This window comes from Enhydrobacter sp. (genome assembly GCF_030246845.1).
GTDB lineage: Bacteria > Pseudomonadota > Alphaproteobacteria > Reyranellales > Reyranellaceae > Reyranella.
Map to the genome: position 1 here is coordinate 1,673,171 of NZ_CP126889.1, position 55,686 is coordinate 1,728,856.

Annotated in this window: 56 protein-coding genes (2 of these 56 only partly in view); 32 read left to right on the plus strand and 24 right to left on the minus strand. The window is 67.4% G+C overall.

The window, feature by feature from the left end; translation table 11 throughout:
• The 4 genes from leuC to leuB form a co-directional block, all read left to right on the plus strand.
• Positions 1-654, plus strand: partial view of a 3-isopropylmalate dehydratase large subunit gene (leuC, locus tag OJF58_RS08435; protein WP_300783481.1) — the final stretch only. The gene continues 792 nt to the left of window position 1, outside the view; the window shows 654 of its 1,446 coding nt (coding positions 793-1,446); its start codon lies beyond the left edge, outside the window; the stop codon is at positions 652-654.
• A gap of 77 nt (positions 655-731) precedes the next feature.
• Complete coding sequence (locus OJF58_RS08440) at positions 732-1,226, plus strand: RDD family protein (protein WP_300783482.1); 495 nt, start codon at positions 732-734, stop codon at positions 1,224-1,226.
• 70 nt (positions 1,227-1,296) lie between these two features.
• Entirely contained in the window at positions 1,297-1,911 is a 615-nt protein-coding gene (leuD, locus tag OJF58_RS08445; protein ID WP_300783483.1) for a 3-isopropylmalate dehydratase small subunit, read from the plus strand.
• Positions 1,912-1,939: 28 nt separating this feature from the next.
• Entirely contained in the window at positions 1,940-3,058 is a 1,119-nt protein-coding gene (gene leuB, locus OJF58_RS08450; protein WP_300783484.1) for a 3-isopropylmalate dehydrogenase, read from the plus strand.
• Positions 3,059-3,126: 68 nt separating this feature from the next.
• Here the strand turns inward: leuB and OJF58_RS08455 are convergent, their stop codons facing one another.
• Positions 3,127-3,900, minus strand: coding sequence for an anti-sigma factor (locus OJF58_RS08455; RefSeq protein WP_300783485.1), 774 nt, complete (start codon positions 3,898-3,900; stop codon positions 3,127-3,129).
• Positions 3,881-4,429 (minus strand): sigma-70 family RNA polymerase sigma factor, encoded by a 549-nt coding sequence (locus OJF58_RS08460; RefSeq protein WP_300783486.1) that lies wholly within the window; start codon positions 4,427-4,429, stop codon positions 3,881-3,883. The genes OJF58_RS08455 and OJF58_RS08460 overlap by 20 nt, the downstream gene beginning before the upstream one ends.
• Positions 4,430-4,546: 117 nt before the next feature.
• Here OJF58_RS08460 and OJF58_RS08465 point away from each other — a divergent pair, with 117 nt between their 5' ends.
• Both OJF58_RS08465 and OJF58_RS08470 read left to right on the plus strand, forming a co-directional pair.
• The gene (locus tag OJF58_RS08465) at positions 4,547-5,419 is read left to right on the plus strand and encodes a metallophosphoesterase (protein ID WP_300783488.1); all 873 of its coding nucleotides are present in this window, start codon (positions 4,547-4,549) and stop codon (positions 5,417-5,419) included.
• A 5-nt stretch (positions 5,420-5,424) separates the two neighbouring features.
• The gene (locus OJF58_RS08470; RefSeq protein WP_300783489.1) at positions 5,425-5,778 is read left to right on the plus strand and encodes a cupredoxin domain-containing protein; all 354 of its coding nucleotides are present in this window, start codon (positions 5,425-5,427) and stop codon (positions 5,776-5,778) included.
• 2 nt (positions 5,779-5,780) lie between these two features.
• Here OJF58_RS08470 and OJF58_RS08475 read toward each other — a convergent pair whose 3' ends face one another.
• On the minus strand, positions 5,781-7,469 hold the full coding sequence (locus OJF58_RS08475) for a helicase HerA-like domain-containing protein (RefSeq protein WP_300783491.1): 1,689 nt from the start codon (positions 7,467-7,469) through the stop codon (positions 5,781-5,783).
• A gap of 62 nt (positions 7,470-7,531) precedes the next feature.
• On the opposite strand from OJF58_RS08475, the gene OJF58_RS08480 reads away from it, so the two are divergent.
• From OJF58_RS08480 to OJF58_RS08495, 4 genes are all read left to right on the plus strand, one after another.
• A complete protein-coding gene (locus OJF58_RS08480) occupies positions 7,532-8,392 on the plus strand; it encodes a TIM barrel protein (protein ID WP_300783492.1) in 861 nt (286 codons plus the stop codon).
• 61 nt (positions 8,393-8,453) lie between these two features.
• The gene (locus OJF58_RS08485; protein WP_300783494.1) at positions 8,454-9,041 is read left to right on the plus strand and encodes a hypothetical protein; all 588 of its coding nucleotides are present in this window, start codon (positions 8,454-8,456) and stop codon (positions 9,039-9,041) included.
• A 4-nt stretch (positions 9,042-9,045) separates the two neighbouring features.
• Complete coding sequence (locus OJF58_RS08490; protein WP_300783496.1) at positions 9,046-9,918, plus strand: PhzF family phenazine biosynthesis protein; 873 nt, start codon at positions 9,046-9,048, stop codon at positions 9,916-9,918.
• 105 nt (positions 9,919-10,023) lie between these two features.
• A complete protein-coding gene (locus OJF58_RS08495; protein WP_300783498.1) occupies positions 10,024-10,455 on the plus strand; it encodes a CBS domain-containing protein in 432 nt (143 codons plus the stop codon).
• A 6-nt stretch (positions 10,456-10,461) separates the two neighbouring features.
• Here the strand turns inward: OJF58_RS08495 and rpe are convergent, their stop codons facing one another.
• Entirely contained in the window at positions 10,462-11,124 is a 663-nt protein-coding gene (gene rpe / locus OJF58_RS08500; RefSeq protein WP_300783500.1) for a ribulose-phosphate 3-epimerase, read from the minus strand.
• An 8-nt stretch (positions 11,125-11,132) separates the two neighbouring features.
• The gene (locus tag OJF58_RS08505; RefSeq protein WP_300783501.1) at positions 11,133-12,029 is read right to left on the minus strand and encodes a prephenate dehydratase; all 897 of its coding nucleotides are present in this window, start codon (positions 12,027-12,029) and stop codon (positions 11,133-11,135) included.
• A gap of 229 nt (positions 12,030-12,258) precedes the next feature.
• Between OJF58_RS08505 and OJF58_RS08510 the strand changes: the two genes are divergently transcribed.
• Both OJF58_RS08510 and hisN read left to right on the plus strand, forming a co-directional pair.
• A complete protein-coding gene (locus OJF58_RS08510) occupies positions 12,259-12,846 on the plus strand; it encodes a cytochrome c family protein (RefSeq protein WP_300783502.1) in 588 nt (195 codons plus the stop codon).
• Positions 12,847-12,857: 11 nt separating this feature from the next.
• Positions 12,858-13,637: a histidinol-phosphatase gene (gene hisN, locus OJF58_RS08515; RefSeq protein ID WP_300783504.1), complete on the plus strand. Its 780-nt coding sequence runs from the start codon at positions 12,858-12,860 to the stop codon at positions 13,635-13,637.
• Here the strand turns inward: hisN and OJF58_RS08520 are convergent.
• Complete coding sequence (locus OJF58_RS08520) at positions 13,634-14,143, minus strand: GNAT family N-acetyltransferase (protein ID WP_300783506.1); 510 nt, start codon at positions 14,141-14,143, stop codon at positions 13,634-13,636. The genes hisN and OJF58_RS08520 overlap by 4 nt on opposite strands.
• 87 nt (positions 14,144-14,230) lie before the next feature.
• Here OJF58_RS08520 and OJF58_RS08525 point away from each other — a divergent pair, with 87 nt between their 5' ends.
• From OJF58_RS08525 to OJF58_RS08570, 10 genes are all read left to right on the plus strand, one after another.
• Positions 14,231-14,707: a periplasmic heavy metal sensor gene (locus tag OJF58_RS08525; protein WP_300783508.1), complete on the plus strand. Its 477-nt coding sequence runs from the start codon at positions 14,231-14,233 to the stop codon at positions 14,705-14,707.
• Positions 14,708-14,739: 32 nt separating this feature from the next.
• The gene (locus tag OJF58_RS08530) at positions 14,740-15,429 is read left to right on the plus strand and encodes a response regulator (RefSeq protein ID WP_300783510.1); all 690 of its coding nucleotides are present in this window, start codon (positions 14,740-14,742) and stop codon (positions 15,427-15,429) included.
• A gap of 305 nt (positions 15,430-15,734) precedes the next feature.
• Entirely contained in the window at positions 15,735-16,988 is a 1,254-nt protein-coding gene (locus OJF58_RS08535) for a HAMP domain-containing sensor histidine kinase (protein ID WP_300783511.1), read from the plus strand.
• An 82-nt stretch (positions 16,989-17,070) separates the two neighbouring features.
• On the plus strand, positions 17,071-17,430 hold the full coding sequence (locus OJF58_RS08540) for a GFA family protein (protein WP_300783512.1): 360 nt from the start codon (positions 17,071-17,073) through the stop codon (positions 17,428-17,430).
• Between the two features lie 12 nt (positions 17,431-17,442).
• Positions 17,443-18,711, plus strand: coding sequence for an acyl-CoA dehydrogenase family protein (locus OJF58_RS08545; RefSeq protein WP_300783514.1), 1,269 nt, complete (start codon positions 17,443-17,445; stop codon positions 18,709-18,711).
• 152 nt (positions 18,712-18,863) lie between these two features.
• A complete protein-coding gene (locus OJF58_RS08550) occupies positions 18,864-19,772 on the plus strand; it encodes a DMT family transporter (RefSeq protein ID WP_300783516.1) in 909 nt (302 codons plus the stop codon).
• Between the two features lie 27 nt (positions 19,773-19,799).
• Positions 19,800-20,474, plus strand: coding sequence for an imidazoleglycerol-phosphate dehydratase HisB (gene hisB, locus OJF58_RS08555; RefSeq protein WP_300783518.1), 675 nt, complete (start codon positions 19,800-19,802; stop codon positions 20,472-20,474).
• Positions 20,475-20,485: 11 nt separating this feature from the next.
• On the plus strand, positions 20,486-21,127 hold the full coding sequence (gene hisH, locus OJF58_RS08560; protein WP_300783520.1) for an imidazole glycerol phosphate synthase subunit HisH: 642 nt from the start codon (positions 20,486-20,488) through the stop codon (positions 21,125-21,127).
• A gap of 63 nt (positions 21,128-21,190) precedes the next feature.
• A complete protein-coding gene (locus OJF58_RS08565) occupies positions 21,191-21,604 on the plus strand; it encodes a four-helix bundle copper-binding protein (protein WP_300783521.1) in 414 nt (137 codons plus the stop codon).
• A gap of 17 nt (positions 21,605-21,621) precedes the next feature.
• On the plus strand, positions 21,622-22,086 hold the full coding sequence (locus tag OJF58_RS08570) for a DUF1772 domain-containing protein (RefSeq protein WP_300783522.1): 465 nt from the start codon (positions 21,622-21,624) through the stop codon (positions 22,084-22,086).
• A 4-nt stretch (positions 22,087-22,090) separates the two neighbouring features.
• Here the strand turns inward: OJF58_RS08570 and OJF58_RS08575 are convergent, their stop codons facing one another.
• A complete protein-coding gene (locus OJF58_RS08575; RefSeq protein ID WP_300783523.1) occupies positions 22,091-22,732 on the minus strand; it encodes a hypothetical protein in 642 nt (213 codons plus the stop codon).
• A gap of 260 nt (positions 22,733-22,992) precedes the next feature.
• Here OJF58_RS08575 and OJF58_RS08580 point away from each other — a divergent pair, with 260 nt between their 5' ends.
• Positions 22,993-24,210 carry an SMP-30/gluconolactonase/LRE family protein gene (locus OJF58_RS08580; protein WP_300783525.1) on the plus strand — a complete coding sequence of 406 codons (1,218 nt, stop codon included), beginning with the start codon at positions 22,993-22,995 and terminating at the stop codon, positions 24,208-24,210.
• Between the two features lie 49 nt (positions 24,211-24,259).
• Here the strand turns inward: OJF58_RS08580 and OJF58_RS08585 are convergent, their stop codons facing one another.
• Together OJF58_RS08585 and OJF58_RS08590 are read right to left on the minus strand one after the other, a co-directional pair.
• Positions 24,260-27,064: a DNA translocase FtsK gene (locus OJF58_RS08585; RefSeq protein WP_300783526.1), complete on the minus strand. Its 2,805-nt coding sequence runs from the start codon at positions 27,062-27,064 to the stop codon at positions 24,260-24,262.
• A 46-nt stretch (positions 27,065-27,110) separates the two neighbouring features.
• Complete coding sequence (locus OJF58_RS08590; protein WP_300783527.1) at positions 27,111-28,316, minus strand: aminotransferase class I/II-fold pyridoxal phosphate-dependent enzyme; 1,206 nt, start codon at positions 28,314-28,316, stop codon at positions 27,111-27,113.
• 135 nt (positions 28,317-28,451) lie between these two features.
• Here OJF58_RS08590 and OJF58_RS08595 point away from each other — a divergent pair, with 135 nt between their 5' ends.
• The gene (locus OJF58_RS08595) at positions 28,452-30,671 is read left to right on the plus strand and encodes an alpha-galactosidase (protein WP_300783528.1); all 2,220 of its coding nucleotides are present in this window, start codon (positions 28,452-28,454) and stop codon (positions 30,669-30,671) included.
• A gap of 6 nt (positions 30,672-30,677) precedes the next feature.
• On the opposite strand, the gene OJF58_RS08600 is transcribed toward OJF58_RS08595, so the two are convergent.
• The 4 genes from OJF58_RS08600 to OJF58_RS08615 all read right to left on the minus strand — a co-directional run bounded on the left by OJF58_RS08600 (position 30,678) and on the right by OJF58_RS08615 (position 34,248).
• Complete coding sequence (locus tag OJF58_RS08600) at positions 30,678-31,958, minus strand: ammonium transporter (protein ID WP_300785217.1); 1,281 nt, start codon at positions 31,956-31,958, stop codon at positions 30,678-30,680.
• A 127-nt stretch (positions 31,959-32,085) separates the two neighbouring features.
• Positions 32,086-32,424, minus strand: a complete 339-nt coding sequence (locus OJF58_RS08605) for a P-II family nitrogen regulator (protein WP_300783529.1) — start codon at positions 32,422-32,424, stop codon at positions 32,086-32,088.
• Between the two features lie 135 nt (positions 32,425-32,559).
• Positions 32,560-33,813 (minus strand): ammonium transporter, encoded by a 1,254-nt coding sequence (locus OJF58_RS08610; RefSeq protein ID WP_366526837.1) that lies wholly within the window; start codon positions 33,811-33,813, stop codon positions 32,560-32,562.
• Positions 33,814-33,909: 96 nt separating this feature from the next.
• The gene (locus OJF58_RS08615) at positions 33,910-34,248 is read right to left on the minus strand and encodes a P-II family nitrogen regulator (protein ID WP_300783530.1); all 339 of its coding nucleotides are present in this window, start codon (positions 34,246-34,248) and stop codon (positions 33,910-33,912) included.
• 147 nt (positions 34,249-34,395) lie between these two features.
• Between OJF58_RS08615 and OJF58_RS08620 the strand changes: the two genes are divergently transcribed.
• The 4 genes from OJF58_RS08620 (at position 34,396) to OJF58_RS08635 (ending at position 39,087) form a co-directional block, all read left to right on the plus strand.
• Positions 34,396-35,667 carry a porin gene (locus tag OJF58_RS08620; protein ID WP_300783531.1) on the plus strand — a complete coding sequence of 424 codons (1,272 nt, stop codon included), beginning with the start codon at positions 34,396-34,398 and terminating at the stop codon, positions 35,665-35,667.
• Between the two features lie 61 nt (positions 35,668-35,728).
• Entirely contained in the window at positions 35,729-36,988 is a 1,260-nt protein-coding gene (locus OJF58_RS08625) for a UbiH/UbiF/VisC/COQ6 family ubiquinone biosynthesis hydroxylase (protein ID WP_300783532.1), read from the plus strand.
• A gap of 74 nt (positions 36,989-37,062) precedes the next feature.
• The gene (locus tag OJF58_RS08630; protein WP_300783534.1) at positions 37,063-38,034 is read left to right on the plus strand and encodes a GTP-binding protein; all 972 of its coding nucleotides are present in this window, start codon (positions 37,063-37,065) and stop codon (positions 38,032-38,034) included.
• 9 nt (positions 38,035-38,043) lie between these two features.
• Positions 38,044-39,087: a WD40 repeat domain-containing protein gene (locus OJF58_RS08635; RefSeq protein WP_300783536.1), complete on the plus strand. Its 1,044-nt coding sequence runs from the start codon at positions 38,044-38,046 to the stop codon at positions 39,085-39,087.
• A 33-nt stretch (positions 39,088-39,120) separates the two neighbouring features.
• On the opposite strand, the gene OJF58_RS08640 is transcribed toward OJF58_RS08635, so the two are convergent.
• A complete protein-coding gene (locus tag OJF58_RS08640; RefSeq protein WP_300783538.1) occupies positions 39,121-40,347 on the minus strand; it encodes a Bcr/CflA family multidrug efflux MFS transporter in 1,227 nt (408 codons plus the stop codon).
• A 55-nt stretch (positions 40,348-40,402) separates the two neighbouring features.
• Here OJF58_RS08640 and moeB point away from each other — a divergent pair, with 55 nt between their 5' ends.
• The 4 genes from moeB to OJF58_RS08660 are packed head-to-tail and all read left to right on the plus strand — an operon-like array spanning position 40,403 to position 43,859.
• Positions 40,403-41,176: a molybdopterin-synthase adenylyltransferase MoeB gene (moeB, locus tag OJF58_RS08645; RefSeq protein ID WP_300783540.1), complete on the plus strand. Its 774-nt coding sequence runs from the start codon at positions 40,403-40,405 to the stop codon at positions 41,174-41,176.
• Entirely contained in the window at positions 41,173-41,568 is a 396-nt protein-coding gene (locus OJF58_RS08650; protein ID WP_300783542.1) for a DsrE family protein, read from the plus strand. The genes moeB and OJF58_RS08650 overlap by 4 nt, the downstream gene beginning before the upstream one ends.
• Before the next feature lie 21 nt (positions 41,569-41,589).
• On the plus strand, positions 41,590-42,567 hold the full coding sequence (locus OJF58_RS08655) for an adenosine kinase (protein WP_300783544.1): 978 nt from the start codon (positions 41,590-41,592) through the stop codon (positions 42,565-42,567).
• Entirely contained in the window at positions 42,564-43,859 is a 1,296-nt protein-coding gene (locus OJF58_RS08660; protein WP_300783546.1) for an AmpG family muropeptide MFS transporter, read from the plus strand. Before OJF58_RS08655 ends, OJF58_RS08660 begins: the two co-directional genes overlap by 4 nt.
• A gap of 158 nt (positions 43,860-44,017) precedes the next feature.
• Here the strand turns inward: OJF58_RS08660 and phoB are convergent, their stop codons facing one another.
• From phoB to OJF58_RS08710, 10 genes are all read right to left on the minus strand, one after another.
• A complete protein-coding gene (gene phoB, locus OJF58_RS08665) occupies positions 44,018-44,752 on the minus strand; it encodes a phosphate regulon transcriptional regulator PhoB (protein WP_300785219.1) in 735 nt (244 codons plus the stop codon).
• Positions 44,753-44,754: 2 nt separating this feature from the next.
• The gene (phoU, locus tag OJF58_RS08670) at positions 44,755-45,468 is read right to left on the minus strand and encodes a phosphate signaling complex protein PhoU (protein WP_300783548.1); all 714 of its coding nucleotides are present in this window, start codon (positions 45,466-45,468) and stop codon (positions 44,755-44,757) included.
• A 24-nt stretch (positions 45,469-45,492) separates the two neighbouring features.
• Complete coding sequence (gene pstB / locus OJF58_RS08675) at positions 45,493-46,314, minus strand: phosphate ABC transporter ATP-binding protein PstB (protein WP_300783549.1); 822 nt, start codon at positions 46,312-46,314, stop codon at positions 45,493-45,495.
• On the minus strand, positions 46,311-47,162 hold the full coding sequence (gene pstA / locus OJF58_RS08680) for a phosphate ABC transporter permease PstA (RefSeq protein ID WP_300783551.1): 852 nt from the start codon (positions 47,160-47,162) through the stop codon (positions 46,311-46,313). Before pstA ends, pstB begins: the two co-directional genes overlap by 4 nt.
• Before the next feature lies 1 nt (position 47,163).
• A complete protein-coding gene (gene pstC / locus OJF58_RS08685; RefSeq protein WP_300785221.1) occupies positions 47,164-48,093 on the minus strand; it encodes a phosphate ABC transporter permease subunit PstC in 930 nt (309 codons plus the stop codon).
• Between the two features lie 124 nt (positions 48,094-48,217).
• Positions 48,218-49,264 carry a phosphate ABC transporter substrate-binding protein PstS gene (gene pstS, locus OJF58_RS08690; protein WP_300783552.1) on the minus strand — a complete coding sequence of 349 codons (1,047 nt, stop codon included), beginning with the start codon at positions 49,262-49,264 and terminating at the stop codon, positions 48,218-48,220.
• Between the two features lie 125 nt (positions 49,265-49,389).
• Positions 49,390-50,781, minus strand: coding sequence for an ATP-binding protein (locus OJF58_RS08695; RefSeq protein WP_300783553.1), 1,392 nt, complete (start codon positions 50,779-50,781; stop codon positions 49,390-49,392).
• A gap of 22 nt (positions 50,782-50,803) precedes the next feature.
• Complete coding sequence (locus tag OJF58_RS08700; protein WP_300783555.1) at positions 50,804-53,959, minus strand: multidrug efflux RND transporter permease subunit; 3,156 nt, start codon at positions 53,957-53,959, stop codon at positions 50,804-50,806.
• Positions 53,960-53,979: 20 nt separating this feature from the next.
• Positions 53,980-55,134: an efflux RND transporter periplasmic adaptor subunit gene (locus OJF58_RS08705; RefSeq protein WP_300783557.1), complete on the minus strand. Its 1,155-nt coding sequence runs from the start codon at positions 55,132-55,134 to the stop codon at positions 53,980-53,982.
• 57 nt (positions 55,135-55,191) lie between these two features.
• Positions 55,192-55,686: the 3' portion of a rhomboid family intramembrane serine protease gene (locus OJF58_RS08710; RefSeq protein ID WP_300783558.1), read on the minus strand. Its footprint extends 195 nt past the window's final position; only the last 495 of its 690 coding nucleotides appear in the window; its start codon lies off the right edge, out of view; its stop codon occupies positions 55,192-55,194.

The window sequence follows — 55,686 nt, forward strand, 5'->3', positions numbered from 1 at the left end:
CCCAAGGGCGGGGCCTGGGACCTGGCGCTCGGCCAATGGCGGCGTTTGCCCTCCGACAAGGAGGCGCATTTCGACGCCCAGATCGACCTCAACGCCTCCGACATCCCGCCGATGGTGACCTGGGGCACGAGCCCACAGGACGCACTCCCGATCACCGACGTCGTTCCCGATCCGGCCAACGCGCCCGACGAGAACCGCCGCGAGGCTTGGGCGCGCTCGCTCGCCTATATGGGCCTGACTCCGGGCACCAAGCTCGTCGACGTGCCGATCGACCGCGTGTTCATCGGCTCCTGCACCAACGGTCGCATCGAGGACCTGCGCGCTGCCGCGGAGATCGCCAAGGGCCGCAAGGTGGCGCCAAACGTGTCGGCCATGGTCGTGCCGGGCTCGGGGCTGGTGAAGGCCGAGGCCGAGAAGGAGGGCCTCGACAGGATCTTCATCGAGGCGGGCTTCGAGTGGCGCATCCAGGGCTGCTCGATGTGCCTCGCCATGAACGCCGACCGGCTTGAGCCCGGCCAGCGCTGCGCCTCGACCTCGAATCGCAACTTCGAGGGCCGGCAGGGCCGCGGCGGGCGCACCCATCTCGTCAGCCCGGCCATGGCCGCGGCGGCCGCCATCAAAGGCACACTGGCAGATGTGCGCGACTTCCAATAGCCGCTCCTCGACAGGTGGTGGTAGAGTTCGGGCGGTGCAGCGATGCACCGCCCGATTTCTTTGGGGAGAGGAAGTCGATGACCTCTGTGCCGCCGCCACAGCCGGTGTGGGATGCCCAACCGGCCGGTTCAGCCGGTGTCGCCTATGGTGGATTCTGGGTCCGCGTCGTGGCCTATCTGATCGACGGCATCCTGCTGAACATCGTCTTCGGCATCATCGGCGCCATCCTGGGCGTCAGCATGATTCCGGCCGATCCGACCAAAATGGAGTCGATGGCCGGCATGGAGGACATGGGGCGCTTCCAGCTCGTCGCGCTGGTGGTGACGTGGCTGTATTTCGCGCTGATGGAAAGCTCTCCGCGCGGCGCCACCATCGGCAAGATGGCGTTGGGCTTGCGGGTGGTCGACGAGCAGGGCAACCGGATCTCCTTCGCCCGGGCCACCGGACGTTTCTTTGCGAAATTCGTTTCCACCATCATCCTGATGATCGGCTACTTGATGGTGGCCTTCACCGACCGCAAGCGCGGCCTGCACGACATGATCGCCGGCACGCTGGTCATAAAGAACCGCTGAACCAGCCGCTTGAGGATAACTTGACGGGGCCGGCGAAAGCCCGTTAATTCCGGCGTTTCGCGAGGGACCCATGGACAAGTTCACGACGCTGCGCGGCGTCGCCGCGCCGCTGCCGATGGTCAATATCGACACCGATATGATCATCCCGAAGAATTTCCTGAAGACCATCAAGCGCACGGGCCTGAAGGACGGGCTGTTCTACGAGCTGCGCTGGACGGCCGACGGCCAGAAGAAGGATTTCGTCCTCGACCAGCCGGCCTACCAGAACGCCAAGATCATCGTCGCCGGCCCCAATTTCGGCTGCGGCTCGAGCCGCGAGCACGCCCCCTGGGCGCTGCTCGACTTCGGCATCCGCTGCATCATTTCCGAGAACTTCGCCGACATCTTCTACAACAACTGCTTCAAGAACGGCATCCTGCCGATCAAGGTGCCGAAGGACGTGATCGCCAAGCTGATGGACGATGCGAGCCGCGGCTCCAACGCCATCATCGAGATCGACCTCGAGAAGCAGGAGATCAAGGGGCCCGACGGCGGCACCATCCACTTCGACATCGATCCCTTCCGCAAGCACTGCCTGCTGAACGGCCTCGACGACATCGGCCTCACCATGGAGAAGAAGGCGGAGATCGACGCCTTCGAGGCGCGCCAGAAGGAAGCCCAGCCCTGGCTGCATTCCGCGGCCTGATAAAGCTTTAGCCCGAGAGAAGAAGACAATGGCGTCAAACCGCAATCTGCTGGTGCTGCCCGGCGACGGCATCGGCCCCGAAGTCATGAACGAGGTGCGCAAGATCATCGCCTGGATGGGCAGGAAGCGCGCCGTCGGCTTCGACATCAGGGAAGACGTGGTGGGCGGCGCGGCGATCGACAGGCACGGCGTGCCGCTTTCCGACGATACCATGAAGGCGGCGCTGGAGGCCGATGCGGTGCTGTTCGGCTCGGTCGGCGGGCCGAAGTGGGACAATGTCGAATTCGACAAGAAGCCCGAGCGGGGCCTCCTGCGCCTGCGCAAGGACATGGATCTCTTCGCCAACCTGCGCCCGGCCAAGGTGTTCGATGCCCTGGTCGATGCGAGCTCGCTCAAGCCCGAGATCGTCAAGGGCCTCGACATCCTGATCATCCGCGAGCTGACCGGCGGCGTCTATTTCGGCGAGCCGCGCGGCCGCACGACGCTTCCTAACGGCGAGTTCGAGGCGATCGACACGCAGCGCTACAAGTCGAGCGAGATCCGTCGTGTCTGCGCCGTTGCCTTCGAGCTGGCGCGCAAGCGGCGCAACAAGGTCTGTTCGTCGGAGAAGGCCAACGTCATGCACACCGGCGTGCTGTGGCGCGAGGAGGCGACGAAGCTGCACAAGGAGAAGTATTCGGACGTCGAGCTCAGCCACATGTACGCCGATGCACTCGCCATGCAGCTCCTGCGCGCGCCCGGCCAGTTCGACGTCATCGTCACCGACAACCTGTTCGGCGACATCCTGTCGGACGAGGCGTCCATGCTGACGGGATCGCTCGGCCTCCTGCCCTCGGCTTCGCTCGGGGCGCCCGACGCGAGCGGCCGGCGCAAGGCGCTCTACGAGCCGATCCATGGCAGCGCGCCCGACATCGCGGGCAAGGGACTCGCCAACCCGATCGCCGAGACGCTCTCCTACGCGATGATGCTGCGCTACTCGTTCGACCTCGGCAAGGAAGCCGATCTGGTCGAGAAGGCGGTCGAGAACGTGCTGGCGGCGGGCTACCGCACCGGAGACCTGCTGGTCGGCAAGGCCGACGGCGTCAAGAAAGTCGGCACCCAGGAGATGGGCGACGCCATCGTGAGGGAACTCGACCAGCTGGCCTGATCATGGGAGCGCGCCACTCCAGTGGCGCATCATGAGCGCCACGGGAGTGGCGCGCTCCTCTGACTCGCTTAACCGCCGCCGCCCAGCGAGCGGTCGACGGCCTTGGTGAAGGCCGTCATCTCCGCCGGCTCGATGTCCGACACCGCCCGCAGCTCGAAGCCGGCCTGCCGCCATTGCGCCAGCACGAAGCCGTCACGCTGCTCGATATGGGCGGGCACCCCGTTGCCCGAGCCGGCCGGCCAGAGCGTCAGTGCCACCTTGTGCTGATTGTGGCGGTAGACGAGGACGGCCACCTTGCGGCCGTCGAAGATATCGACGCGGCCGCCCAGCAGCGGGAAGCCGTCGGACGTGAGGTCGTGCACCGGCGGCGAATAGTCGATCTTCCCGGCAAACCAGGGCTTCACGGTGTGACGGTCCGACGACACGACATCGACGGGGTGCTCGCTCGAGGCGACGCGCAGGTAGCCCGCGACCAGCTCGTCGGCGTCACGGCTGCCCTGCGTCGACAGCGAACCGCCGAGCCAGCCCAGACTCGCCGCCACGATCAGGCTGGCCGCCATCGCCGTCCACCGCAGCGAGGTGCGCGGCGGAAGGGTGGCCGACAGCCGCCGCGACCGGCCGGCAATCGAGCGCAGCTCGCGGTCGATGCGGGCCCGCAGCAGATCTGGCGCCGGCTCGGCCGGCAGCTCGCGCAGGAGGGCGCTCAGCGCCCGCGCCTCGTCGAGCCGCCTGCGGCATTCCGGGCAGCGTTCCAGCGCGCGCTCGAACGCGGCGCAGTCGGCGGCCGACATCTCGCCGTCGAGATAGACGTCGACCATCGCCTCACAGGTCGCGCAGTCCATGGTCTCTCCTTCCGAGGCGGCTCCTGAGATCGCCTGCCAGCTTCTCCCGCGCGCGGGCGAGCCGCGACATCACGGTCCCGATCGGCAGGTCGAGCACCGCCGCGATCTCCTTGTAGGTGAGGTCCTCGATCTCGCGCAGGACGAGGACCTCACGTGCTTCCGCCGGCAACGCCGCGAGTGCCGCCGCCACGTGCCGGCGCCGATCGCCGGCGATCGCCGACTGCTCCGGAGTCGGCCCTTCGGCGGCCTCGTTCTCGACCACCTCCAGCGGCTGCTCGGCATCCCGGCGCTTGCGGGCATCGTGCCAGGTGTTGCGTACGATGCGCAGGAGCCAAGGCCGCGCCTCTCCACCGCGAAAGGCGTGGAAATAGCGCAAGGCCCGGAGCATCGCCTCTTGCGCCACGTCCTGTGCCCGCACCGGATCGCGCGTCAGCCACCGAGCGAAGCCGTAGACGGCGTCGAGGTGCGGCAGCATCACGGTCCGAAACCGTTCGACCGTGTCGCCATCGGGTTCCAGCGCGTCCGACATGCCGTCCATAGGACAGCAATACCGGCCGGCCGTCGAACTTATTCCATGGCCGCCGAGCGCGGAATAAAGCCCGACGCGACCCGGTATCGCGTGCAGTCAACCATGCCGGAGGGCATCATGATGCAAACCGATCGCCGCGATTTCCTGAGGCTCGCCGGAGTGGCGGGCGTGACCTTCACCGCCGGACTGTTCCCCGGTCGGCAGGCCATGGCGCAGGCCGACGACTTTCATTTCGTGCAGTTCTCGGACACCCATTGGGGCTACAAGGGCAAGGCCAATCCCGACGCCGAGCATACGCTGGAGAAGGCCATCGTCACGGTGAACGGCCTCGCCAGGCAGCCGGACTTCATCGTGTTCACCGGCGATCTCACCCATACGACCGAGGATCCCAAGGAGCGGCGCGCGCGCATGAAGCGCGTGCGCGAGATCATCGGCGGCCTCAACGTGAAGGACATCCGCTTCATGCCCGGCGAGCACGATGCCGCGCTCGACAAGGGCGAGGCCTACAAGGAGTACTTCGGCGACACGCACTACACCTTCGAGCATAAGGGCGTGCATTTCATCGCGCTCGACAATGTCTCCGACCCGGGGGCCAAGCTGGGTGAGGACCAGCTCGCCTGGCTCGCCGCCGACCTCAAGCAGCACAAGACCGACGACCGGATCGTCGTCATGACGCACCGCCCGCTGTTCGACCTCCAGCCCTCCTGGGACTGGACGACCGCCGACGGCGCCAAGGCGATCGATCTCCTGATGCCCTACCAGAACGTCGTCGTGTTCTACGGTCACATCCACCAGGAGCATCACCACATGACGGGCCATATCGCCCATCATGCCGCGAAGTCGCTGATCTTCCCGCAGGCGACACCGGGCCCGCAGCCGCGGCGGCCGCCACCGCCGCCCTACGATCCGTCACAGAAGGGCCTCGGCACGCGCGACATCACGATCGGCAAGACCACCACCTTCGTCGAGTTGCCGGTCAGCAAGGCCTAGCATCCATGAGACGCCGATACTTCATCGCGCTGCTGGCCGCCGGCAGCGCGGCGGGCGGGGTCGCGCGGCTGGCCGCCGACGCGCCGGCCGAGGTCGAGGTCATCGCCGAGAAGTTCGATTTCACGCCCGACACGGTCAAGGCGAAGGTCGGAAAGCCGCTCACCTTCGTGGTGACCTCGATCGACCGCGTGCACGGCTTCAAGATGCCGGACTTCGGCGTGCGGACCGACATCGTGCCGGGCGCGGAGACGCGGGTCACCATCACGCCCACCAGGCCGGGCACCTTCGCCTTCTTCTGCGACGTGTTCTGCGGCGACGGTCACGAGGAGATGGGCGGCACCCTCGTCGTCGAGGCCTGACGCTACTTCTGCAGCCCGCCCAGCACGCCGCGCACGATGTTGCCGAGGATGCCGCTGTTGCGTCCGCTGCCGAAGATCGCCCGCGACGCCTCGCGCACGGCGATATTGGTCACCGTCCGGGCCGCCGACTTGGCGATCGCCTCTCCAATCGAATCGCTGCGCCGCGCCGGCGCCCTCGGCTGGGGCGGGGGCGCCGGCGCCTGGGCTTCGCGCAGCCTGGGCCGCGGCCGCTCGGGTTCTTCCTCGGGCCCGGGTGCGGGCTCCGGCGCGGGCGCGCTTCCCCAAGGGCCTGCGGTCGGCGTGGGCATCGAGGACGGCGCATCGACCGGCGGCGGGACAGAGCCGTATTGGCCTTGCCGCCGCTGGCCGCCGCTGGGCGCGCCACCGTCGTCGTGCTGCACCTGGCCTCCCGTCGCGCGGCCGGTCAGCACCTCATAGGCCGAGTCGCGATCGACCGGGCGCTCGTATTTGCCGGCCAGCGGGCTCGCCTTGATGACGGCGGCCCGCTCGGCGTTGCTGGCCGGTCCGATGCGGCCCTGCGGCGGGGCGATGAAGCAGCGTTCCACTGGCGTCGGCACGCCCTTGGCGTCGAGGAACGAGACGAGCGCCTCGCCCACCCCCAGCTCGACGATCGCGTCGACGGCCGAAAACTTCTTGTTGGGCCGAAACGTCTCTGCCGCCGTCTTCACCGCCTTCTGGTCCTTCGGCGTAAAGGCGCGCAGTGCGTGCTGGACTCGGTTGCTGAGCTGGCCGAGCACCGTGTCGGGAATGTCGAGCGGGCTCTGGCTCACGAAGAAGACGCCCACGCCCTTGGAGCGGATCAGCCGCACCGCCTGCTCGACCTTCTCGAGCAGGGCCTTGGGCGCGTCGTCGAACAGAAGATGGGCCTCATCGAAGAAGAACACGAATTTCGGACGCTCTGGGTCGCCCACCTCGGGCATCACCTCGAAGAGCTCCGACAGGAGCCACAGCAGGAAGGTGCTGTAGAGCCTCGGGCTCTGCATGAGCCGGTCGGCGGCCAGCACATTGACGTAGCCCGCGCCCGACGGATCGCGCGCGATCATGTCCTTGAGGTCGAGCGCCGGCTCGCCGAAGAAGCGCTCACCGCCCTGCTGCTGCAAGGTGAGCAGCGTGCGCTGGATGGTGCCGATGGTCTGCTTGCTCACATTGCCGTACTTGGTGGTGAGGCTGCCGGCATTCTCCGCCGTCCACTGCAGCACGGCCTGCAGGTCCTTGAAGTCGAGCAGCAGCAGGCCCTGCTCGTCGGCCACCTTGAAGACGATGTTGAGCACGCCTTCCTGCGTGTCGTTGAGCTGCAGCAGGCGCGCCATCAGCACCGGCCCGATCTCGCTCACAGTCGTGCGCACCGGATGGCCCTTGTCGCCGAACAGGTCCCAGTAGATCGTCGGAAAGCCGCGACCCTTGTAGCCATCGAGCTTGAGAAGCTTCGCCCGCTCGATCGCCTTGGGGTTGTCGGCGCCGGGCTGGCTGATCCCGGAAAGATCGCCCTTCACATCGGCCATGAAGACCGGCACGCCGAAGGCGGAAAAGCCCTCCGCCAGCGTCTGCAGGCTCACGGTCTTGCCGGTGCCGGTGGCGCCGGCGATGAGGCCGTGGCGGTTGCCGTATTTCAGGAGGAGATACTGATCGGCGTCGCTCGCGCCCACAAAGATCTCGGCATCGTCGGCCATACCGCTCCTCCATTGTCGCTCCGACTTTAGCCAAACTGCGCGACCCGGTGTAGGGTCGCGATATGGCACTTCCCCGGCTCGCCCTCGCCGTGATCGGCGACGAAATCGGTCCGTCCCTGGCGGAGATGATCTCCTTCTGCACCGAGCAGGACGTGAGGCGCCTCGACATGCGCACGGTCGGCGGCCGCAACCTGCTGGCCATGACGCTCGACGAGGTCGCGGCCATCGCCCGCACGCTGAAGTCGGCGGGCATCGAGGTGCCGACTTTCGTCTCGCCTCTGCTGAAATGGCCGGCAATCGACGGCGCATCGGCGGCGGGTCCGGTCGATTTCGCGTTCGACCCCAAGCAGTGCCCACAGAAGGATGTGCTCGCCCACGCCTTCGATATCGCGACAGCGCTCGGTGCGTCGCGCATCAGGGTCTTCAGCCATTTGCGCCATCCCGGCTTCGCGCCGCGCGACCTCCTCGGGACGTTCGATCGCCTGATGGAGCTCGCGGCGAGGCACGACATCATCGTCGAGCTCGAGAACGAGCCCGTGTGCAATCTGGGCTCGATCGCAGAGCTCGCGCGTTTCTTCCGGGAACTGCCTCCGCCGGCGGCCCGACTTCGTCCCCTGGTCGACATCGGCAACAGCTACGCCATGGCGGCACCCCCTGCCGAGGCCGACATCGCCTTGCTCGCGCCGCGGGTGGATCTGATCCATCTCAAGGACCGGGACATCGCCGCCAGGCGGACGGTTTCCCTGGGAGACGGGAACGTTCCGTGGGTGAAGGAGCTTCGGCGCCTGTTGGCCGGTGTCGAAGCCTCGGAGGTCGTCGCCAGCATCGAGACGCATTGCCCTGCTGATGGCCGCAATGCCACGGCCCGTTCGGTACAGGGCTTGCGCCGTATCGCCGGCGAGATCGGGGCCGAGATCGTCTAAAACGCCGGATATGAAGGACGCACCCAATCATCGCGTTCCCCAGGCTGTGGCGGACGCGTTCGTGGCCAGCCAGAAGCAAGGCACATTGGCCGCCTATGCCGAAGGCGGATTTCCACGCCTGTCCCTCCTGCCGTTCGTCAAGGACGGCGATTTGATCGAGATGCATTGCGTTCGGCTCGATCCCACGTTCCAGGCGCTCCGTCGCAATCCGCGCGTCACCTTCATGGTCTCCGACTATCTCGGCACCTATCCCAGCGAATGGGTCGATCCGGACGACGGCGGTCGCGGTTCGACGATCTTCCGCGCCGTGAGCTTCGATTGTCTCGCCGAGCACGACACGGACCCTGCCGCCGTCGCCGCCGGCCTCACGAAGCTCCTGAGCGTCTATGAGCCCGGCGCCCGGCACGGCACGATCACGGACGGCGAGGTCTATGGCGCGCGGCTTCGCCAGCTTGCCTTCGTCAGGCTGCGGATCGTGGCGATGCAGGCCAAGTTCAAGATCGGCCCGCCGGGACCCGGCGAGAAGAGCCGGCGGGCGAATGTCGCCGCCCAGCTCCGCAAGCGCGGCCAGCCCGGAGACCTCGAAGCGGCGCGCTGGATCGATCATTACAACGGGCTTCGTCGCGACGACGGCAGCTGGCCGGTGTAGGACGATGCGCCGTTTTTCCTTCGTCACAGTGGATGTCTTCACGGAACGCCGGTTCGGCGGCAATCCGCTCGCGGTATTCCCCGAGGCGCAGGGGCTGAGCGACGCCGAGATGCAGGCGCTGGCCGCGGAGTTCAATCTCAGCGAGACGACGTTCGTGCTGCCCGCCGCGGACCGCCGCAACACGGCCCGCGTCCGCATCTTCAATCGCAAGACCGAGATGCCTTTCGCCGGTCACCCCAACGTCGGCACGGGTTGGGTGCTGGCACGGCACGGCACGGCGCGGAACGGCCTGCTGCGTTTCGAGGAGATCGCGGGCCTTGTCGAGGTGCGCGCGGCGGCGGGGCTCGTGACCATCGCCGCGCCGCAGCCGCTGTCGCTGGGACCGGAGATGCCGATCGACTTGCTGGCCGGATGTGTGGGCCTCGACAGCGAAGACGTCGTCGTGAGCGCGCACCGCCCGGTGCTGGCATCGGTCGGCAATTCCTTCGTCATCGCCGAGGTGACGGCCGCTGCACTCGCGAAGGCTTCGCCTGATGTGGGCAAGTTCCGCGACGCCGCCAGGATCTACACGGCCGCCGGGGCCAGTCGGCTGCCGCTTTATCTCTATGCACGTGAGGGGAACGGACTACGGGCCCGCATGTTCTCGCCACTGTCCGGCACGATGGAAGACGCGGCGACGGGCAGCGCCGCGACGCCACTTGCCGCTCTGCTGCTCTCGCTCGGCACCGACAGCGAGAAGCCCTACGAGGTGATTCAGGGCGTCGAGATGGGTCGGCCGAGCCGGCTGCTGGCCCACGCCCGCCGCACCGCCGACGGCATTCGCGCCGCGGTGGGCGGCCACTGCGTCCCGGTCCTCGAGGGCGAGGTCTCGCTTTAGACGAGCGCCAGTGTGCGCAAGCGTACCGTCCCGGCACGCTCGGCAACTGCCACCGCAAGCCAGTCATTTTGTGGGCGATCGTCCTTCCGAAATCAGGAGATGCCCATGCAAGTTCGCGAAGCGATGAGCTCGCCCGTGCAGATCACCGTGCCTGGCCACACCATCCAGCAGGCGGCCCAGCTCATGCTCGAGGTCGATGCCGGCGTACTGCCGGTGGGCGACAGGGACCGGCTGGTCGGCATGATCACCGACCGCGATATCGCGTTGCGCGCGGTGGCGACCGGCATGGGCCCGCAGACCCGTGTCGGCGACGTCATGACCGATGAGGTGATGTACTGCTTCGACGACGAGGATATCGAGCATGTCGCCCACAGCATGGGCGAGTTGCAGGTGCGCCGCCTGCCCGTGGTCAATCGCGACAAGGAGCTGGTCGGCATCCTGTCGCTCGGCGACGTCGCGACGCTGCATGGTGGCGGCACGGCCGGAGGCGCCCTGGGCGACATCAGCCAGCCCGGCGGCAAGCATACGCAGGTGTGAGCGCGTTCAGTCCCGCAGCGCCTCGATGTTCGCGGCGTAGTTGTCCGGGCCACCTCGGAACACCGCGGTGCCGGCGACAAGGACGTCGGCGCCGGCTTGGCGGCAACGCCGCGCGGTCTCGGCGTTGACGCCACCGTCGACTTCCAGATCGACCGGCTTGCCGAGCGCGTCGATCGCCTTGCGCAGGCTCGCGATCTTGGCGAGCTGGCTTTCGATGAAGCTCTGCCCGCCGAAGCCGGGATTGACGCTCATCACCAGCACGAGGTCGAGATCACCCAGCACCGGCTCGATCGCGGCCAGCGGCGTCGCGGGATTGAGCACCAGTCCCGCCTTCTTGCCGAGGCCCTTGATGAGCTGGATTGTACGATGCACGTGCGGCCCGGCCTCGGGATGGAAGGAGATCACGTCCGCACCGGCATCGACATAGGCCGGCACCAGTGCATCCACCGGCGTGATCATGAGGTGCACGTCGAACGGCAGCCGGCTGTGCTTGCGCAGCGCCTTCACCACCATCGGGCCCACCGTGAGGTTGGGAACGAAGTGACCGTCCATCACATCGACATGGATCCAGTCGGCGCCCGCCTTCGTCACCGCCTCGACTTCCCGCCCGAGCGACGCGAAGTCCGCCGACAGGATCGAGGGCGCGATGCGAAGCGGTTGCGGCGCCATCGCCTGCCTCAGGTCCCCGGACGAGTCGGCGCGTCCCAACCCTTGCGCCGGAAGGGATTGGCCGGGAACGTCCCCAGCATTTTCAGCTCCTCGGAGAAGAAGGCGAGCTCCTCGAGCGCCAGCCGGAGGCTGCGTGCTTCGGGATGACCCTCGACCTCGGCGTAGAACTGCGCCTGCTCGAAATGCGGTCCGGACAGGTAGCTTTCCAGCTTCACGATATTGACGCCGTTGGTCGCGAAGCCGCCCAGCGCCTTGTACAGGGCGGCGGGCACGCTCTTCACGCGAAACAGGAACGCGGTCATGCAGCGCACGCTGCGCCAGTCCGGCTGCGCCTCCTCGCGACTGAAGACCAGCATGCGCGTGGTGTTGTGATCGGCGTCCTCGATGTTGCGTGCCAGCACCCTGAGCCTGTAGATGCGCGCGGCCAACGACGACGCGATGGCCGCGACCCCCTTGTCGCCGATCTCGGCGACTTCCCGCGCGGCGCCCGCGGTATCGCCATGGACCAGTGGCTGGATGCGATGCTTCCTGAGGAAATTGCGGCACTGCGACAGCGCCTGGACGTGGCTCTTCGCGGTCTTGATCGTCTTCAGCGATGCGCCCGGCAGTGCCACCAGGCAATGCTCGACTCGCTGAAAATGCTCGGCGACGATCTTGAGCCTGGTATGCGGCAGCAGGCTGTGCAGGTCGGCGACGCGGCCCGCGATCGAGTTCTCAACCGGGATCATCGCCAGTGCCGCCTTGCCCGCCTGCACGGTCGCCATCGCCGCCTCGAAGGTGGGACAGGGCAAGGTCGTCATGTAGGGAAACGCCGCGCGGCAGGCCATGTCCGAATTGGCGCCCGGCTCACCCTGGAAGGCGATCGTGTTGCCGGCCTTGTCCCTGCCGATCCGCGCCCTGGCCATGTCCGTCCTCTCCCCGCCCCGTTCAGGCCTTGCGCCGATCGCCCCGCGCGCCGCTGTTTCGCCCGCCGGATCGCCCTCGTCAACCCGCTGGCAATGCCAAAAAACCGTGCTAAATCCGGCACTTGCGACGTTCCGCCGCGTGAGGGTCCCGAATCGATGGGATACTACTGGCGGCGCTCGGGGCGTGCTACAGCAACCTCCGAAGAATTTGCGCGGGCGAGATTCGAGAATGGTCAATTTCAATACGGCGGCCGGTTGCTTCCTGGCTTCGGCGCTTTTCGCGATGGTGGTCGGCAAGGTGTCGAACGCCCTGGTGGAGCCGGAGCATCTCGCCAAGCCGGCAATCGCCGTCAGCGAGGCCGCCCCCGAGCCGGCAGCCGGTTCGGCGGCGCCTGCCGAGCTGCCGCCGATCGGTCCCAAGCTGGCCAGCGCCAACCCCAAGGAAGGCGAGAAGCTGTACAAGAAGCTCTGCACGTCCTGCCATACCGACGAGAAGGGCGGGCCCAACAAGGTCGGTCCGAACCTGTGGGACATCGTCGGCCGCAAGAAGGGCAGCCATCCCGGCTTCAGCTATTCCTCGGGGATGGAGGCCAAGGGCGGCGAGTGGACCTATGAGGATCTCAACCACTGGCTCCACAAGCCCAGCGCGTTCATCAAGGGCACCAAGATGGCCTTCGCCGGCCTGCCGAAGGAGCAGGAGCGCGCCGACGTAATCGCCTACCTGCGGACGATGAACGACAATCCGCCGCCACTGCCCGAAGCCAAGCCCGAGAGCAAGCCGGACAACAAGCCTCAGGGCCAGCCCGAAAAGAAGTAAGCCGAGGCGTGGTGGCCGGACCGGTTCCCGCCGAGCTGGTCGCTCTGGGCCATCGTCTCGCCGACGCGGCGCGCCCGATCGTCGCCCGGCATTTCCGCACGCCCGTCGCCGTCGACGACAAGAGCGACAGCACTCCCGTCACCGCCGCCGACCGCGACGCGGAGCTGGCGATGCGCCACCTGCTCGCCGCAGCCGTTCCCGCCCACGGCGTGTTCGGCGAGGAGCATGGCGCCGAGCGCACCGACGCCGAATATGTCTGGGTGCTCGATCCGATCGACGGCACCAAGGCCTTCATCACCGGCCTGCCGATCTTCGGCACGCTGATCGCGCTCCTGCATCGCGGCAGGCCGGTGCTGGGCATCATCGACCAGCCGATCCTCGGCGAGCGCTGGCTGGGCGCGGTCGGACAGCCCTCGACGCTGAACGGCAACGCGATCCGGGTGCGAGCCTGCCCGTCGCTCGACCGGGCCTACATGTACTCGACGGCGCCCGTCATGTTTCCCGGCGAGATGGAGCAGCGCCATACGGCGCTCGCGCGACAAGTGAAGCTCTTTCGCTGGGGCGGCGATTGCTACGCCTATGGCCTGCTCGCCGCCGGCCATGTCGATCTCGTGGTCGAGAATTCGCTGAAGCTCTACGACTTCGCCGCCCTAGTGCCGGTGATCGAAGGCGCCGGCGGCCTGATCACCGACTGGCGGGGCCGCGAGCTCGATATGGGTTCCGACGGCTCCGTCCTCGCCGCCGGCGACCCGGCCGTCCATCGCGCCGCGTCCCGGCTCCTCGCGGACTAACCACGCCAGCGCACGGAGTCGGTCTCGAACCAGACGGACGGGACTTCCCGGTAGACGACATCCTTGCGGTAAGCCAGGCCGAGACGCGCCATCACCGCCTGCGAGGCGTGATTGTCCGGCCTGGTCACGGCGAAGATCAGTTTCAGTCCCAGCGTGCGAAAGCCGAAGTCGAGCGCGGCGCGTCCCGCCTCCGTCGCAAAGCCCTGGCCCCGCTCGTCCGGGTGCAGCGACCACAGCACTTCCGTCTCGCCGAATTCCGGCACGAAGTTGAGTCCGGCCTGGCCGATCAGCCGATCACCGCGGAAGATCGCCCACGGCCCGTATCCCCGCTCGCGCCAGGATCGTGCATAGCGCTCGATGGCGGCGCGCGCGGCGTCGACCGGATCGCCGGTCGCCGGCAACAGCCAGCGGGCGACGTCCGGATGGAAGCGCATGGCGGCATAGGTCTCGGCATCGTCGGGGCGCAGGGGTCGCAGCGTCAGCCGCTCGGTCTTCAGGGTCGTCATCTTTACATAACTTTACACCGGCGAGACGGGCGCGAAACCGCGCTGCGCCATATCGGGGTCACGGGAAACCACCCGATGGAGAGGACAATGGCAAATCTCGACCTGAAGACGATGATGGCGGCCCTTCTGGCGGGCAGTCTGGCCGTGACGGCCGGCGGCGCCGCCTACGCCCGGCCGGACGGCCAGGCGCTCGACCCCGCGAAGTTCCAGCAGCGCATCGAGAAGCGCGTCGACCGGGCGCTCGACGGCACGGATGCGAGCGTCGACCAGAAGAAGCAGATCGCCGACATCATGTCTTCGGCCTTCAAGGACATGAAGCCGTTGCGCGATCAGCGTCAGGCGAATCGCAAGGCGATGCAGGACGCCCTGCAGGCGCCGACCATCGATCCGGCCAGGATCGAGTCGATCCGCGCCGAGCAGATGAAGATCGCCGACGAGAGCTCCAAGCGCTTCACCAAGGCCCTGACCGATGCCGGCAACGTGCTGACGGCGCAGCAGCGGCAGGCCTTCTTCAAGAACTGGAACCATCACGAGCGCGGGCACCAGCGCGGCAAGCGTGGATGACATCGGGGGCGGCGCGGCCCGATACTGGATCGATGGCCGAGCGCATCCTGATGATCGATGACGACGACCGTCTCGCCGCGATGGTCTCCGACTATCTCGGCGGGGCGGGCTTTCGTGTCACCGTCGCGGGGACCGCACGCGAGGGCGAAGGATGGCTGAAGCGCGAAAGCTTCGACGCGGTCATCCTCGATCTCATGCTGCCCGATGCCGACGGCCTCGATCTCTGCCGTCGGCTGCGCGCCGTGAGCGACGTGCCGATCCTGATGCTGACCGCGCGCGGCGAGCCGATGGATCGCGTCGTCGGCCTCGAGATCGGCGCCGACGACTATCTCGCCAAGCCGTTCGAGCCGCGCGAGCTGCAGGCCCGCCTGCGCGCCATCCTGCGCCGCCGCAGCAGGACGGCGACAGCCGACATCCTGCGCTTCGGCCGGCTCGAGATCGACAAGGGCGCACGCCTGGTGCGTCTGGACGACGAGGAACGTCCCCTCACCTCCTACCAGTTCGCGCTTCTGCTGGCGCTTGCCGAGCGCGCCGGGCGCGTGCTCACGCGCGATGCCCTGATGGACCTCACGAAGGGCGAGAAGCTGGAAGCGTTCGACCGCTCGGTCGATGTCCACATCTCGCGCATCCGCGCCGCCATCGAGGACGACCCGAAGAAGCCGCGCCGCATCCTGACCCTGCGCGGCGCGGGCTACGTCTTCGCCCGCGATCAGGATCGGTGATGGGGCCCAGCGATCTCAAGGGAGCGCGGCACTCCGGTGCCGCTCATTGTCGTGCGCGCGAACGCCACCGATGTCCGTCGCCGGCCGTGCCGGCCCTCGGGAATGAAACTGCGCTGCCTGCCGCAAAGCGGGTGTCATCCCGAGCGCAGCGAGGGATCCTTGATCGGCGTAAGCCAAAGATCCCTCCCTCCGGCTTCGCTCAGGGCAGGCGCTACGCTCGGGACGACACGGACGTGGCTGCAGCGCATGACCTGTTTCTTGTCAGTGGCGCGCTCCGTTGAGCGTGTTTGCGAGAAGCTAAGAGGATGCAGCGCCTCTACCTCAAGTTCTATCTCACCATCGTGGCGGTCCTGGTCGTGTTCGTCGGCGCGGCCGCGCTGTTGTGGCGTGTCGCCGAGGAAGAGGCGCGCACGCCGCAATATCTCGATGTCGCGGCCGAGCTCACCGGCGCGTTGCTGCCCGACGCCGATGCCCCGCCGGCGGACGATCAGAAGGCACTGGAGGCGCTGCATCGCAAGCTGCGCTTCGACCTCGCCTTGTACCGACCCGATGGCACGATCATCGCCCAGGCGGGCCGGCCGCCCCCTCGCTTCGATGTGCGCAAGGCGCGCCCGGGCTGGCGGCGCGGTCGCGACGGACCGAGCTTCACGTTGCAGCTTCCCGACGGGCGATGGCTGGTCGCGCGCAAGGTGCGCGAGCGCCCCAGCCCGACCTTCTGGATCGCGGCCTTCCTCGCCCTCGTCGCGGCCGCAGTTGCGGTCGGCGCCTATCCGGTGGTTCGCGGGCTCGGCCGACGGATCGAGCGGCTCAAGGCCGGCGTGGACAAGCTCGGCAGCGGCGATCTTGCCGCGCGCGTGAAGGTCGAAGGCCGCGACGAGATCGCCGCCCTGGCCGAAAGCTTCAACCGCTCGGCCGCGCGCATCGAGGCGCTGGTGGCGGCGCACCGCATGCTGCTTGCCAACTGCAGCCACGAGCTGCGCACCCCGCTCGCCCGCATCAGCGTAGCCGCCTCGCTCCTTGGCGAGCAGGCGGATCCCAGGACGCGCGAATCGCTGAAACGCGACATTGCCGAGCTCGATGGGCTGATCGACCAGATCCTCCTGACCAGCCGCCTCGACGCCGTGCCGGGTCTCGATCGCCGCGAGCCCGTCGACCTCCTCGCGCTCGCCGCGGAGGAAGCGGCGCTCTACGACATCGAGGCCGACGGCACGCCGGTTACGGTCGACGGCGACCGGCTGCTGTTGCGTCGGCTCGTACGCAACCTGCTGGAGAACGCTCGTCGCTATGCCGGCGATGGGCCGATCGAGATCTCGGTCACGATGCCCGCAGGGCGTGCCGTACTCGAGGTGCGAGACCATGGGCCGGGCGTGCCGCCTGACGAGCGCGAACGCATCTTCGAGCCCTTTTACCGTCTCGCCACGGCACGCGAGAGCGGCCGCGGCAGCGGGCTTGGCCTCGCCCTCGTCCGCGAGATCGCCCGCCGTCATGGCGGCGATGCGGTTTGCTTGGCGGCAGACGGCGGCGGCAGCCGCTTCCGCATCGACCTGCCGGCGGCGTAACCTCCACGCCATGGCGGTGGAGCACGAAGGCGGATGTGTTTGCGGTGCGGTGCGATTCAAAGCGATCGGTGAGCCCTCACGCGTGACGATCTGCCATTGCACCTGGTGCCAGCGCCGCACCGGCACCGCCTTCGGTACGGAAGTCGTGTTCGAGAACAGCCAGGTGGTGGTGATCGGCGATGAGATCGGCCGCTACCGTCACGTTTCCGACGAATCCGGCCGCTGGCTCGACGTCGAGTTCTGCCGGCGTTGCGGTTCCAACCTTGGCTTCACTCTCGAGGCGGCGCCGGGTATCCGCACGCTGCCTGCCGGCGCTTTCGACGATCCTGCGTGGATCGGCGCCGACCGCTACAGGATCCGCCACGTCTATCTGCGCTCGAGACGCGCCTGGTCCGATCTTTCGCCTTTGGTCGAACAATACGAACGGCACTTCAGACAGTAACGGGAGCAGCTCATGGATTTCGATATTCCCACTGACATCTCGGCGTACCTGCGCGAGCTCGACGCGTTCATCGAGCGCGAGATCCGGCCGCTCGAGCGCGAGAACGACAATATCCGCTTCTTCGACCATCGCCGCGAGCATGCCCGCACCGACTGGGACAATGACGGCCAGCCGCGGCCCGAATGGGAGGCGCTGCTGGCCGAGATGCGCCGCCGGGCCGACAAGGCGGGCCATCTGCGCTTCGGCCTGCCGAAGGCGCTGGGCGGCAAGGACGGCTCCAACCTCGCCATGGCAATCATCCGCGAGCATCTGGCGCACAAAGGGCTCGGCCTGCACAACGACCTGCAGAACGAGAGCTCGATCGTCGGCAACTTCCCGGTGGCGCTGCTGCTGCACCGCTTCGGCAGCGAGGAGCAGAAGGCGCGCTATCTCGAAGGCATGTTCACGGGCAAGGAACGGATCGCCTTCGGGCTCACCGAGCCCGACCACGGCTCCGACGCCACCTTCATGGAGACGACCGCGGTCAAGCAGGGCGGCGACTGGATCATCAACGGCATGAAGCGGTTCAACACCGGCATGCACACCGCCACCGTCGACCTCGTCTTCGCGCGCACTTCCGGCAAGCCGGGCGATGCGCGCGGCATCTCCGCGTTCCTGGTGCCGGTCAAGTCGCCCGGTTTCAAGGTCGAGCATATGTGGTGGACCTTCAACATGCCCTCGGACCATGCCGAGGTCTCGCTCGCCGACGTGAAAGTGCCGGCTTCGACGATGCTGGGCGAGGAAGGCCGCGGCCTCGACGTGGCGCAGACTTTCGTGCACGAGAATCGCATCCGCCAGGCCGCCTCGAGCCTCGGCGCGGCGCAATACTGCATCGACATGTCAGTGGCCTATGCCAGGAACCGCAAGGTGTTCGGCAAGCCGCTGGCCGCCAACCAGGCGATCCAGTTCCCGCTGGCCGAGCTGCATACCGAAGCCGAGATGACGCGCGGGCTGGTGCGCAAGACCGCCTGGCATCTCGACCGCCAGCATCATATGCAGGTCAGCGAATGGGTGGCGATGTCCAACTACCGCGCCAATCGCCTCGTCTGCGAGGCGGCCGACCGGGCGATCCAGGTCCATGGCGGCATCGGCTATTCACGCCACACGCCGTTCGAGCACATCTACCGTCACCACCGCCGCTACCGCATCACCGAGGGGTCCGAGGAGATCCAGATCCGCCGCGTCGCCGGCGCACTGTTCGGCTTCTGGGGCGCGCAGAAAACATCGACGGCGGCGCGTTGAGTGCCGCTCACCGCATACTCAAGTCCCGTTGAAGGGGACGGTGTCATCCCGAACGTAGTGAGGGATCCTTTAATCGGCCCACCAAAAGATCCCTCGCTGATGCTCGGGATGACGCAAAGAAATGCCTTGGGATGAGGCGAAAATTCGGAGCAGTGAAGACCTCTCATAGGTATGTCGGCGACAGCATCATGCTCGCAACGGCATTGCTCATGGGCTCGAGCTATCCGTTTGCCAAGGACGTGCTCGCCACCATGAGCCCGTTGCTCTACAGCGGCTCTCGCTACCTGATCGCCGGCCTGTTCCTGATGGCCATGCTGGCGCTCAAGCGCCAGCCGATGGGCCTGCCGCGGCGCGACTGGCCGGCGATCTTCCTGCTGTCGATCCTGGGGGTCGCGGTGTTCCAGGCCTGCTGGGGTCTTGCCATGGCGCGCAGCGCGCCGAGCCTGGGCTCGATCGTGATGACCACGACGACGGCCTTCTCGGCGATCCTGGCGCGGCTCGCCGGCCGTCGCCTGCCGGCTCTCGGCTGGACCGGCATCGCGATCGCCTTCGCCGGCGTCGTGCTGGTGGTCAACAACAGCCTGACGCGGATCACGTTGGCAGCGGCGAGCCTCGATGGCGCGCTGCTGTGGATGGCCTCGGCCTTCGCCTGGGCGCTCTACGTCGATCGCTGCGCGCCCTACAATCTGCGCCTCGGCACGCTCAAGGTGATGGCCTGGACCACGCTCATCGGCGCCGCCGTGCTGACCCCGGTCTCCCTCCTGTTCGACTCGCTCGGGGAATTCGCCCGGCTCAGCGACCGCCAGCTCGGCTACTGGCTCTACACGGCCATCTTCCCGGTGGGCGTCGCCTTCCTCGGCCTGACCGCCGGCCTCGAGCGGCTGGGGGTGAGCCGGGTCATGGTCTACATGTACCTGATCCCGGTGGCGGGGGTGGGGCTGTCGGCCGCATTCTTCGGCGATCCGCTGACGCCGGCCCGGGTCCTTGGGGGCCTGATCGTGCTTCTGGGTGTCGTTCTGACGCGGCTCGCGCTCGACCGCACGGCCCGCGTTCCTGTATGAACGGGCCATCACGCTAGAGGATTTCCAATGGCCCGCCAGGCCGCAAAACGGGTTGCCGCCAAAGCCCTTCCGAAGCCGGTCGCGCCGGCCGCTCTCACGACGCCGGGCGCCGGCGGCCGGCGGGCGGCCGTCATCCGCCAGACCAAGGAAACGCGCATTTCCGCCGCCATCAATCTCGACGGCACCGGCAAATACGACGTCCGGACCGGCATCGGCTTCCTCGACCACATGCTGGAGCAGCTCTCCCGCCACAGCCTGATCGACATCACGCTGCGCGCCGAGGGCGATTTGCACATCGATTATCACCACACCACCGAAGACTCGGGCATCGTGCTGGGCGAATGCCTGGCCAAGGCGCTCGGCGACCGCGCCGGCATCCGCCGCTACGGCAGCGCGGCGATTCCCATGGACGAGACGCTGACCGAGGTGGCGCTCGACGCCAGCAACCGGCCCTACCTGATCTGGAAGGTGAACTTCTCCAAGCCCAAGCTCGGCACCATGGATACCGAGCTGTTCAAGGAATGGTTCCAGGCTTTCGCCCAGCTCGGCGGGCTCACGCTGCATGTCTGGAACCACTACGGCGAGAACAACCACCACATCGTCGAGAGCTGCTTCAAGGGGTTGGCGCGCGCGCTGCGGGTCGCGGTCGAGATCGATCCGCGGCAGCAGGCGGCGGTTCCCAGCACCAAGGGCGTGCTCTAGGCGGCCCGGCCATGACCGTCGCCATCGTCGACTACGGCTCGGGCAACCTGCGCTCCGCCGCCAAGGCGTTCGAGCGCGCCGCGCGCGAGGCGGGCGCGGACGACCGCGTGCTCGTCACCTCGAGCCCGCGCGAGGTCGCCGACGCCGACCGCATCGTGCTGCCGGGCGTCGGCGCCTTCGCCGATTGCCGCGCCGGCCTCTATGGCGTGCCGGGTATGGTCGACACCCTGAACCGCCAGGTGGTCGAGCGCGGCAAGCCCTTCCTCGGCATTTGCGTCGGCATGCAGCTCATGGCCTCGCGCGGCGTCGAATACGGCGTGCATGCCGGCCTCGGCTGGATCGCAGGCGACGTGGTGCGGATCGAGCCGGGCGCCAGCCACCTCAAGATCCCCCACATGGGCTGGAACGAGCTGCTCGATCTCAAGCCCCATCCGCTGCTGGAGGGGCTCTGCGCGCACGACCATGCCTATTTCGTGCATTCCTTCCAGCTCAAGACCGCCACGCCGGAGACCTTGCTCGCCGCCACCGACTATGGCGGCCCGCTCACGGCCGTCGTCGGGCGGGACAACCTCGCCGGCACCCAGTTCCACCCGGAGAAGAGCCAGGCGACCGGCCTCCGGCTGATCGCCAACTTCCTGCGCTGGAAACCCTGACCCGGTGAAACTCGACCCGTCCGTCGGGCGTTGTTGCTGAAGCCTTCCGACGGAGTCCCGAGAATGCACACCCAGACGATGATCGCCACCCACCCGCAGGTCCATGGCCGCATGGACGACGTGCTGGTGCGTTGCATCGACCTCTGCTTCGACTGCGCCCAGACCTGCGTATCCTGCGCCGACGCCTGTCTCGCCGAACCGGCGGTGGACGATCTTCGGCAATGCATCCGCTTGAATCTCGACTGCGCCGACATCTGCACGGCCACGGGAACGGTGGCGTCGCGCCGCACTGACGCCAACGACGAGATCGTGCGCCGGCTCGTGGAGGCCTGCGCCGAGGCCTGCGAGCTGTGCGCGGCGGAATGCGGCCGGCATGCCGAGCACCACGAGCATTGCCGCGTCTGCGCCGACACATGCCGTCAGTGCGAACGCGTGTGCCGCGAAGCCGCGATCGCGGTCGGGGCCGCCCACCACTAGGCCCCCACCACCAGGCAATGTCGCGCCGCGCCTGCGATGCGGCTTTCTTCGTCGCCCTGCTCGCCACGGCGCTCGCGCTCGGCGCCGCCTTGGCTCATGCGCTGGAGCTTCCCAACAAGATCGGCCTGGGCAAGGACGAGTACTTCATCGTGCAGCAGATCTATCGCGGCTGGAGCTGGCTGGGCGTATTGCTGCTGGTCGAGCTGGTCTCGATTGCAACCGTTATCGTCGCAGGTTGGCGTACACCTTCCGTGCGCGCCTCGGCCATAGCCGCGCTCGTGTGCCTGATCGGGGCGCAGGCCTTGTTCTGGACCTTCACCTATCCAGCCAATGCAGCGACCAACAACTGGACCATCCAGCCCGACAATTGGCAGGCGCTGCGCCTGCAATGGGAATATTCGCATGCCACAGGGGCGGCTCTCCAGATCGCCGCGATGGCGAGCCTGATCCGCGGCGCGCTGGCTCGGTCCGGCGACAGGTGACCTGCTATCTGCCTGCTGCGATCCACTCCTTGATCTTGTCGACTGTCTCCCGCTCGATCCCGTTGTAGCCGTGATAGGCTGAGGACGAGCAGTCCTCGCCCACGCTCCTGCCGCCGTCGACCATGACGAGGTCCACACCGTAAGTTTCGTGGGCGGCGATGGCGCTGGACGGCGGCGTGACCCGGCAGGCGTCGCGCCGGTTGGCAACCAACAGATGTCGGCTGCGGAACTTGCGCGGATCGAAGCCGGCAATCTCCTTCATGGACGATGTATGGACGAAGCCCGCCACCTGTCCGTCGAGCGGCGCGGCAAGCGCCTGGGTCGCTTCCGTGCTGCGCGATGTGCCGATCACATAGACCGATATCGTCCCGAACCGGCGCTCGAGATCGTGCTCGATCGCGAGGACGCGGGCCGGCGTCGCGGTGGCCGCGGTCGAGGCTGCGACAAACCGCGAATCGGCGAACAGCGTGCGCGAGCGGATCAGGAAATCGTCGGTGAGTGCCGAGGCGAGCGGGCCGTCGGCCTGCCGCAGCGGCAGCTCGCCCCTGCCGCCTGGCATCAGGATGACGGCATAGCGCGGAGCGGCGCCGCCGGTCGTCAGGACGTAGCGCACCGTCTCTCCGCCCGACGCCTCGACCGAGATCACGATCTCGTCAGCGGCGAAAGCGGTGCAGGCGCAAAAGGTGAGCAGAAGTGTCAGTGCCCAACAACTTGCGGCCGAGCCAACCCCGCCGGGGAGGATGTGCCATGCAGCGACGTTCATTGTCGTGCCCCCGTTCCGGACCTTAGGCTTCGCCGGCGCGGACCGTTTTCATCTCCCGCCCGTAGAGACCGCGTCGTTGCCTTTTGCATCGCGTCGCTTCAGCAGCGCATCTGCCGAATCTTCGACATTTGGGAGGAGCCCTCATGACCCAGCAAGCAAATTCCCGTCGCGGCCTGTCGCGCCGTCGCCTGGTCGCCGCCGCCGGCATCGGCGCCATCGCCTTGCCTCATCTCGCGCGTGCACAGGCGCCTGCGGCGCCGCATCCCGAGCCACCGAGCACGGTCACGAACCCGCCGCGCGACTTCAGCCGCCGCGGTGCGCCGCCGGTTTATTTCACCGATCCGGACGTGCTCGTCGTCGATCCGGCCTTCAAGGCGCTGGTCCAGCCGAATGCCGCGATCATGCGCCTGTGGACGGGCGCACTGTGGGGCGAAGGGCCCGCCTGGAGCGGCGAAGGCCGCTATCTCGTCTGGAGCGACATCCCCAACAACCGCCAGCTTCGCTGGCTGCAGGACGACGGCCGGGTCAGCGTCTTCCGGATGCCGTCCAACAACAGCAACGGCAACACGTTCGATTTCCAGGGCCGCCAGATCTCCTGCGAGCATCTCACCCGCCGCGTCGTGCGCTACGAGCTCGACGGCTCGGTGAGCGTCCTCGCCGACAGCTACGACGGCAAGCGCCTCAACTCGCCGAACGACGTGGTGCCGCATCCCGACGGCAGCTACTGGTTCACCGATCCGCCCTACGGCAGCTCGCTCTACGAAGGCGCGCCCGATGCGGCCGGCGGGCCGGTCAATCCGCAGGGCCGGCTCAAGCCTACCCTGGGGCAGGCCCAGGGTGTGGGAACGCTGAAACGGGAGCTGCCGACCAACACCTATCGGGTCGATCCCGGCGGCAAGATCGAGATCGTCCTCAGCGAGGAGCAGGTGCCCGACCCCAACGGGCTCTGCTTCTCGCCCGACTACAAGAAGCTTTACGTCGTCAGCACCGGCAAGGGACCGGGCGACAAGGGCGCGGGCGGCAAGGGCGAGGTGTTCGTGTTCGATGTCGGCGCCGACAGCAAGCCCACCAACGGCAAGCGCTTTTCCGACTTCATGGTCGACGGCGTGAAGTGCGGGCCGGACGGCATGCGCTGCGACGTCGACGGCAACCTCTGGTGCGCCAGCAACGCGGGCCGCGCGGTCGGCTACAACGGCGTCACGATCTGGACGCCGGAGGCCAAGCTGATCGGCCGCATCCGCCTGCCCGAGGTCTGCGCCAATGTCTGCTTCGGTGGGCCCAAGCGCAATCGGCTGTTCATGATCGCCAGCCAGTCGCTCTACGCGCTGTTCGTCAACACGCAAGGGGCAACGCCGGGCTGAGCCGCATCGGGTCGTCCTCCCCGTGCTTGCGCGCCGGGAGGATTTGAGGTCAGCGCGTGCGGTCGTCGATGTCGCGCGCCAGCACCTCGCGCTTGCCGACATGGTTGGCGGCGCTCACGACGCCCTCGCGCTCCATGCGCTCGACGATGCGGGCGGCACGGTTGTAGCCGATCTGCAGATAGCGCTGGATGAAGCTCGTGCTGCACTTGCGCTCGCGGGCCACGAGGGCGATCGCCTGGTCGTAAAGCTGGTCGCTCTCGCTGTCCTCGCTTTCGCCCGGGAAGCCCGCGCCGCCGTCCTCGGCCTCGGGATCGTCGGTGACCGATTCGATATAGGCGGGGATGCCCTGGGCGCGCAGGTGGCGCACCACCTCCTCGACCTCGCTGTCGCTCACGAACGGCCCGTGCACGCGCGCGATCTTGCCGCCGCCGGCCATGTAGAGCATGTCGCCCTGGCCCAGGAGCTGCTCGCCGCCCTGCTCGCCCAGGATGGTGCGGCTGTCGATCTTCGACGTCACCTGGAACGAGATGCGGGTCGGGAAGTTGGCCTTGATGGTGCCGGTGATGACATCGACCGAGGGACGCTGCGTCGCCATCACGACATGGATGCCGGCGGCACGCGCCATCTGGGCCAGCCGCTGCACCGCCGCCTCGATCTCCTTGCCCGCGACCAGCATCAGGTCGGCCATCTCGTCGATAATCACCACGATGAAGGGCAGCGGCGTGAGATCGATCTCCTCTTCCTCGAAGGTCGGCCGGCGGGTCTCCGGATCGATGCCGGTCTGCACCTTGCGGGTGAGCGTCTGGCCCTTGCGCCGGGCGTCGGTCAGGCGCTCGTTGTAGCCGGCGATGTTGCGCACGCCGAGCGAGCTCATGGCGCGGTAGCGATCCTCCATCTCGCGCACCACCCATTTCAGGGCCACGATCGCCTTGCGCGGCTCGGTGACGACGGGCGTCAGGAGATGCGGGATGTCCTGATAGACGCTGAGCTCCAGCATCTTGGGATCGATCATGATGAAGCGGCAGCGATCCGGCGGCAGCCTGTAGAGCAGCGACAGGATCATGGTGTTCACGGCCACCGACTTGCCCGAGCCCGTGGTGCCGCCGATCAGCAGATGCGGCATGCGCGCGAGATCGGCGATCACCGGGTCGCCGCCGATATCCTTGCCCAGCGCCAGCGGCAGGTTGAGGCGATTGTCCTCGTAGTGGCGCGTCGACAGAAGCTCGCGCAAGAACACCGTCTCGCGCCGTGCATTGGGCAGCTCGATGCCGATCACGTTGCGCCCCGGCACGGTGGCGACGCGCGCCGACACCGCGCTCATCGAGCGGGCAATGTCGTCGGCGAGCCCGATCACGCGGCTCGACTTGGTGCCCGGCGCCGGCTCGAGCTCGTAGAGCGTGACCACCGGCCCCGGCCGCACCTTCACGATCTGGCCCTTGACGCCGAAATCCTCAAGCACCGTCTCCAGCAGGCGGGCATTCTGCTCGAGCGCGCTCTCGTCGATCTTGGTCTCGGCCGAGACGCGTGCCGGCAGGGACAGGATGTCGAGCGGCGGCAGCTCGTATTCGCCGCCGCCGAGATCGAGCTCGCGCTGGCCGGCCTTCGCCGCACGCTTGCCCTGCGCCGCCGCCGACTTGCGCGGCACGATCTTCACCCCCGGCGCCGGCGGCGACGACGCCGGCTCGGCCGTCGGCGAATCGGGCCTGAACGGATTGTCGTCGCCCTCTTCCGCCTGCGGCTCGTCGAGCGCTGCCTCCGGATGTGCGGGCGCAAAGCGGACCACCTCGGTCGGCGCCTCGGGATGCGCCGGCACGGGCGCGCGGGCATCCGTCGGCGGCACCGCGGCCCTCAGGCGGCCCAGGATCGGCTCGATGCGAAAACCGCCGGCCAGCCGATCGAACAGGGTGCGATCGACCAGCGACTCCGGGCTCGCGGGATCGATTGCGGGAGCCGGCGCAGGATGAAGCGGGGTGGGCGCGGGTGGAATAGCCGGCGGCGGCCGCTCGATCGGCGCGTTGGGTGCATCGACCATCAGCGAATCGCGTGGTGGCAGCGCCGTGCCTTCTTCCGGAATCTGCTCGAAGTGTGCCGGATCGTACTGGCTGGCATCGATCTCGCCGGGGATTTCGGCATAGCCGATCTCCGGGGCAGGCGCCTCGCCATGCTCGTCGAGCGGTTCTGGCCGCCCGCGCCACAGCCCCACCGCAGCGCGCATCAGCCACACGCTTCCGAGGAAGGGCGCGCGCAGGATGCGGAAGATCAGCGGCAGGTCGGTCCGGTTCATGCCCAGCGCCGGCGCCATGGCGATGAGCGCGAGCGCCGCGCAGCCGGGCTCGATCAGGGCAAGACTGCCGCCGCTCGAATGGCTGAGGACGAACTCGCGGAACCGGCCGATCAGCGCCAGCCCCACCAGGCCGCCGGGACCGGCATGGGTGGCCGCGCCACCCACGTCGCCGAGACCGATGCAGGCCACGCTCATCATCAGGAGCGCGAGCAGAAGCAGCGACAGACGCAGGCCGAAGAAGCCGAGATGATGGGTGCGCACGAGCCGCACGCCCCAGGTGATCATCGCCACGGGCACCAGCACGATCGCGAGCCCGAAGGTCTGCAGCAGCAGGTCGGAGATATAGGCCCCTGGCAGGCCCAGGAGATTGTGCGGCGGATTGCCAGTGGCGTGGTTGAGGGAAGGATCGGCGTTGCTGAAGGTGAAGACGGCCATCAGCAGCATGACGCCGAATGCCGCGAGCGCGACGCCCGCCAGCTCCATCATGCGCCGGCGCAGGAAGTCGCGCCCGCCTTCCGGCAGGATGGCGATCTTGTGCTGCATTGCCGTGCCGATCCCCATGATGGCCATCAACCCGTTTCCGCCTCCGCCGCGCGAGTGTCGCCCTGGTCGGTCATCACAGCACCGAGGCGAGGCGGCTCAGGCCCTCGCGCGTGGTCTTCTCGTCGTGCACCAGCGCCACGCGGATGTACCGCTTGGCCGTGTTGACGCCGTCGGTCTCGCGGCAGACATAGGCGCCGGGCAGCACCTTGACGTGGGCTTCGGCCCAGAGCTTGCGGGTCGCCGCCTCACCGTCGCCGACATCGAGCCAGAGGAAAAAGCCGCCACCCGGGGTGTAGTAGCCGAAGCGGTTGTGCAGGATCTGCTCGGCGACGCGGAAATTCCGCCGATACCATTCGCGCGTCTCGAGGGGATGGACTTCCTCCCGCCATAGCGCGGCCGCCGCCTTCTGGATGGCGAAGGGAATTTGCGGACCGCCATAGGTGCGCCAGCGCAGCACCATGGCGACGAGCCTGGGATCGCCGGCGACGAAGCCCGCGCGCAGGCCGGCCGCATTGGAACGCTTTGAGAGCGAATGGAAGACGGTCAGGTTGCGGAACGGATCCGCGCCGCCGGTCTCGTCCATGGCGAGCGCCGCCTGCAGCGCCCCCGTCGGCGCCTCGCCCGTATAGATCTCGGCATAGCATTCATCGACCGCGAGCACGGCATCGTGCCGGCGGCAGAGCCGGATCAGCTTCTGCAGATAGTCCATGCTCGCGATCGCGCCTTGCGGATTGGCGGGCGAGCAGAGATAGACGACCGACATGCGCCGCCACGTCGCCTCGGCGATGCCCTCGAAGTCCGGCAGGAAGCCATTGGAGGCGCTGGCATTCACCAGCAGCGGCTCGGCGCCCGACAGCACGGCGCCGCCGAGATAGGCCTGGTAGAAGGGATTGGGCAGCGCCACGACCGGCCGGCCGCCGCCCTTCTGCTGCGGCGTGGCGACTGTCGAGATGATGTAGACGCCTTCCTTGCTGCCGGCGGTCGGATGGACGTGGCGCTGTGGATCGAGCAGATCCTTCGGCAGCTTGTAGCGCCGCGTCAGCCATTCGCAGATCGCGAGATTGAGCTCCGGCAGGCCTTGATTGGGCGGATACCTGTTCCAGCCATCGACCTCGTCGGCCACGATGCGGCGGGCGAAAGCCGGCATGGCGCCTTGCGGCTCGCCGACCGACATGTTGATCAGCGGCAGATGCGACGGCGGCGCGATCGGGCCGAGAAGAGCATTGAGCCGCGCAAACGGAAAATCACTCAGCGTCTCGGTGAGGCGCGGATTGAACATCGAGACCTTCCACTGGGCCGACAGCCGGCCGACGACAACGAACCGGCTGGGAGGGACCAGTCCGGCTCACCTCGGGTATTGTATTTGACGGATTAGCCTTGAACAACAAGGCAATAGCTCGGGTTGTTGAGGCAATTGGTCGGTCTTGACGCAGGCGAGCAGTTGCTCTTTTGGGCCGCCGCCCACTGGAGTAATCGTGACCTTTCAGGACAGGGAGCGGCCGGACTGAAGCGCAGGGACCTTCTCGTCGCGGGAGCAGCCTTCGGCGGCGCCGGGGCGCTGACGGCCCTGCGCGGCCCGGCCTCGGCGCAGGATGGCCCCGCCGATGATCCGGCAAGCTTGGCAGCCCATGGCCATCGCTACGTGATCACCCTCAAGGGGCCCGTCCTGTCGGTCGACTGCCTCACCTCGGCGAGCCAGCGGCCAGCTGCGGTCACCGCGCACGACACGCCCCTGGTCGCGCTGGGAGCCGGCAAGCGGCCGGTGCCCTGGACGGTCGTGTCCTGGACGGAAGCCAACGCGGCGACCCGGGTCATCACCCTGGAGGCGGCCGGTCAGCCGCTGCAGGCCGTCGTGTCGTTCGAGCTCGACGCGCTCACGGGCTTCCTGGTGCGGCGCACCGTGCTGCGCCATACCGGCGGTCCGCGCGAGGTCGATATCCAGGCAACGCTCGCCCTCCTGATGTCGGTCCACGAGCCGATCGAGGAGATCGTCTACCTCACCGGCGAATGGTTGCAGGAGGCGGACATCGTCCGCGCCGATCCGGTGCAGGGTGCCATCACACTGGAGAGCCGCAGCGGCAAGACCGGCTTCGAATTCCAGCCCTATGTCGCCTTGAGGACCCGCACGGCCACCTATCTTTGCCAGATCCTGTGGTCGGGCAACTGGATGCTGCATGTCGGTCCTGGCCGAGCCGGGGCCACTTTGTCCGGAGGGTTCAACAACTGGGAGTTCCGCCATCGGTTGAGCACCGGCGACAGCCTCGATCTGCCGACCGTGCTGTTCGGCCGGTTCGACGGCCCGCTCGGCAACGCCACCCGACGGCTGCACGACTATCGCCGGGCCCATCGACCCGATCCCGAACGCGCCATCCCCGTGCAGTTCAACAGCTGGTATCCGTTCCTCGGCGAGCCCAGGGCGGAGGCGCTGGTGCCGCTCGTTCCCATCGTGAAGCGGCTCGGTTGCGAGGCTTTCGTCGTCGATGCCGGCTGGTATCGCGACGAGAACGGCGAATCGGATGCCGACTGGGACTATCGGACAGGCGACTGGCGTGTGAGCCGCCAGCGCTTTCCCAACGGCCTGCGGGAAATCTCGAGACATTGTCGCGAAGCCGGGCTGGGCTTCGGCCTCTGGTTCGAGCCGGAGGTCGCCGGCCCCACCTCCTCGGTCCGGCACAACCACCCCGAATGGATGCACTACATCGACGGCAAGCCGCCGCCCGCGAACGAACGCGCGGTCATCAATCTCGGCGTGCCCGACGCCTGGCAGCATGTCTTCGAAAGGATTTCCCGCCTGCTGCGCGTCATCGGTGTCGACTGGATGAAGTGGGACTTCAATTCCGACCTCGGTGCGGGCGGATGGGCGCCATCCCTGCCCGAGACACTGACCGGCCAGGCTCCTCTCGTTGCCCACTACGACGGGCTTTACCGCATGCAGGACGCCATCCGGGCGGCCTTTCCCGACCTGATCCTGGAGATGTGCGCCGGCGGCGGAGGCCGCATGGACGGCGGGATCCTGTCACACGCCCATGTCAACTGGATGAGCGACCAACCGGGGGCGCTGCGCAAGCTCGCGATCCATTTCGGCAGCCAGCTCGCCCATCCAGCGGTCGTCTGCAACGACTGGCTGATCGACTGGCCGGGCAAGAGCGAAGCGCCGGACCAGCCGCCGGCCCTCGTCGACCCGCGCGGCGATCTCGCCTTCCGGCTGCGCGTGGCCATGCTCGGCACCTTCGGCATCAGCGCCCCGGTCCATCGCTGGACAGAGGAGGATCTCGCCACCGCGGCCGCCCATGTCGTCTCCTACAAGGCCGGCATCCGTTCCATCATTCATCATGGCGATCGATACGCGCTCACGCTGCCACCGCCGCCCGACGGCAAAGGCGATTGGGCGGCGCTTTGGTACGTCGCCAAGGACGGGCTGCAGGGCGTCCTCTTCGCCTTCCGACTCGCCGGGCCGCAAAGCCGGCGAAGCTTTGCCTTGCCCGGCCTGCGCAAGGCCCGGCGCTACCGGCTGTCGTTCCATGGCGGCGCGGAAAGGATCGTGACCGGCCGCGAGCTGGCTGCCGGCCTGAATATCGTCCTCGACGAGACCTTCCGCTCCGCCCTCTGCCTGGTCGAGGCCGTGCGCGCCTGAAAACGCCTACTGCACGCGCTCGCCGTGCAGGACGGTGTCGAGGCCCTCTGTCTCCTCCTCGCGCGTGACGCGCAATCCGACCGTCGCATCGACGACGCGTAGCAGGACCCAGGTGACGGCGGCGGAGAAGATGCCGACGACCAGCACGCCCAGGAGCTGGACCAGGATCTGATGGGCATTGCCGTCGACCAGACCGACCGGGCGGCCATGGCCGACATCATTGACGGCGCGCGTGGCGAACACGCCGACCATCAGCGGCCCCAGCATGCCGCTGATGCCGTGAACGCCGAAGACGTCGAGCGAATCGTCGTAGCCCAGCCGCGTCTTGAGCACGACCGCCGACCAGTAGCAGACGGCGCCGGCGGCAAGGCCGATCACCATGGCCGCCCATGGCTCGACATAGCCGGCCGCCGGCGTGATGGCGCCGAGACCGGCGACTGCCCCCGAGAGCACCCCCAGCACGGACGGCTTGCCGCGCGAGGCCCATTCGACCGCCATCCAGACGAGCGCGGCCACTGCCGCGGCGACATGGGTGTTGAGCATCGCAGCGCCCGCCAGTTCGCCCGAGGAGAGGGCCGAGCCCGCATTGAAGCCGAACCAGCCGACCCACAGCAGCGAGGTGCCGATCAGGGTCAGCACGAGGTTGTGCGGCGCCATGTATTCGTGCCCGTAGCCCTCGCGCCTGCCGACCACCAGCGCGCAGACGAGGCCGGCGATGCCGGCATTGAGATGCACGACGAGGCCGCCCGCGAAGTCGAGCACGCCGGCCGCACCGAGAAAGCCGCCGCCCCAGATCCAATGGGCCACCGGCACATAGACCAGCAGGAGCCACAGGCCCATGAACCACATCATGGCCGAGAACTTCAGGCGCTCGGCGAAGGCGCCGGCGATGATCGCCGGCGTGATGATGGCGAAAGTCGCCTGGTACATCAGGAAGACATTCTCCGGCACGGTCCGCGCCAGCGGATGGACGCTGCCCTGCAAGCCCAGGCCGAGCAGGCGGCCGAAACCGCCGATCAGGCCGTTCAGCCTTCCGCCATCGGTGAAGGCGAGCGAATAGCCCAGCGCCAGCCAGAGGACGGACACCAGGGCGGCCACGGCGAAAGCCTGCACGGCGGTCGCCAGCACGTTCTTCTTGCGCACCATGCCGGCGTAGAAGAGCGACAGGCCGGGGATATCCATCATCAGCACGAGCGCCGTGGCCACGAGCAGCCAGGCCGTATCGCCGGTATCGATGACAGGCCGTTCGGCCGCCCAGGCCTGCGTGGCTCCGAAAACGACGAGCATCGCCGCCGCGGGTCCTGCGACGGTACGCCAACCCTTCCTTTGCATTTGCCTCCCCCTGCCTCTCCCTGTTTGAACCTCGGTTCTTTGTCAAATGGGCAGGGGGATCGCGGTCCTGGAACTCGGCCAGTTAAAGCGCGTTGGAGCCCGTCTCGCCGGTGCGGATCCGCACGGCATGCTCGACCCCGGTCACGAAAATCTTGCCGTCGCCGATCTTGCCCGTATGAGCCGCTTTCTGGATCGCCTCGACGGCGCGCTCGACCTGCGAATCGTCGACCACGATCTCGATCTTGACCTTGGGCAGGAAGCTCACGAGGTACTCGGCCCCGCGATAGATCTCGGTCTGGCCTTTCTGCCGGCCGAAGCCCTTGACTTCGCTGACCGTGAGGCCCGAGACGCCGACACCCGTCAGCGCATCGCGCACGTCATCGAGCTTGAACGGCTTGATGATGGCGGACACAAGCTTCATCGACTTTCTCCCGGGCTCGGCGACTGGCCGGAGAGTGGCGTCTGATTTCGCCGTCGTCAAATTGTGCCGGCATCCGCAGCGAAAAGCCCGGCGGTCGGCGCCGCCGGGCTGGAGCTTATCGAACCGACGATTCCGTCAGTGCACCGTCTCTCCGTGGAGGTTGATGTCGAGACCCTCGACCTCCTCCTCGGCGGTGACGCGCAGGCCGATCATGGCGTCGACGATCTTGAGGATGACGAAAGTGGCGACAGCGCACCACGCCATCGTGACCAGGCATCCCCAAAGCTGGGTCAGGACCTGGCCGGCATTGCCGTCGATCAGACCTTTCTTGCCCTCGCCGCCGACCGCCTCGACCGCGAACACGCCCGTCAGGATGGCGCCGACGAAGCCGCCCACGCCGTGCACGCCGAAGGCATCGAGCGAATCGTCGTAGCCCAGCATCTTCTTGAGGCTGGTCGCCGACCAGAAGCAGATGACGCCGGCGACGATGCCGATCACCAGGCCGCCCGCCGGGTTGACGAAGCCCGAGGCCGGCGTGATGGCGACGAGCCCCGCGACTGCGCCGGAAACGATGCCCAGCACCGAGGGCTTGCCGCGGACCAGCCACTCCGCGAACATCCAGCCGAGCGCCGCCGCCGCGGTGGCGATCTGCGTCACCGCCATGGCCATGCCGGCACTGGCGCTGGCGCTCACCGCCGAGCCGGCGTTGAAACCGAACCAGCCGACCCACAGCAGCGACGCGCCGATCACGCTCAGCACGAGGTTGTGCGGCGCCATGTTCTCGACGCCGTAGCCCTTGCGCTTGCCCATCACCAGCGCGCAGACGAGCCCTGCCACGCCGGCATTGATGTGCACGACCGTGCCGCCGGCATAGTCGAGCACGCCCCAGTCGCCCAGGAAGCCACCGCCCCACACCCAGTGGGCGATCGGCGCATAGACGAAGATCGCCCACAGCGCCATGAACCACATCAGGGCCGAGAACTTCATGCGCTCGGCGAACGCGCCGGCGATCAGCGCCGGCGTGATGATGGCGAAGGTCATCTGGAAGGTCATGTAGACCGACTCTGGAATCGTCTTCGCAAGATCGTTCACCGTGTCGAGCGTCATGCCGCTCAGGAAAAAGCGACTCGTGCCGCCGATGACGGCGTTGCCCGGCGTAAAGGCGAGGCTGTAGGTGATCACCATCCAGAGGACGGTCACGAGGCAGGTCACGGCGAAGCTCTGCATCACCGTCGCCAGCACGTTCTTCCTGCGCACCATGCCGCCGTAGAACAACGCCACGCCCGGCACGGTCATCATGAGCACGAGCGCCGTCGAGGTCAGCATCCACGCGGTGTCGCCGCTATCGAGCTTGGGCTTTTCGTCGGCCGCCAGCGCAAGAGCGGGCATAAGCAGCAGGCCGGCCGCCCCCAGGCCGGTCAAGGCGGAACCAAACGTACGTTTCATCGATCTTCCCTCGGATTTGAACTGGTTGGCGACTGCCGGTCAGAGCGCCGCGACGCCCGACTCCCCGGTGCGGATGCGGATGGCTTGCTCGACTGAAAACACGAAGACCTTGCCGTCGCCGATCTTCCCGGTTCCAGCAGCCTTGCGGATCGTCTCGACGGCGCCGTCGACCAGGGCATCCTCGATGACCACCTCGATCTTGACCTTGGGCAGGAAGCTCACGGCGTACTCGGCGCCGCGATAGATCTCCGTCTGGCCTTTCTGGCGGCCGAACCCTTTCACCTCGCTCACCGTCAGTCCCTGGATGCCGAGGGACGTCAAGGCTTCCCGCACCTCGTCCAGCTTGAACGGCTTGAAGATCGCCATGACCATTTTCATTCCGGCTGTCCTCCAACGGGCGGAACCGTCGCCCCTCGCGCCCCTGAAGAGCAAATCCCGTGCCAGAACCGTAAATCCCTGTCCGGTTGCCCCTGGCATATCGATTGCTTCCTAGGCGCTGCGACAGAACCAGCACCGGGAGATCGGATGATGCTCAAGGAGATCGTGGCGGCTGCGGTCGGGATGATTGCCCTATCCGCGGCGGCCGCTGCCCAGGCGGAGGACAAGGGACCGTCGGCGCCGGCCTCGTGGTGGGACACCTTTTCGATCAGCGGGCACCTCGAAGGCGGCGTCACCTTCAACACCTATCCACAGCCCGAAGGCCTCAATTTCGGGCAGCTCTTCACCGACAAAGCCAACGCGCCGCTGCTCAACCAGGCGCTGATCACCGTCCAGCGGCCGATCGATCCCAAGGCCACCGGCTACGACTTCGGCTTCAAGTTCCAGGCCATGTATGGCACCGACGCCCGCTACACCCACTTCCTCGGCCAGTTCGACGAGGCGATCGACGACATCGGCCAGTTCGACATCGTCGAGGCCAACCTGCAGGTCCATTTGCCCTGGCTCACCAGGGGCGGCATCGACCTCAAGATCGGCGAGTACGTCACTCTCGAAGGCGCGGAGGTGATCTCCGCGCCCGACAATCCCCTCTACTCCCACTCCTATATCTTCAACTTCGGCATTCCGCTGAAGCACACCGGGGTGCTCACCACGACTCATCTCAACGACTGGCTCGATCTCTATGCCGGCTTCGATACCGGCGTGAACACCACCTTCGGCTGCTGCGGCCTCTACACCGGCGACAACAACCGAGGTGTCGCCTTCGATGGCGGCTTCGGCTTCAACCTGCTCGACGGCGCATTGACCATCCTCGCCACCACGCATATCGGCGCGGAAAATGCCAACACGCCGGTCATCCAGACGGCCTGCAACTGCGACCCCAACACGGCGCTGCGTTACCTCAACGACGTCACCGCCATCTGGAAGGTGGACGACAAGCTCACCCTCATCGCCGACCTCAACTACGTCCGCGACGACGGCTTCAAGGCCGACGGCTATGGCGCCGCCCTTTACGGCATGTACCAGATCAACGACCTCTTCAAGGTCGTCGGCCGGGCCGAGATCTGGCGCGACAACTCGGGCTTCTTCGTCGCCGGCTATCTTGGCAATCTCGACTTCGTCAAAGTCGAGCACGGCGATCCCAGTGCCCAGATCGTCGCCGGCACGCCCACGACCTATGCCGAGTTCACGCTCGGCCTCAACATCACACCACGGATGCCGGCCAATCCCGTCGTCAAGGCTCTGATCTTCCGGCCGGAGATCCGCTTTGATACCTCGCTCAACGGAACGACCCCCTACGCCGGCGGCGCCAATGCTTCCCAGTTCACCATCGCCTCCGACATCATCATCAAGTTCTGACCTGGCACCATAGCCGGGCGGCGGGGTTGCCGCCCGGCCGTCTCGCTGCCATGAAACCTCCATGGACAGCGAACGGTTCGATCTTGCGATCGTGGGCGCCGGCCTCAACGGCAGCCTGCTGGCGCTCGCCGCGGGCGAGGCGGGGCTGCGGACGGCGCTGGTCGACCGCCTGCCCCTGGCATCGATGACCGGTGCGGACTTCGACGGACGCACCACGGCGATCGCCTATACGAGCCAGCGCCTGTTCCAGGCTCTGGGTGTATGGGCCGACATTGCCGACCTCGCCGAGCCGATCCTCGATATCCGCATCTCCGACGCCGGCCACGACGGCCGGCCCAGCCCATTCTTTCTCCACTTCGACCATCGCGAGGCCGATGCCGGCCAGCCGCCGCCCGCCGCGATGGGATGGATCGTCGAGAATCGCTTCCTGCGCGGCGCCATCCTGCGCCGGCTGGCCGCCTGCGCCTCGGTCGAGGTGATGGCGCCGGACGAGGCCGTCGAGACCGTGCGCACGGCGGACAAGGTCGACCTGACGCTCGGGAGCGGTCGCCGTCTGGTCGCGCGGCTGGTCGCCTCGGCGGAAGGCCGACAGGGGACGATGCGCGAGGATGCCGGCATCGGTGCGCGCGCCTGGCCGTACAACCAGATCGCGATCGTCCTGGTGGCGCGCCACGAGTTGCCGCATCGCGGCGTCGCCCAGGAAAAGTTCCTGCCCGGCGGCCCGTTCGCCATCTTGCCCATGCGCGACAGCGAGGCGGGCGAGCATCGCTCGTCGATCGTCTGGACCGAGCGCGCGAGCATCGCGCGGCGATTGCTGGAGCTCGATGCCCCACGCTTCCAGGCCGAGTTCGCCCGTCGCTTCGGCGATTTCCTGGGCAGAGTCGACACGCTTGGGCCGCGCTGGTCGTACCCGCTCCAGCTCGTCCATGCCGAGCGCTATATCGAGGAGCGGCTGGTGCTGGTGGGCGACGCCGCGCATGGCCTGCATCCCATCGCAGGCCAGGGCTACAATCTCGGCGTGCGCGACATCGCGGCGCTGGTCGAGGTCCTGGTCGACGCCAAGCGCCTCGGCCTCGACATCGGCGCCGCCGATACGCTGGAGCGTTATGCACAGTGGCGACGTGCCGACAATTTCACGATGGTGGCCGCCACCGATCTCCTGAACCGCCTGTTCTCCAACGACATCGGGCCGCTTCGCCTCGCGCGCGACCTCGGCCTCGCCGCGGTCAATCGCACGCCGCCGCTACGCCGCTTCTTCCTGCGCCACGCCATGGGGCTGGTCGGCGACCTGCCCAAGCTGATCCGTGGCGAAAGACCTTAGGAGGGCGCGCAGCCGCAGTTGCGTCCGTCCGGCGAAGCCCCTATCTCAGGAGCCCAGATTTTCGAGGAAAGGCCATGGCCCAAGCGCAAGTGCCCGTGACGGTACTGACCGGCTATCTCGGCGCCGGCAAGACCACGCTGCTTAACCGCATCCTGAGCGAGCAGCACGGCAAGAAGTACGCTGTGATCGTGAACGAGTTCGGCGAGCTCGGCGTCGACAACGACCTCGTGGTGAACGCCGACGAGGAAGTGTTCGAGATGAACAACGGCTGCATCTGCTGCACCGTGCGGGGCGATCTCATCCGCATCATCGAAGGGCTGATGAAGCGCAAGGACAAGTTCGACGGCATCCTGGTCGAGACGACGGGCCTCGCCGATCCCGGTCCGGTGGCGCAGACCTTTTTCACCGACGACGACGTGAAGGCGAGGACCCGCCTCGACGCGATCGTCACCGTGGTTGACGCCAAGCACTTCCTCGGCCAGCTCGAGCAAGGCAACGAGGCCGAGGAGCAGGTGGCGTTCGCCGACGTGATCCTGCTCAACAAGACCGACCTCGTGAGCGCCGACGAGCTCGCGAAGGTCGAAGGCAGGATCAAGGCGATCAATCCCTATGCGCGCGTCCACAAGACCGAGAAGAGCAGGGTCGAGCTCGAGGCCATCCTCGACAAGGGCGCGTTCGACCTGAAGCGCATCCTGGAATTCGAGCCCGACTTCCTCGAGCATGGGCACGACCACGACCACGAGGAGGAGGTGAAGAGCCTCAGCTTCACCGCCGACCGGCCGGTCGATCCCGACAAGTTCCAGAAGTGGATGGGTGCGCTGCTGCAGATCAAGGGACCGGACATCTTCCGCAGCAAGGGCATTCTCGCGATCGACGGCGCACCCCGGCGCTACGTTTTCCAGGGCGTTCACATGATGATGGATGCCGACTGGGGCCAGCCCTGGAAGGCCGGCGAGACGCGCGCCAGCAAGCTCGTCTTCATCGGCCGCAATCTCGACGGCGAGAACCTCAAGCGCGGCTTCCAGGACTGCCTGAAACAGGCCTGAAACCGGATCGTGAAGCTCGACCTCGCAAATCCGGCCTGGCGCACGACGCTGCCGCCATCGCGCACCGTCGCGACCGATGCGCCGGTGTCGGCCTGCGCCTTCAGCCGCGACGGTGCTGCCGTCGCATTCGCTCTGGGCGACGGGCAAGTGCGCGTCTTGCCGGCCGACACGGAGGCGCCGGAGAGCGCGGCCGCCGCGCCGCTGCATCAGGGAGCCGTGCTCGCACTCGCTGCCGATCCGGCCGGCGACGGCTTCGTGAGCGGCGGCGACGACGGCCGCCTGCTGCGGCTCGGCCGCGACGGCACGGCGGGCGAGCTCGCGAACCAGAAGGGCAAGTGGATCGAGCATATCGCCGTCCACAAGGCGACAGGGGCCGTCGCTGCCGTCGCGGGCAGGATGGCGCTGGTGGTGAAGGATGGCGAGCTCAACGAATTCGGGCCGCACCAGAGCACCGTGGCCGACGTCGATTTCAGCAAGGACGGCAGCCGGATCGCCTGCGCCCACTATGGCGGCGTCACGGTCTGGAGCATCGGCAACGTCGCGCTGCCACCGCGCCGTTTCGCCTGGGCGGGCAGCCACGTCGCGCTGAAATGGAGCACCGACGGCAAGTTCATCGCCACGGGCACGCAGGAAAACGACATCCACGTCTGGCGCATCGCCCAGTCGACCGACATGCGCATGCAGGGCTACCCGGCCAAGGTGAAGTCGCTCGCCTGGTCGGCCGATGCGCGCTGGCTCTTCACCTCCGCGCAACCGGTGTTCACGGCCTGGCCGTTCGCCGGCAAGGGGCCGGAAGGAAAGCCCCCCGTGCAGTTCGGCGAGGAGGGCGCCGGCCTGATCACCGTCGTCGCCGCCCATCCTTCAGCCGAGTTCGTGGCCGGCGGCTACGACTCGGGCGAGCTGCAGCTCGGCGATATCAAGACCAGGCGCTCGGTGGTCCTGAAGATGGCCGACGACTCGGCCATCACCTGCCTCGCCTGGTCGCCTGGCGGCTTCCATCTCGCGGCAGGCAACGAACGCGGTGACCTGCTGGTGGTCGATTTGCGGCGCTGATCTGGCCGCCACGGCAGCGGCGTGCTACCGACTCTAATCGCGTCCCACCAGCCAACGGTGGGCGACGAGGCAGAGTGCGCCGGCGATGCCCATGGCCGTGGTCATGGGCGCGATGGTGCCGTCGAAGGTCTGACCGACGATCGCACCGAAGATCGCGCCGAGGCCGAATTGCATGATGCCCATCAGCGACGAGGCCGTGCCGGCCATGTGGGGATAGCGCTGCAGCGCCATCGCCGTCCCGTTGGGGCCGATCAGGCTGATGACGGCGATCTGCGGCACCAGGCAGAGGAAGAACGGCCACATGCCGATCGCACCGGAGCGCGCCTCGACCAGGCCGAGGATGAGCGCCGCCGGACCGACGATCGCAGGCACGATCACTGCATAACGCAGGATCTTGCCGGCGCCGAAGACAGGCGCGAATTTGGCGTTGAGCAGGCTGCCCACGGTCATGAAGACGACCATGCCGCCGAACAGCAGGCCGAAGAGCCGCGGCGGGATGCCGTAATGCTGGATGAACACGAACGGCGAGCCGGAGAGGAACGAGAACAGCGCCGCGAATTGCAGCGAGCTCGTGAGGGCGTAACCCATGAAGGCCTTGTGGCGCAGCAGCTCGCCGAAACGTTTGAGGATCGCCGAAACGACCAGGGGCTGACGGTATTCGGGTCGCAGCGTCTCGGGCAGGCGGGTGAAGGCGGCCGTCCAGGCGAAGAGACCGATGCCCGCCAGGATGAAGAAGATCGCGCGCCATCCCAGGAACCAGAGAATTTGCCCGCCCAACAGCGGCGCCAGCATGGGTGCGATGGAGGTGCAGGCCATCATCAGCGACATGGCACGCGCCGCCTGATCGCGCTCGGCGAGGTCGCGCACCATGGTGCGGGCCAGCACCACGCCGCCGCAGGCCGCGAGCCCCTGCAGCAGCCGCAGCAGCACGAGCTGATCGGCCGCCGCCGCGAAGGCGCAGCCGATGCTCGCCAGCACGTAGACCGCCAGGCCACCCAGGATCACCGGCCGTCGCCCGAAACGGTCGCCGGCGGGTCCGTAGAAGATCTGGCCGACGCCGAAAGCGATCATGAAGGCCGACAGGGTGAGCTGGATGTCGCCCACGCTCGCCTTCAGGTCGCTCTCGATGACCGGCAGGGCCGGCAGATACATGTCGATCGACAGCGGTGTGAAGGCGGACAGCAGGGCGAGCACGGCCAGCAGCACCGGCGTCAGTGCCGGCCTGGTCTCGGCGGCGGAGGAATCGGAAAGGGCCGTCATCGGGGGCGTCGCTGTAGCAGCCATTGGGCCCCCTGCACCATGCTATAAGCGGACCATGACGGTGCTACCCGATATGACCGAGGCGCAGATCAGGCGCTACGCGCGCCATATCGTGCTGCCCGAGATCGGCGGCACGGGGCAGTCGCGGCTGATCGCGGCCAAGGTGCTGGTAATCGGCGCCGGCGGCCTTGGCGCGCCCGCCCTGCAATATCTTGCCGCGGCGGGGATCGGCACGCTGGGCGTCATCGACGACGACACCGTCGATCTCTCGAACCTGCAGCGCCAGATCATCCACCGCACGGCCGATATCGGCCTTCCCAAGACCGAGAGCGCGCGGCGGGCGCTGGGCGAGATCAATCCCGAGGTCACGGTCCGCGCGCACCGGGAACGGCTGACGGCCGAGAATGTCGAGCGCATCGTCGCGGACTACGACGTGGTGGCCGATGGCAGCGACAACTTCGCCACGCGCTATCTCCTGAACGACGCATGCTATCGCCTGAGGAAGATCCTGGTTTCCGCCGCGATCCTTCGTTTCGACGGCCAGATCTCGACCTACAAGGCCTGGCAGGGAGAAAGTCACCCTTGCCTGCGCTGCATCTTCCCGGTTGCCCCCTCGGAGGAGTCGGTGCCGAGCTGCGCGCAAGCCGGCGTGCTCGGGGCGCTTGCCGGCACGCTCGGCGCCTTGCAGGCCACCGAGGTGGTGAAGGAGATCCTGGGCATAGGCCGTTCGCTGTCGGGCCGGCTCCTGACGTATGACGCGCTCGGCGCTGCATTCGACGAGATGACCGTCGCCAAGCGCCCCGATTGCCCGACCTGCGGCACGCGATGAAGAGTCCCGAGGGTGGCCTGTCCCTGATCGTGCGCTCGGGCGACTACGAGAGCGTGCACTATGCGCTGGCACTGGCGAGCGCGGCGCTCGCCGTCAACCGGCCGGCCGTGCTGTTCTTCACCATGAATGCGCTGCGTGCGCTTACCGGGCCGCCGCCGGGCCTTGCCGGCTGGGGGCGCGACGCCCTGATGCGCGAGCGCGGCGTCGGCGACTTCGAGACGCTTCTGCAGGCCTGCATCGAGCTTGGCGGGCGCTTCATCGTATGCGAGATGGGGCTGCGCGCGCTCGGCATCGAGCGGGCCGAATTGCGGGCCGACATTCCTTTCACCGTTGCCGGCATCGTGACCTTGCTCGAGGAAACGAGGCCCGGCATGCATTTGCTGACTCTCTAGCCCTGCCTTTCCGGAGATCTCATGACATCTGCTGCCTTCGACGTGCTGGGAATCGGCAATGCCATTGTCGACGTCATCAGCCATGCCGACGACGCCTTTCTCGTGAAGCATGCGCTGAACAAGGGCGGCATGACGCTGATCGACGAGGCACGCGCCGAGTCCCTCTATGCCTCCATGGCGCCCGCCGTCGAGATCTCGGGCGGCTCGTGCGGCAACACCATGGCGGGCGTGGCCTCGTTCGGCGGCAAGGGCGCCTACATCGGCAAGGTGCGCAACGACCAGCTCGGCGCGGTGTTCGCGCACGACCTGCGGGCGACTGGCGTCGCCTTCGACACGCCGGTGGCGACGGCCGGACCGGCCACGGCGCGTTGCCTGATCCTGGTGACGCCCGACGCGCAACGCACGATGAACACCTATCTCGGCGCCTGCACCGGGCTCGGCCCGGCCGACATCGATCCCAGGCTCGTGGGCGCCGCGCAGGTGACCTACGTCGAAGGCTATCTGTGGGACGCGCCGGAAGCGAAGAAGGCCGTGCTCAAGGCGTTCGATGCCGCCCATGCCGCCGGCCGGCTGGTCTCGATCACGCTCTCCGATGCCTTCTGCGTCGACCGCTATCGCGAGGAGTTCCGGGTGCTGATCCGCGACAAGGTCGACATCCTGTTCGGCAACGAGAGCGAGATCAAATCGCTCTACCAGGTCCGGAGCTTCGAGGCGGCGGTCGAGGCCACGCGCAAGGAAGCCAAGGTCGCCGCCCTGACGCGCAGCGAAAAAGGCTCGGTCGTGATCAAGGGCGGCGAGACCCATGCCGTTCCGGCGGCGCCGGTCGCGAAAGTGGTCGACACCACCGGCGCGGGCGACCTCTATGCCGCGGGCTTCCTGCATGGCTTCACCCGCGGCAAGCCGCTCGCCGAATGCGCCCGCCTGGGCGGCATTGCGGCCGCCGAGATCATCTCCCATGTCGGCGCACGGCCGGAAAAGCCGCTGCGGGAGCTCGTTTGAGCCTTTCCGTCCCCGTACGGTCGGCCTGGAAACGCTGGGCCAGGGCGGCCGAAGTCTATCGCGACCGCCGGCAGCTCATCATCCTGTTGATGGGCTTTTCGAGCGGCATGCCGTTCCTGCTCTCGGGCTCGGTGCTGTCGTACTGGATGAGCCAGGTCGGCGTGGACCTCACGACCATCGGCATCTTCGCGCTGGTCGGCGTTCCCTACGCCTTCAAGTTCGCCTGGGCGCCGCTCGTCGACCGGATGCCCCTGCCGTTGCTCGACCGCTGGCTCGGGCGCCGGCGGAGCTGGATGCTCGCCGCCCAGATCGGCATCCTGCTGGCGACCCTGCTGCTGGGATGGAGCGATCCGGTCGCGAGGCCATGGTTCACCGCCTTCGCCGCCGTCACGATCGCCTTCCTGTCGGCGACGCAGGATATCGCCATCGACGCCTATCGCATCGAGATCCTGCACGACGAAGAGCAGGGCGCCGGCTCGGCGACCACCCAGCTCGGCTATCGCATCGCCCTGTGGATCGTCAGCGCGATGTCGCAGCTGCTGCCGAGCGTCATGCCCTGGTCGACCGTGCTGAGCCTGATCGCCGTTCTCGCGGTCGTCGGCGTGGCAACCACGTTCTGGGCCGACGAACCGGTTTCCAAACGACCGATCATCCATTCCACCGGCGAATGGCTCAACGAGTCGGTCGTGCGCCCGTTCGCCGAATTCTTCGCCTATCGCGGCTGGTTCGTCATCCTGCTCTTCGCCCTGCTCTACAAGTACGGCGACGCCCTGGGCGGCAGCATCACGCTGCCGTTCTTCGACCAGATGGGTTTCTCGGGGCCGGAGATATTCGGCGTGAGCAAGAGCTTCGGCGTCGCGGCGACGATCGTGGGCGGCCTGGCCGGCGGCCTTCTCGTGGCGCGCTACGGGCTGTTCAAGGCGCTGTTCATCGCCGGCATCCTGCAGGCGGTCACCAACCTTCTCTTCTCCTGGCAGGCCCAAGCGGGACACGACATCATCGTGCTGACGATCGCCATCACCGCCGACAACTTCACAGGCGCCCTGGGCGGCGTCGCCTTCATCGCCTACCTGTCGAGCCTCTGCACCGCCGGCATGGCGGGCACCCAATATGCGCTCCTGACATCGCTGATGGCCTTCGGCCGCACCGTCCTGTCCGCCGGCGGGGGCTGGCTGGCCACCGAAACGGGCTGGACGGTGTTCTGGATGCTGACCACCCTCATGGCGATCCCCGGCCTGCTGCTGCTGCTCTGGCTATGGCACGCGGCCGGAAAAGAAACCCCTCCTTCGTGATCGAAGGAGGGGCAAGTGAGGCTTCGGCGACGGCGTGACCGTCCCGGGGGAACCAGCCCGTTCCGCAGCGGGGCGTGGGGACGATGCCGGCGCGGAACGAGCAAGGATCACTTACCGATGCGAGGCTACAGGATCGTGACCGGGGTTGTGGAAAACCGTCAGGCCCGGGCATCGAGCGCATAGCCCGCGGCGCGCACGGTGCGGATCACGTCGGCGCTGTTGCTGCCGTTCAGCGCGATGCGCAGGCGGCGGATATGGACGTCGACGGTGCGCGCCTCGACATAGACGTCCTTGCCCCACACCGCATCGAGAAGCTGCTCGCGCGAGAACACGCGGCCGGGATGCTCCATGAAATGGCGCAGCAGCCGGAACTCGGTCGGCCCGAGATGGATCGGCTTGCCGCCGCGCGTGACGCGATGGGCGACGAGATCCATGACGATATCGGCGTAGCTCAGCGCCTCGTCGGCGAGCGCGGGCCGGATGCGCCGCAGCACGGCCCGGATGCGCGCCACCAGCTCGGTCGGCGAGAACGGCTTGGCGACATAGTCGTCGGCGCCGGCGTCGAGGCCGCGCACGCGATCGCCCTCCTCGCCGCGCGCCGTCAGCATGATGATCGGCAGATTGGCCGTTGCGGTCTGGCGGCGGAGCTGGCGGCAGACCTCGATGCCCGACATCAAGGGCAGCATCCAGTCGAGCAGGACGAGATCGGGCGTGTCCTCCCGCACCGATGCCAATGCTTCCTCGCCGTCATGGGCGACGGAAACCGCGAAGCCCGCCTGCTCGAGGTTGTAGCGCAGCAGCTCGACGAGCGCGCTCTCGTCCTCGACGACCAGCACGCGCGGCTTCACCGAGGAGGTCTGCGTCTCGCGGCGCGAAGGCGCGGTGGCGGCCATGCTCATGACGAGGCATCAGTGGCGTAGAGCGCGCCGCTGCCCTTGCGCCGCGTCTCGGCGAAGTTCTGGCCGGTGCTGCGGAAGTTCACCAGCTCGGCGATGTTGGTGACATGATCGCCGGCGCGCTCGATGTTCTTGGCCATGAACATGAGATGGGTGCAGGCGGTGATGGTGCGCGGATCCTCCATCATGTAGGTGAGGAGCTCGCGGAACAGCCCGGTGTAGACCTGGTCGATCTCCTCGTCGCGGTTCCACACGTCACGCGCCTTGGCGACATCTTCGTCGGCAAAAGCGTCGAGCACATCCTTGAGCGCGGTGCGCACCAGCCGGCCGAGGCGGTCGATGCCGGCGACGGCGGCGGCCGGCGCTGTTCCCTGGGCGAGCACGATGCTGCGCTTGGCGGTGTTCTTGGCGTAGTCGGCGATACGCTCGAGCGCGGCCGCGATCTTGATCGATGACAGCACCATGCGCAGATCGACCGCCATGGGCTGGCGCAGCGCGAGCAGCTTCACCGTCTGCTCCTGCACCGCGACATCGAGCGCGTCCACCCGCGCGTCGTCGGCGATCACCTCCTCGGCAACCGCCGTGTCGCCCTCGCGCACGGCTTCCAGCGCCCGCGCGAACTGGCTCTCCGTCAGGCCGCCCATCTCGTTGATCGTGGCGTTGAGCCGCTCCAGCTCCTGATCGAAGCGCTTCAGAATGTGGTCGTTCGCCATATCGAGGCTCCTTGCGCGAATCCGTCAGCCGAACCGGCCGGTGATATAGGCCTGCGTGCGCTTGTCGGCCGGCGCCGTGAAGATCTTCTCGGTGACATCGAACTCGATCAGCTCGCCGAGATACATGAAGGCGGTGAAGTCGGAGACGCGGGCCGCCTGCTGCATGTTGTGGGTGACGATGATGATCGTGTAGTCCTGCTTCAGCTCGTCGATCAGCTCCTCGATCTTGGCGGTCGAGATCGGGTCGAGCGCCGAGCAAGGCTCGTCGAACAGGATGACCTCGGGTTTCACCGCGACGGTGCGGGCAATGCAGAGCCGCTGCTGCTGGCCGCCGGACAAGCCGAGACCGGAAGCGCCAAGCTTGTCCTTCACCTCGTCCCACAGCGCAGCGCGGCGCAGGGCGTGCTCGACGCGCGCGTCGAGTGCCGCCCGCGGCAGCCTCTCGTAAAGCCTGATGCCGAAGGCGATGTTCTCGTAGATCGACATCGGAAACGGCGTCGGCTTCTGGAACACCATGCCGATACGGGCGCGCAGCAGGTTGATGTCCACGCCGGCATCGAGCAGGTTCTCGCCGTCGAACATCACCTCGCCGGTGGCGCGCTGGCCGGGATAGAGGTCGTACATGCGGTTGAGCACCCTGAGCAGCGTGGACTTGCCGCAGCCCGAGGGGCCGATGAAGGCCGTGGTCTTGTTGGCATAGAGCGAGAGATCGATGCCCTTGAGCGCGCGGGCATCGCCGTAGAAGAACTCGAGATTGCGGATCGCGACCTTCTCGGCGAGGCCAGCGGCGTTGATGGCGGCGCGATCGGCCGCCGGTGCGGGCGCGTTGGAGGAAGCGACGTTCATGTCTTTCTCGCGGTGAGAGAGCGGGCGAAGATGCTGAGCGCCAGCACCGTGACCGTGATCAGAAGCGCGCCCGTCCAGGCGAGCCTCTGCCACTCCTCGTAAGGCGACAGCGCGAACTGGAAGATGACGACCGGCAGGCTCGGCATCGGTGCGTTCATGTCGACCGTGAAGAACTGGTTGTTGAGCGCGGTGAACAGAAGCGGCGCCGTCTCGCCGCTGATGCGGGCGATGGCGAGCAGGATGCCGGTGACGATGCCGGCGCGCGCGGCGCGATAGGCGATGCGTACGATCATGTGCGACCGCGGCAGGCCGATCGAGGCGGCCGCCTCGCGCAGCGTGTCGGGCACCAGCCGCAGCATGTCCTCGGTGGTGCGCACCACGACGGGGATCACGATCACCGCCAGCGCCACCGCGCCGGCATAGCCCGAGAAGTGGCCCATCGGGGCCACCATGACCTCGTAGATGAAAAGACCGATCACGATCGACGGGGCGCTCAGCAGGATGTCGTTGATGAAGCGCACGACCGTGGCAAGCTTCTCGTGCCGCCCGTATTCGGCCATGTAAGTGCCCGCCAGGATGCCGATCGGCGTGCCGATCGCGATCGCCAGCGCCGTCATGGCGATGCTGCCGACAATGGCGTTCAGCAGGCCGCCCTCCGAGCCGGGCGGCGGTGTGTTCCGGGTGACGACGTCGAGCGACAGGCCGCCCACGCCGTGGAAGAGCAAGACGGCCAGGATCAGCACGAGCCAGCCGAGGCCGAACGCGGTCGCCGCATAGGCGAAGCCCTGGGCCACCGTGTTGCGCAGGCGGCGACGGGCATAGAGCGCGTTCAGGCGTTCCGTCGCCATGCTAGAGCCCCTGATTCTGGAGCCGCAGCAGCAGGTAGCGCGCGGCGGCCAGCACGATGAAGGTGATCGCGAACAGGATCAGGCCGAGGGCAATCAGCGACGATGTGTAGAGGTCGCCCACGGCCTCGGTGAACTCGTTGGCGATCGACGCCGAGATGGTCGTGCCCGGCGCGAGGATCGAGGCGGAGACGCTGTGTGCGTTGCCGATCACGAAGGTGACCGCCATGGTCTCGCCGAGGGCGCGGCCCAGGCCCAGCATGACGCCGCCGATCACGCCGACCCGGGTGTAGGGCAGGACGACGTGCTTGAAGACTTCCCAGGTCGTGCAGCCGAGGCCGTAGGTTGCCTCCTTCAGCACCGCCGGCACCGCCTCGAAGACGTCGCGCGAGATCGCGGTGACGAAGGGCAGCACCATGATCGCCAGAATGAAGCCCGCCGTCAGCATTCCGATGCCGTAGGGAGGGCCGGCGAACACGTCCTGCAGGCCGGGCACCCCGTCGAAGGTGTCGATCAGGAACGGCTGGATGTGCCTCTGCACGAAGGGCGCAAACACGAACAGGCCCCAGATGCCGTAGATGATGCTGGGAATGCCGGCCAGCAGCTCGATGGCGATGGCGATCGGGCGCCGCAGCCAGAGCGGGCAGAGCTCGGTCAGGAAAAAGGCGATCATCAGGCCGACCGGCACCGCGATCACCAAGGCGATGAACGAGGTGACCAGCGTGCCGTAGACCGGCGCCAAGGCGCCGAATTTTTCCGTGACCGGGTTCCAGACTTGCGTGATGACGAAGCCGATGCCGAACGCCCTGAAGGCAGGCACCGAGCCGATGACGAGGGCCAGGATGACGCCGCTCAGCAGCGCCAGGACCGCGAACACCGCGAGGCGCGTGAGGTGCCGGAAGGCAATGTCGGTCGTCCGCAGCCTGCCCAGCATGGCCGCCCGCGTCGAGGCGGCGCGGGCCGTCATATCGGTTTCGTTCAATGCCACTTCCGACACTCTACGCTCCCTCGCGTGCGCGGAAAGGGCGCCGGCCGTCATGGCGGGGGCCCCGAAGCCTTCAGTGCGTCATCGTGAACAGCGGCTTGCCGCTGCCGTCCTTGATATCGGTGGACCACATCTTCTCGATATCGGCGACGACGTTGGCGGGCATCGGCACGTAGTCGAGTTCCTTCGCCATCGCCTGGCCCTTGGTGTAGGCCCAGGCGAAGAACTTCAGCGCCTCGCCGGTGGCGGCCGCATCCGACGGCTGCTTGTACAGCAGGATCCAGGTGGCGGCGGTCATCGGCCACGACGCATCGCCCGGCTGGTTGGCCAGGATCACGCCGTAGCCCGGCTGGGATTTCCAGTCGGCACTGGCGGCGGCCGCCTGGAACGCCTCCGATGTCGGCGCGACGGTCTTGCCGGCCTTGTTCACCATCCTCGTGAAGGTGAGCTTGTTCTGCTTGGCGTACGCATATTCGACATAGCCGATCGAGCCCTTGGTCTGGCCGACATTGTTGGCCACGCCCTCGTTGCCCTTGGCGCCGATGCCGGCCGGCCACTGGACGGCCGTGCTGGTGCCGACCTTCGACTTCCATTCCGGGCTCACGTCGGCCAGATAGTGGGTGAAGTTGTAGGTCGTGCCCGATCCGTCCGAGCGATGCACCAGCGCGATGGCTGTCGACGGCAGCTTGGCGTCGGGATTGAGCTTCGCGATCGCCGGGTCGTTCCACTTCTTGATCTCGCCGAGATAGATGCCGGCAAGCGTCGGGCCGTCCAGCACGAGGTCGCCCGGCTTCACGCCCTCGAGGTTGACGACCGGAACGATGCCGCCCATCACCATCGGGAACTGGGCGAGCCCCGCCTGATCGAGATCCTTGCCGGAGAGCGGCGCATCGGACGCGCCGAACGTCACCGTCCTGGCCTTGATCTGCTTGATGCCGCCGCCCGAGCCGATGGACTGGTAGTTGAGCCCGATGCCGGTCTCCTTCTTGTAGGCGTCCGCCCATTTGGCATAGATCGGATAGGGGAAGGTGGCGCCGGCGCCGGAAATGTCGGCGGCGAGGGCCGCCGACGCCGTCGCCACGAGCGCGGCCGCGGTCAGGGCAATCCTGGTGAATCTCACGAGTTCTCTCCTTTGTTCGAGTCGAACGCGACTGCACTAGGAGGCTCAGGTCACTCTCTTATGAAAGTTGTGTGACAGATCAATGACAGCCGCGCCGACCTCCTGGGGGCAGATCGAGGAACGGTCTACGGGTTCCGGGTCGCTGCCGGCAGCGTAACGGTAAAGGTCGAACCCCTGCCCGGCGTGCTCTGGATATCGAGCCGGCCGCGATGACGGTTCATCACGTGCTTGACGATGGCGAGCCCGAGCCCCGTTCCGCCAAGCTGACGCGAACGGGCATTGTCCACGCGGTAAAAACGCTCCGTGAGCCGCGGCAGATGCGCTGGCGGAATGCCTTCGCCTTCGTCGCTGACCGCAACCGAAACCCGGTCCTCCCCGGCCGGGCGCGCCGCCACCCGCACGGTCGTCGAAGGCCTGGTGTATTTGATGGCGTTGTCGATCAGGTTCTGGAACACGATCGTGAGCTCGTCATGGTCCCCGACCGCGCGCGGCAAGGCCGGATCGACGGAGAGCTCGACCGCGACCTGGCGCGAGGCGGCCTTGAGCTGCAGCAGATCCTGCACCCCGGCCAGCACACGGCCGAGATCGACCGGGGCGTCGGGACGGGAGTGCTCGTGCTGCTCGATGCGCGACAGCGTCAGAAGATCGTCGACCAGGCGCCGCATGCGGTCGGCCTGCTCGGCCATGATGCCGAGGAAGCGCTCGCGCGCCTGGACATCGTCGCGGGCCGGTCCGCGCAGCGTCTCGATGAAGCCCAGCAGGCCGGCGATCGGCGTCTTGAGCTCGTGGCTGGCATTGGCCACGAAATCGGCGCGCATGCGCTCGGCACGCCTCAGCGCGGTCGTGTCGTGCAGCACGATCAGCGCCAGCGAGCCGTCCGCCGCGGGCCGCGGCAGGCGGCGCGCATGGGCGATCATGTCGAGTTCCGGGGGTCCCGGCAGCGCCAGTTCCACCATGGCCTGATCCGCTCCGGCGACGTTGCCGTCTGCCGCTGTCAGAAGCGAATCGACCGCCGACAGAAGCGCCGGATGGCGCAGCACCGCCGACAAGTCACGGTCGGCCGCGATCTGGCCCAGCAGCGCGAGAGCGGCCCGGTTGGTGCGCACGACGCGGCGCTGGCGGTCGACGGCGATCAGCGGGTCGGGCAGGCCGTCGACGATCGCCTGTGCCGAGGCGGCGAGATTGTCGATCGAGGCGCGCTGGCGCCGCCAGCCCGACGCCAGGGTGGCGGCGGCGGCGGCAAGCTCCTCGGTCGCCGGCGCGAACCTCAGCCGCGGCATCACCGGCTCGTGCTCGCCCGACAGCTCGCTCACGAAGCGGGCGAAGCGGGCCAGCGAGCCCAGATAACGCTGCACAAGGATCACCGAGACGACCGTAAGGCCAGCCGCTGCTACCAAAGCGGGGCCGAGGGCGAGTTCGCCGTGCCAATGGAGCGCCGCCAGCGCGACATAGGACGGCGTCAGCACGACGGCATTGGCCGCGAGATGGCGGCGAAGGGGGAGCGCCTGGTCGGGCATGCCCCCCTCTACCCTGCCCGGCTCAGGCGCGCGAGGGGTGGACCGCGAGCTTGGCGCCTTTTCGGCGCTCCTCCAGGCGCTGCAGGATGACGAAGAAGGACGGCACGAAGAGCACGGCCAGGAACGTCGAGGCGATCATGCCGCTGAACACGCACAGGCCGAGCGAGACGCGGGCGGCGGCGCCGGCGCCGGTGGCCGTCACCAACGGCACGACGCCCAGGATGAACGCGAACGACGTCATCAGGATCGGCCGCAGGCGGATCCGCGCCGCCTCCAGGGCGGCCTCCAGGATCGGCCTGCCCTCGAGCAATCGCAGCTCGCGGGCCACCTCGACGATCAGGATGGCGTTCTTGGCGCTGAGCGCGATCAGCAGCATCAAGCCGATCTGGGTGTAGAGATTGTTCGCCGCGCCCACCGCGGCCAGCGCGACGGCCGGGCCGATCAGCGCGAGGGGCACCGCGAGGATGACGCTCAAGGGGGCGATCCAGCTCTCGTATTGGCCGGCGAGACAGAGATAGACGAGCAGGATGGCGAGACCGAAGACGTAGAGAAGCTGATTGCCGACGATGTGCTCCTGGTAGGACATCGCCGTCCATTCGTAGGCCATGCCCGGCGGCAAGGTATGCCCGGCGATCTCGCCCATCAGGTCCATCGCCTCGCCCGAGCTGAAGCCCGGCGCCGCCGATCCGACGACCGACGCCGACGGATAGAGATTGTACAGGGTGATGATGGGCGCGCCTTGCGCCGGGCGGATGCGCGCCAGCGCGCCGATCGGCACCATCTTGCCGTCGGTGCTGCGCACGTTGAGCTTCAACAGGTCCTCCGGCCGCGTGCGGAACTGCGAATCGGCCTGCACATAGACCTGCAGGCTCAACCCGAACTTGTTGAAGCGGTTGACGTAGGTCGATCCCAGATACGCCGACAGGGTCGAGAAGACGTCGCCCACCTGCACCTTGAGCGTCTCCGCCTTGGAGCGGTCGATCTCGACGTCGAGATGCGGTGCGCCGGCGCGGAAGGCGCTGATCGGGTTGGCGATCGTGCTTTGCGTGCGGGCCGCGTCGGCGAGCTCGCGGGCCACGTCCTGAAGCTTGACGAGGTCGAAGCTGCCGTCGCGCTGCTCGACCTGCATCTGGAAGCCGCTGACATTGCCGATGCCCTGGATCGGCGGCGGCGCCAACACGAAGCCGCGGCCGTCCTCCAGCGTTGCCAGGCCCTGCATGAGCTTCCCGGCGATCGAGCGGATATCCTGGCCCTGCGCCTTGCCGCGCGCGCCCCAATCGTCGAGGACCACGTACGCCACCCCGGCATTGGCCAACGCGGCGTTGTTGTCCAGAAGCGACATGCCCGCGATCGTGACCACCTGCTGCACCCCGGGGATCGCCCTGGCGATGCGCGTCACCTCCTGCAGGCTTGCGCTGGTCCGCTCCAGCGACGCGCCGTCCGGCAGTTGGACGCCGGCCAGCAGATAGCCCTGGTCCTCGTTGGGAATGAAGGCGCTGGGCAGGCGCGCCACGCCCCAGCCACCGAGACCGGCCAGCGCCAGCCCCAGCAGGACCATCAGCCCGCTGCGCTTGACCATGCCCCCGACCAGGACGCTGTAGCGGCGTTCGAACCAGCCGTAGCCCGCGTTGAACGTCCGGTAGAAGACGTTGCGCTTCTCGGGCGGCACGGCCGGCCGCAGCCACATCGCGCACTGCGTCGGCTTCAGGGTGGCGGCGTTGACCGCGCTGATGAAAGCGGTCGCGGCGATGACGAGCGCGAACTGGGCGAACATCTTGCCGGTGAGACCGGGCAGGAAAGCCGCCGGTATGAAGACCGACATCAGCACCAGGGTGATGCCGACCACCGGGCCGAACAGCTCATTCATGGCCTTGATCGCCGCATCGTGGCCCGACATGCCGCGCTCGATGTGGCGCGAAACGCCCTCCACGATCACGATCGCGTCGTCCACCACGATGCCGATCGCCAGCACGATGCCGAACAGGGTCGAAAGATTGATGGTGAAGCCCAGTGCCGCCATGGCGGCGAAGGCGCCGATGATGGTGACGGGAATGGTGGTCGCCGGCACCAGCATGGCGCGCCAGTCCTGCAGGAACACCACGATCACGATCAGCACCAGGATGCCGGCCTCGACCAGCGTCTTGAACACCTCGTGGATCGACGTCTTGACGAAGGTCGTGGTGTCGAACGGCACCTCGTAGGTCAGGCCGGGTGGGAAAGCCTTCTTCAGCTCCTCCATCTTGCTGTGCACGGCGCCGGCGACCTCCAGCGCATTCGCGCCGGGCGCCTGATAGATGGCGATGCCGGCGCCGGGCTTGCCGTCGAGCCGGAAGTTCTGGGCGTAGGTCTGGGCGCCGAGCTCGACCCGCGCCACGTCCTTCAGCCGCAGGATGCGACCGCCATCGCCGCTCTCCGACTTGACGATGATGTTCGCGAACTGGGCCGGATCGGCGAGGCGGCCTTCGATATCGACCGTGTACTGGAAGTTCTGTCCCTTCGCCGCGGGCGGCGTGCCGACCTGGCCGGCGGTGACCGACTGGCTCTGCGACTGCACGACCTGGATGACATCGGCCGGTGTCAGGCCATACGCGTAAAGCTTCTGCGGATCCATCCAGATCCGCATCGAATACTGGCCGGCACCCAGCACGGTGACGTTGCCGACGCCCGGCACGCGGGCGAGCTCGTTCACCAGGTTGATGGTGGCGTAGTTGCTCATGAACAGATTGTCGTAGCGCGCGTCGGGCGAGCTCAGCGCCACGATCTCGAGGATCGAGGTCGATCTCTTCTGGACCGTGACGCCCTGTGCCTGCACGGGCTGCGGCAGCGCGGCCAGCGCGGCGCTGACCCTGTTCTGCACCAGCACCTGCGCGAAATCGAGGTCGGTGCCGATCTCGAACGTCACGGTCAGCGTATAGGTGCCGGAATCGGTGCTGGTCGACTGCATGTAGATCATGCGATCGACGCCGTTCACCTGCAGCTCGATCGGCAGGGCGACGTTGTCGACGACGGTCTTGGCGGAGGCGCCCGGGTAGGTCGTGGTCACCTGCACCGTGGGCGGCACGATATTGGGATACTGGGCGACCGGCAGGTCGATCAGCGCGACACCGCCGATGAGCACGAACAGGATGGCGAGCACGTTCGCCAGCACCGGCCGCTCGATGAAGAACTTGGAGATCATGGACCTGCCCCGGCGTCCGGCTACTTCGCCTCGGCGGCCTGGATGGTCGTCTGCTTCGGCACGACCTTGGCGCCCGGAATCGCGCGGCCGTTGGTCGTGATCACGACCCTGTCGTCGGCCGACAGGCCGCTTTCGATCGCGCGCAGGTTCCCGACCAGGAGCTGACCGACCTTGACGCGCCGCTGCTCGACGACATCGTCCTTGTTGACCACCATCAGATAGCGGCCGGCCTGGTCCTCGGCCAGCACCCGGTCGGGCACGACCAGCATCGATTTCTCGCCCAGCCCGACCGGCACGCGCACGCGCACGAAGAAACCGGGCAGGAGCGTGCGGTCGGGATTGTCGAACACGCCGCGTACCAGAACCGTGCCGGTCGCGGCATCGACGCTGGGCGACACGTAGTCGAGATGGCCCTTGTGCGGATAGCCCTGCTCGTTCATCAGCCCGATCTCGAGCGGGACCTTGTTCAGCTCCTGCAGCGTGATCCGGCGATCGGCGAGGTTGTGGCGGATGTTCAGCACATCCTGCTCGCTCAAATTGAACGACACGTAGATCGGGTCGAGCTGGACAATGGTCGCGAGCTTGGTCGGACCGGCCGCGCCCACCAGCTCGCCGACCGAGACCAGGCGCTTGGTCACGACTCCATCGAATGGCGCCACCACGTCCGTATAGTCGAGATTGGCCTGGGCAATGACCAGATTGGCCGACTGATTTTCGACGTTGGCCTGGTTCGAATCACGCTTGGCCTTCGCCTGGTCATAGGTGTTCTGGGCGGAGACGTTCTGGCGAAGCAGGGTCTCCTGACGCTTGAACTCGGCCTCGGCCTGCACCAGCAATGCCTTGGCGGAAACCACCTCCGCTTCGGCCTGCTTGACCTTGGCGGCATAGGTCGTCGGATCGATCTTGAACAGTGGCTCGCCCTTCTTGGCGAACTGGCCGTCCTGGTACTCGACCTCGGTCAGGAAGCCCTCGACGCGGGCGACGAGATCGACCGTGTTGACGGCCTGCGTGTTGCCCGTCTGCTCGATATAGGGCACGACCTTCTGCTGCAGCGGCAGCGCGACCGACACCTCGGCTGGCGGCGGGGCGACGAACTTGTTGTCGGGCTTGCAAGCGGCGACAGAGGCCGCCAGTCCCACCACCAGGATCAGCGAACGAGCGCTGCTTCTCGCCATTTGTCGACGTCTCCCCCGAAGCATCGGCTTTGCGACAACGTATCTGCCGGCTGCCGGTTAATCCAGCGATTGCGGCGGTTGTGAATCGTTTCTCGAGGATCGCGGTGCAAACAGTCGCAGGGCAACGAGACCGTAGACGAAGCCGCCGATATGCGCGGTCCAGGCCACGGGCTGTCCGCCGGCGCCCGGGGTCCCGCCGAAGATGCCGAAGAAAACGTTGAGCGCGATCCAGACCGCGGCGATCGGCAGCAACGACGGCATGCGCCCGACCCGCCACAGCAGAACCAGCACGGCGCCGAAGACGCCGCTGATGGCACCCGAAGCGCCCACCACCGGATCCGCCGAATCGGGAAACGACAGGACGTGAACGAGACCCGCGGCGAGGCCGGCGGAAAGATAGAAGGCAACGAAGCGGCGCACCCCCAGGAACCGCTCCACCGGCGCGCCGAAGGCGGCCAGCGTCAGCATGTTCACGCCGAGATGAATCCAGCCGCCATGGATGAACTGGTAGGTGATCGGCGCTGCCACCAGCGACAGCCAGTCGCCGCCCGG

Bases quoted from the DNA above. Each gene is read 5' to 3' on its own strand.
- OJF58_RS08440 (WP_300783482.1), top strand. From the start codon at position 732: ATGACCTCTGTGCCGCCGCCACAGCCGGTGTGGGATGCCCAACCGGCC.
- leuD (WP_300783483.1), top strand. From the start codon at position 1,297: ATGGACAAGTTCACGACGCTGCGCGGCGTCGCCGCGCCGCTGCCGATG.
- leuB (WP_300783484.1), top strand. From the start codon at position 1,940: ATGGCGTCAAACCGCAATCTGCTGGTGCTGCCCGGCGACGGCATCGGC.
- OJF58_RS08455 (WP_300783485.1), bottom strand. From the start codon at position 3,900: ATGGACTGCGCGACCTGTGAGGCGATGGTCGACGTCTATCTCGACGGC.
- OJF58_RS08460 (WP_300783486.1), bottom strand. From the start codon at position 4,429: ATGTCGGACGCGCTGGAACCCGATGGCGACACGGTCGAACGGTTTCGG.
- OJF58_RS08465 (WP_300783488.1), top strand. From the start codon at position 4,547: ATGATGCAAACCGATCGCCGCGATTTCCTGAGGCTCGCCGGAGTGGCG.
- OJF58_RS08470 (WP_300783489.1), top strand. From the start codon at position 5,425: ATGAGACGCCGATACTTCATCGCGCTGCTGGCCGCCGGCAGCGCGGCG.
- OJF58_RS08475 (WP_300783491.1), bottom strand. From the start codon at position 7,469: ATGGCCGACGATGCCGAGATCTTTGTGGGCGCGAGCGACGCCGATCAG.
- OJF58_RS08480 (WP_300783492.1), top strand. From the start codon at position 7,532: ATGGCACTTCCCCGGCTCGCCCTCGCCGTGATCGGCGACGAAATCGGT.
- OJF58_RS08490 (WP_300783496.1), top strand. From the start codon at position 9,046: ATGCGCCGTTTTTCCTTCGTCACAGTGGATGTCTTCACGGAACGCCGG.
- OJF58_RS08495 (WP_300783498.1), top strand. From the start codon at position 10,024: ATGCAAGTTCGCGAAGCGATGAGCTCGCCCGTGCAGATCACCGTGCCT.
- rpe (WP_300783500.1), bottom strand. From the start codon at position 11,124: ATGGCGCCGCAACCGCTTCGCATCGCGCCCTCGATCCTGTCGGCGGAC.
- OJF58_RS08505 (WP_300783501.1), bottom strand. From the start codon at position 12,029: ATGGCCAGGGCGCGGATCGGCAGGGACAAGGCCGGCAACACGATCGCC.
- OJF58_RS08510 (WP_300783502.1), top strand. From the start codon at position 12,259: ATGGTCAATTTCAATACGGCGGCCGGTTGCTTCCTGGCTTCGGCGCTT.
- OJF58_RS08520 (WP_300783506.1), bottom strand. From the start codon at position 14,143: ATGACGACCCTGAAGACCGAGCGGCTGACGCTGCGACCCCTGCGCCCC.
- OJF58_RS08525 (WP_300783508.1), top strand. From the start codon at position 14,231: ATGGCAAATCTCGACCTGAAGACGATGATGGCGGCCCTTCTGGCGGGC.
- OJF58_RS08530 (WP_300783510.1), top strand. From the start codon at position 14,740: ATGGCCGAGCGCATCCTGATGATCGATGACGACGACCGTCTCGCCGCG.
- OJF58_RS08535 (WP_300783511.1), top strand. From the start codon at position 15,735: ATGCAGCGCCTCTACCTCAAGTTCTATCTCACCATCGTGGCGGTCCTG.
- OJF58_RS08545 (WP_300783514.1), top strand. From the start codon at position 17,443: ATGGATTTCGATATTCCCACTGACATCTCGGCGTACCTGCGCGAGCTC.
- hisB (WP_300783518.1), top strand. From the start codon at position 19,800: ATGGCCCGCCAGGCCGCAAAACGGGTTGCCGCCAAAGCCCTTCCGAAG.
- hisH (WP_300783520.1), top strand. From the start codon at position 20,486: ATGACCGTCGCCATCGTCGACTACGGCTCGGGCAACCTGCGCTCCGCC.
- OJF58_RS08565 (WP_300783521.1), top strand. From the start codon at position 21,191: ATGCACACCCAGACGATGATCGCCACCCACCCGCAGGTCCATGGCCGC.
- OJF58_RS08570 (WP_300783522.1), top strand. From the start codon at position 21,622: ATGTCGCGCCGCGCCTGCGATGCGGCTTTCTTCGTCGCCCTGCTCGCC.
- OJF58_RS08580 (WP_300783525.1), top strand. From the start codon at position 22,993: ATGACCCAGCAAGCAAATTCCCGTCGCGGCCTGTCGCGCCGTCGCCTG.
- OJF58_RS08585 (WP_300783526.1), bottom strand. From the start codon at position 27,064: ATGGCCATCATGGGGATCGGCACGGCAATGCAGCACAAGATCGCCATC.
- OJF58_RS08590 (WP_300783527.1), bottom strand. From the start codon at position 28,316: ATGTTCAATCCGCGCCTCACCGAGACGCTGAGTGATTTTCCGTTTGCG.
- OJF58_RS08600 (WP_300785217.1), bottom strand. From the start codon at position 31,958: ATGCTCGTCGTTTTCGGAGCCACGCAGGCCTGGGCGGCCGAACGGCCT.
- OJF58_RS08605 (WP_300783529.1), bottom strand. From the start codon at position 32,424: ATGAAGCTTGTGTCCGCCATCATCAAGCCGTTCAAGCTCGATGACGTG.
- OJF58_RS08610 (WP_366526837.1), bottom strand. From the start codon at position 33,813: ATGCCCGCTCTTGCGCTGGCGGCCGACGAAAAGCCCAAGCTCGATAGC.
- OJF58_RS08615 (WP_300783530.1), bottom strand. From the start codon at position 34,248: ATGAAAATGGTCATGGCGATCTTCAAGCCGTTCAAGCTGGACGAGGTG.
- OJF58_RS08620 (WP_300783531.1), top strand. From the start codon at position 34,396: ATGATGCTCAAGGAGATCGTGGCGGCTGCGGTCGGGATGATTGCCCTA.
- OJF58_RS08625 (WP_300783532.1), top strand. From the start codon at position 35,729: ATGGACAGCGAACGGTTCGATCTTGCGATCGTGGGCGCCGGCCTCAAC.
- OJF58_RS08630 (WP_300783534.1), top strand. From the start codon at position 37,063: ATGGCCCAAGCGCAAGTGCCCGTGACGGTACTGACCGGCTATCTCGGC.
- OJF58_RS08640 (WP_300783538.1), bottom strand. From the start codon at position 40,347: ATGACGGCCCTTTCCGATTCCTCCGCCGCCGAGACCAGGCCGGCACTG.
- moeB (WP_300783540.1), top strand. From the start codon at position 40,403: ATGACGGTGCTACCCGATATGACCGAGGCGCAGATCAGGCGCTACGCG.
- OJF58_RS08650 (WP_300783542.1), top strand. From the start codon at position 41,173: ATGAAGAGTCCCGAGGGTGGCCTGTCCCTGATCGTGCGCTCGGGCGAC.
- OJF58_RS08655 (WP_300783544.1), top strand. From the start codon at position 41,590: ATGACATCTGCTGCCTTCGACGTGCTGGGAATCGGCAATGCCATTGTC.
- phoB (WP_300785219.1), bottom strand. From the start codon at position 44,752: ATGGCCGCCACCGCGCCTTCGCGCCGCGAGACGCAGACCTCCTCGGTG.
- phoU (WP_300783548.1), bottom strand. From the start codon at position 45,468: ATGGCGAACGACCACATTCTGAAGCGCTTCGATCAGGAGCTGGAGCGG.
- pstB (WP_300783549.1), bottom strand. From the start codon at position 46,314: ATGAACGTCGCTTCCTCCAACGCGCCCGCACCGGCGGCCGATCGCGCC.
- pstA (WP_300783551.1), bottom strand. From the start codon at position 47,162: ATGGCGACGGAACGCCTGAACGCGCTCTATGCCCGTCGCCGCCTGCGC.
- pstC (WP_300785221.1), bottom strand. From the start codon at position 48,093: ATGCTGGGCAGGCTGCGGACGACCGACATTGCCTTCCGGCACCTCACG.
- OJF58_RS08695 (WP_300783553.1), bottom strand. From the start codon at position 50,781: ATGCCCGACCAGGCGCTCCCCCTTCGCCGCCATCTCGCGGCCAATGCC.
- OJF58_RS08700 (WP_300783555.1), bottom strand. From the start codon at position 53,959: ATGATCTCCAAGTTCTTCATCGAGCGGCCGGTGCTGGCGAACGTGCTC.
- OJF58_RS08705 (WP_300783557.1), bottom strand. From the start codon at position 55,134: ATGGCGAGAAGCAGCGCTCGTTCGCTGATCCTGGTGGTGGGACTGGCG.